The following is a 55,921-nucleotide window of genomic DNA, read 5'->3' on the forward strand; positions in this document are numbered from 1 at the left end:
CGGAGTTCTGGTCAACCTTTACTGCGGAGACGGGAGAAACGCTGGGCCGGCGGTTGCGTCCGCTATTTGCGGCGCTGCGTCATCAGGGGGGGCACGGCAGCTGGCAGGAAACAGAGGGCGTGTGGCAACTGACGCTCCGCCTGACAAAGGATGAGGCGGTAACTGACCAGACGCTGAGCCAGATTGTCTCTGCCCTGACATTGCCGGTTGAGGCAAATCTGCCATCGCCTGTCGAAAGCATCGCTATCCGTGCGTTGCTGCGACAGTTGCCTTATCAGCTGGCAGCCAATGTTACGCCAGGGTGCTGGCGGGCGGCGCTGAAGGGTGGCAACGCCGCGCTGCATTCACGCATTGCCCGACGGCTGAGCGCGCTGTCGCTGCCGGTTAACCCGGACACGCCGCCCAAGCGTATGACCACGCAGACCGGCATGACGCGCCTACCACACGCCAGTGCAGACAACGCGCTGCTGCTGTTTATTCCGCTGCAGCGTCCTGAACAGCTGGCTGCATTGCGCGCACTGGCGCTCATCTACGAGCCACGTTTTTTCCAGCGCTACCGCGTTGAGCAGCCAATAGGTTACGTGGTCAGCAGCCGCTATATGCGCTGCGCTGATGAAGAGGGGGTGTTATTTGCGCTACAGTCGCCCGATTACAGTGCGCTGTCACTACTGCGCTACTGCCGTAACTTCCTGCGGTCACTGAACGAGACGCTGGCGGAATGTGATCTTGTGGCCCTGAAAGCGCGACTGCTGAGCCAGCAGGTTGAGCAGCCACTGGCCCTGCTACGCCGTGAAAATGGCCTGGCAGAACCGGACGCGACGCAGATTGCGGCGCTGACCCTTGCAGATTTACTGCAATTGCACCGCACGCTGATTCAGGATCGCCGCCGCTGGCGGGTGCTGTTTACCGGCGGGAATACGTAGTGACCGGTTTTAAGGTTGCTGAATTTATTTGAAAATTACCGACAAATCTCTTCACTGTCTATTCCGGGAAAACTGGACCACACTCAATTCACTTTTGTCCGCATAAGGAATTGACCGTGAAGAACTTCAAACGTATTGCACTGCCCCTGTTAGCCGCTGCTACCCTCTACGCTCCGTTATCTCAGGCTGAGGCGATGCACTACCAGCTGAACCCTGAGCATACGTCGGTAATTGTTGCCTGGAACCACTTTGGCTTCTCAAATCCTACCGCGGATATCCCGGACGCAACCGGTACTCTGGTGTTCGATAAAGATCATCCGGAGGCCTCACGCGTTGACGTGACCCTGCCAGTCAGCAAAATCGACAGCCACGTCGCGGCGCTGACCAAAGAGTTCAAAGGTACCGAATACTTCGACACCGCCAAATACCCGACAGCGACCTTCCACAGCACCAAAGTGGTGGCGAAGGGCGACAATAAATTTGACGTTGAAGGTAACCTGACCCTGAAAGGGATCACCAAACCGGTTACGCTGCACGCGACGCTGAACAAGCAGGGCGAGCATCCGATGGTCAAGAAGCAGGCGATTGGTTTTGACGCCACCGGCACCATCAAGCGTTCTGACTTCAAGCTGGACAAATATGTCCCTGCGGTAAGCGACGACGTTACGCTGACGCTGTCTACCGAAGCTTACGCGAAGTAATCAACGGATGGCGTAGCCCCTCTGGCTGCGCCATCGTTTTTCCCTTTAATTCGTCAGCTCTGCAGACTCTCCAGCGTGACAGACGCCCCGCCACAGACGATAACCAGCACGTTATCATCCGATTTAAAGCCGATTTTCCCGTCATACAGCATCGATAATGAGACGCCACAGGCTGGCTCTGTCAGAACACGATGATCGTCCAGGAAGCGGCGACAGGCATTCACAGCTTCATCATCGCTCACAACCTTTCCCCTGACATCTGCGCGGCGTGCCACGTTAAACGCATTTTCACACACCTGACTGGCTGCCAGCGTAGTGGCGATACCGCTGACCCGGTCCAGCGTGACCCGCTCCCCGGCTTCCAGCGCAGCGTTAAGCGACGCGGTTTCCCTCAGTTTCAACCGCATAAATCGGGATATGGCTGAGCTGATGCTTTTCCAGACCCTGGGCAATGCCGGAGAGCAGACTGCCTCCGCCCACGGAGAGGATTACCGCATCGGGACGTAACCCTTCATCAATCACTTCATCGACCAGCGTACTGATACCGTCCCACAGTAGCGGATTGTCAAACGGATGGATGTAGATATGTTCCTGCGACGCCAGCGATAAAGCGTACGCGTTGGCCTCACTCCAGACGCTGCCGTGTACGATCAGCCTGGCACCTTCCTGTTCGATAAGCTGTCTGGCGCGCGCCGGGGTCGTTTCAGGTACCACCACCGTGACCGGGAGCCCCAGCCTGCGGCCGCTGTGCGCCACAGCAATACCCGCATTGCCGCCGGAGGAGCTGACAAACGCCTTAGCGCCCTGTGCAGCGTAGTACTGACAGATATGGCCTGCGCTTCTGAGCTTAAAGGATCCGGTCGGCTGCGCCGATTCCATTTTCAGCCAGACGTTGCTGCCGCTGAGCTGACTCAGTGGCAGGGAGTGAATGAGAGGGGTACGGATAGCTATTTCCATGCGTCTGGTCCTGGTTAAATGGGGTCACAGAGAACCGGTTTGTCGTCACGGTGAACGTCGGTTTTGCCGTGCGGAATAGCAGCGTCGGACGCAGAAGAGAAAGTCACCCCTCAGAAAAAGCGTGGAGGTTTTTCCTTAAAAATCATTATCGTCAGGCTACCTGTTCTGTCTACATAGAAAGGTTATACCGAAGAATACGACTTGTTCGCAACAGCGATGCTGAATCGGCTTGCAGATTTTCTTTTTGCATCTTAATTGCGGTTTCTGTTCTGTGAAACCGGGAAAAATGAGGTGAAAGTCACAAATCTGCAACGCCACGTGAATGACCGATTTTACCTCCTCCTGCTTTCTGGCCAGCTCACCCCCGTCATCCGCTAACCCAATGATTTATATCGATTCGCCTTAAGCGCAATAAGTAGGAATAGTGTGAGTTAAATCACAAATAAAGGAGTGTGAATTGCCCTGTCAATATTCCTGTCTGAGAAAAACCGCGCGTAACTGTGATCTCCTCTGCAAATAGCAACCCCGCTAACCGGAAGAATAACCTTCAGCAGAGTAAGCCAGCGAGGTGAGGGTGATGCGAATTGGAATGGTGATCAGTGGCGGTGACGTGACCGGCATTAATAATTTTGTCTTCCAGATTGGGCGTATGGCACAGGCGGAGATGGTGATATTTGATGGCGGTATTCCCGGCCTGCTGCAAAATCATCATCGTGAGATCAGCCAGCGCGATCTGCTCGACTTTTCCATCGCCTCTATTCCGGTTATGCAATCGGGACGCACTGAAAAGAAACTGGTGCGCAGCGAATATGAGTTAATTGCACGCCAGCTGAAAAGTGCCCGGATTGACATATTAATTATGGCGGGTGGAGACGGGTCGCTGCAATTTCTCCATACCCTGTCGGCGTATGGCGTGAATTGTTTTGGCGTCGGCATGACCATCGATAATGATGTTTTCGGCAGTGATTACACGCTGGGATTCTCCACCGCCTGCGAGCAGGTATTTAAAGAGGTGGCGAAACTGCGCAATACCGGCCGCGCCTTACCGGGCCGGGTTTTTATGCTGGAGTTGCTCGGTGGCTATTGCGGCGAATTAACGCTGCAATCCGCGATTAAATCTAACGCAGATATTGCGTTAATTCCGGAGTGCCAGATCCCGCTGCCACAACTGGCACAGCGCATCACCGGGCGGCTGGCAGCGCAGAATAGCGTAGTCATCCTCTGTTCGGAAGGCTACACCCGTGAATATTCGCCCGGTTTTCAGGGGGCGATCGACACCTTAATCAAACAGCTTGAACCCCTCATTGGCGTGCGCATCCGTAAAACCATTATGGGTTACGGGCTGCGCAATGGTGATCCCACCTGCGAAGAGATCTTTCAGGGCACCATTATAGCCAGTGAAGTGGTGCGTTGTATTCAGTCAGGCATGCGGAATAAAGCGGTCATTATTAATGGCAGCAATAAACCAATCCCGATTGATTTAATAAGCATGCAAAAACGCCTGGTCGATATTGACGGGCACCATTACAAACTCGCTAAACAACTCAATATAGTGTGAGGAAAAACCATGCTGAAAATATTATGTGTCTGTGGTTGTGGATTAGGTTCCAGTTTTGCGATTGAGATGAGCGCAAAAGCGGTATTAAAAAAACTGGAGATTGAGGCCGATATCGATCACACCACCATTTCAGAAGCGAATGCCTTTAAGTCAGATATGATCCTGACGCAAAAAGCGTTTGCCGATGTTTTAAACGCCGACGCCAGTCCGGAGCAGATTAAACGGGTCATAATTCTTAACCGGCTCACCGATAAAGCGGAAATTGAGCAGAAGATCCTGGCCTTTTTAAAAGAACGCAATCAGAAGGTCGCCGCCCATGAATAGTGTGATCGACTTTCTGGTAAAAGATCTGCTGGGGCAGGCGTCGATTCTGATCGCCTTTATTGCCCTGATTGGTCTGCTGCTGCAAAAAAAATCGGCAGGCAAGGTGGTGGAAGGCACCTTTAAAACCCTGCTCGGCTTTTTAATTATGATGGCGGGTATCAATATTATTGTAGGCACCCTGACGTTCCTCAATACTATTTTTACCCATGGCTTTGGCATGCGCGGCTATATCACCGATGTGGCCGCCATTGCCGGGCTGGCTAACCGTGAGCTGGGGTCTGAAGTCGCGCTGACGCTGCTGGTGATCTTTATCGTCAATATCATCGTCGCGCGACTGACGCCCTTTAAATACATCTTCCTGACCGGCCAGGCGTTGCTGTGGATGGCGACCATTGGCGCGGTGATCGGTTATAAAGCGGGGCTGACCGGGCTACCGCTGATCCTGACCGGCGGTATCTTTGGCGGAATCATGGCGGTCGTGATGCCCGCGCTGGCGCAGCCGGTGGTGCGGCGCATCACCGACTCTGACGATGTCGCCCTGGGTCATTTCTGCACCATCGGTTATCTGGTCACGGCGGCGGTCGCCAAAGTGGTTGGCAAAGGATCGCGCTCCACCGAAGACCTGAAGCTGCCCGATAACTTTAAGTTTCTGCAGGATACCTATCTGTCGATGGCGCTGGTGATGGTGCCGATGTACCTGATTCCCGCCGTGGCAGCCGGTCCGGCCTTCATTGCCCAGTACAGCAACGGCATGAACTACCTGATGTACGCCTTTATGCAGTCGATTCAGTTCGTGGCCGGGGTCTTCGTGCTCTACAGCGGTGTCCGTCTGCTGCTGAACGAGCTGGTGCCTGCCTTCCGGGGTATCGCGATGCGCGTCGTGCCGGATGCGAAACCGGCACTGGACTGTCCGGTGATGTTTCCGTACGCCCCGAACGCGGTGATCGTTGGCTTCCTTGCCACCACACTTGGTTCCATCGTCGGCATGCTGGTCTTCCCGATGTTGGGTCTGGCGATGATCCTGCCTGGCCTGCTGACCAACTTCTTTGCCGGTGGCACCGCCGGCGTATTTGGTAATGCCATGGGCGGACGGCGCGGCGCAATGATCGGCGGCTTCGTCCATGGACTCTTTATCACCATTCTGCCTGCCATCCTGGTGCCGATGCTGGAGAGCTACGGCTTTACCGGCGTCACCTTCAGTGACTCCGACGTGATCAGTACCGGCCTGGTGCTCGGCCATGCCTTCCAGAATAACTGGCTGTTCGTCGCCCTGTTTATTGCCTTTGTTACCGCGCTTGCCTGGTTTGTTAATGGCAAATCGACCAAACCTCAGGAGGAAAAAATCCATGAAACTTTATAACTTCGCCGATCTGTTACAGCTGGCCAAACAGCGTGACTTTAAAGCGGTCGGTTCGTTTAATCTTCACTGTCTGGAGATGCTGCCCGCCTATTTTAAAGCGGCAGAGAAAACCAACAGCCCGTTAATGATTCAGATCTCTACAGGCACGGCGAAATATCTTGGCCACAAGCTGCTGGTTGATGCGATTAAATCGCTGTCAGAGAGTATGAATGTGCCGACCTGTCTGCATCTGGATCACTGTTCCGATTTAGCCGCGATTCAGACAGCGATTGATGCCGGATTCAGTTCTGTCATGTATGACGGCTCCCATCTGCCCATTGACGAGAATATTGCGAATACCCGCCGGGTCATCGATATGGCGCGGCCACACAATGTCTCGGTCGAGGCTGAGTTGGGTGCCATTGGCGGGTCGGAAGATGGTAAATGCGTAGAGATGGAGGCGATAGCGTTCACGCCCGTGGAAGATGCTCGCCGTTTCGTCGAAGAGACGGGCGTCGATATGCTGGCGATCTCTATCGGCACCGTACATGGCCTTTACACCGGTAAAGCGCATATTCAGCATCAGCGACTGGCGGATATTACGGCGGCAACGCATACGCCACTGGTGCTGCACGGCGGCACCGGCGTCAGCGATGAAGATATGCGGCTGGCGGTCAGCAGCGGGATTGAGAAGGTGAATGTCGGCACCGAAATGAACGTGCAGTGGGTAGCGCAGTGCAAATCGACCTTTGAAAAAGGCAAGGTCAATGACAGCGTGCGTAATTTCCTGGTACCGGCCAATGATGCAGTAACCAATGTACTGGTAGAGAAAATGCAGTTATTCCGGTAATGACACGTGCCGCCATCACCGGCTTAATGCGTTAACGATCTTTTATTCTCTGTTTATATTAGCCACCCCAATATTATGCGGGGCAGGAGAGCCTATGTTTGGATTCCTCAAAAAGTCTCAGGCTGCGGAACCACCCAGCGAGCAGCAGCAGGATCATCTGGCGGAATTAAGTCGCGAGAAAATAACGCAACTGGAGCAGCAGCTGGCGATTAATCCGCGTGATGGCGAAACGCAAAAACAATTAATGCTGGAATATAATCGTGCATTAAGCCTGTTTGCGAAAAGCCGTCGCTACCGCAATGAAATTGATGCGCTGTTTGTCAAAATCGATGAATTACGCAATGTGGTTCGCCAGTCGATTTAAGGAGAGCTGATGACGATTAAGCAGTTATTGCAAGAGGCAAACGCTATTCAGATTGGGATTGACGCCACGGACTGGCGTCAGGTTATCGCGCTGGCTGCCGAACCGCTGGTCAGCGGCGGTTATCTCGATGCCACCTATCCTGATGCCGTGATCGCCAATACGCTGGCCCATGGCGCTTATTATGTGTTTGAGGAGGGGATCGCCATTCCCCATGCGCGACCGGAAGCGGGGGTGATCCGCGACTGTTTCAGTCTGATCCTGCTGAATGAGCCGATCTCGTTTGAAGGCAGTGACAAGGCGGACATCGTGATTATGTTTGGCGCGCGCGACAGCAACGCGCATATCGAAGAGGGGATCCGCGCGATTGTGTCGCTGCTGGAGGATGAGGAGACGCTGGTCCGGTTACGTCAGGCCAGCAGCGTGGCGGAGGTTATCGACATTCTATGACGCAAAATACCCCCCTCAAACGCGTGGTGCTGGTTAACGGTATTCCGGCATCGGGTAAAAGCACCCTGACGCACGCGCTATCACAACATTTTGGCTGGCCGGTGCTGACACTCGACAGCCTGAAAGAGCCGTTTATGCAGGTTTTTTCCCCAGTCGATCGCCAGCGCAACCGGCAACTGGGCTGCGCGGCTTATCAGGCGATCTGGAACATCGTCGACCAGGCACCCGCCAGTCAGATCTGGCTGATTGATGCCTGGTTTGGTTTTCAGCCGCGCGCGCTGCTGGAGCAGGGACTGAAACAGGCGGGTGTCGATGAGGCGCTCGAACTGTGGCTCAGGATTGAGCCGGAGGTGGCGGTGGCGCGCTATCAGGCGCGACTGTCGCAGCGGCTGCCAGGTCATCCGGGGGCTGAGTATCTGCCGGAGCTGCGCCAGCTGGCGCACCAGGCCAGTCCGATGGCGTTGGGGCCGGTGTGTGAAGTGGATGCCTGCGCTCAGGATCTTGCGGCCGTTATCCGCTGGCTGCACCAGCAACTGACCAGAACCCGCTACACTTCAGCTCATCATCAGATGAGTGAGGAGTTGCAGGATGTCGTTACCCCCGTATCTGCAAACCGGTGAAAGCGCCGTGCTCTATGACGGCGTCTGTAAACTATGTAACGGCTGGGTTCAGTTTCTGCTGCGTCACCATCTGGCGCGGCAGGTCCGTTTTGCCTCAGTACAGAGCGAGCAGGGCAAAGCGCTGTTGCGCTGGGCCGGTATGCCGGAAGATAACATCAGCACCATTGTCTACATTGACGGTAATCAGCACTGGCTGCGGGCGCAGGCGGTGTTCCGCGTGATGCAGCATTTGCCTGCCCCGTGGCGCGGGCTGGCGGTGCTGCGCCACTTTCCCGACGCGATCAGTAATTTTGCCTACGACCGCATCGCGTTAAACCGCTATAAGCTGTTTGGCCGCTACAGCAGCCAGCACGCGATCCAACCCGATTATCCGGGTCGATTTCTGCATGAGGTGGAGACGTCCCATTAAGGTTTTACCGTCAGCAGCAGGTGGCAATGAGATCAGTGAGAACAATGATGTTATTGTTACGTTTCCTCAATGTTAATTGCTAGCACTGACAGACCACGGATAGAAGGACTTATGCCGGTTAATTTCGATCTCAATGACCTCTACGCGTTTCGCGCGCTGGTGGAGTTTGGCAATTTTCGTCTGGCGGCGGAATCGATCTGCCTCTCACAGTCCGCGCTGAGCCGCCGGATCGACAAGCTGGAAACTACGCTGGGGATCAAACTGTTTGAGCGGACCACGCGCCGCGTCACGCTGACGCTGAAGGGGCATGCGTTTGCTCAGCGCTCGGAAAAGCTGCTGGCTGATTTTGAAGAGGTGATGGCCGATCTCAGTGAAGTGAGCTTAGCCCGCACCGGTCTGATCACCGTCGCCTGTGTGCCGTCAGCTGCCTACTACTTTATGCCTAACATCATCCGGCTGTTTCAGGCGCGCTATCCCCGCGTACGAGTCAAACTGGTCGACAGCAGTGCGGCCAACGTCTATGACGCGGTGATTGGCGGTCAGGCCGATTTCGGCATCAGTTTTTCCAGCCGGTCACAGCCGGATGTGCACTTCCAGCCGCTAATGGACGATCCTTATGTGGCGGCCTGTCGGCGTGACCATCCGATAGCCGGCAAAAAGAGTCTGAGCTGGCAGGCGTTTTATCAGTATGAGTGGGTTGGGCTGGATAAAACCTCCGGCAATCGCAACCTGCTGGATCTGGCGTTGCAGGCGGTTATGCCGGAGAAGTCCTGTATCTGCGAAACCCGGCACGTGACCACCATGCTGGGGATGGTTGAGGCGGGGCTGGGCATTGCTGCCGTCCCCGCCATGTCGATGCCAGGCTACGATCACGCCCTGCTGATGGCGGTGCCGTTAACCGATCCGCAGGTGAAACGCACCGTGGGACTGCTGCGCAAGAATGGCCGGACGCTGTCGCATATCGCCAGCGAACTGGAGAATCTGATTATTGAACAGTATCAGCGACGTTAGCGGGTTTTGACGCCATTACGCTGTGCAGGCCGCTGGCGTGCACTGCCTGCTGCGCCTCAGGCGAGGCGAGCCAGTGCAGCAGCTTCGCCGCCTCGTCGGGCTGCGCTGACCTGCGTACTACGGCACCGGCAAAGCGGGTGGTGTACTGCAGCGTGTCCGGCAGTTCGCCAATAAAAGTAACGCCTGATACCGGCAGCAGCTCACTGACCTGCTGAAAGCCGATGGCGTATTTACCGGCCGCGACCTCGGAGGCCACCGGAATGCGCTCAACCTTGACCGCCTTCGCTTTCACCTGATCCTCAATGCCCAGTCGGCTGAAGAGCTGACTGCTCACATATTTGCCACTGGCGCTGTCAGAGTAGGCGATAGAAGAGGCGTTCAGCAGGGTGGTACGCAGTGCGCTTTCGCTGCCGATTTTCACTGGCGTGGCACCCTGTTTGATCACCGCACCGATGCGCGAGTCCGCCAGCTCAACCCGTGAACCCGGCAGCGTCGCCCCCTTTTTTTGCAGATCGCTTAGCGCATCACCGACCATAATCACCACATCGGCCGGTTCACCGCGCGCCAGCCGCGCCGGAATGGCCTGTGGCGTCTTGCCCATTGACGGACCGGCAACCGTGTTAATGGTGATCCCTTCACGTTCGGCAAAGCGTGGCGAGAGCGTATCCCATGCCGCTTTAAATCCGCCGGAGATCATTACCGTCAGCTCTTTCGCCTGCGCCGTGGCGCTGCCCGCCACGCTGAACAGCAGGGCAGCGTACAGCGACATCGTTTTCAGTTTCATTTTCATTTCCTCAGCTAACGGTTTTATGGACAGGTGAGACGGCACTACGGGTGCGGCGATAGAGATACAGTGTTGCGCCCAGTGCGCAGACAGCTGCGAAACTCATCCAGTAACCTGGCGAAGCTTTGTCGCCGGTCAGCTCGATCAGGCCGGTCGACATCACCGGGGTAAAGCCACCAAACAGCGCCGTTGCCAGGCTGTAGGCCAGCGAGAAGCCCGCCACGCGCACTTCCGCTGGCATGATTTCGGTCAGTGCCGGGATCATCGCGCCGTTGTAGAGGCCATAAATCATTGAAAGCCACAGCAGCACGCCCAGCATCATGGAAAAGCCCGGTGCCGCCGCCAGCATGCTCAGGGCTGGATAGCTGGTGGCGATTGCCAGCAGCGTCATGGCAACCAGGACAGGTTTGCGGCCAAAGCGGTCAGAGATCGCGCCGCCAATCGGCAGCCAGATGAAGTTAGATACCGCCACCAGCAGCGTTACCAGCAGGCTGTCAGAGGCGCTCAGCAGCAGGACTTTCTTGCCAAAAGTCGGCGCGTAAACCGTAATCAGGTAAAACGCCGTGGTGGTCATCGCGACCATCAGCATCCCGGCAATCACCACCTGCCAGTTACTGAGCAGAATGCGGAACACCTGTTTCACATCAGGATGACTGCGACGATTGCTGAACTCCTGCGTCTCTTCCAGCTTGCGACGCAGCACGAAAATAAATGGCACAATCAGACAGCCAAACAGGAACGGAATGCGCCAGCCCCATTCGCGGATGGCACTCTCTTCCAGCACCGCGTTGAGGATAAAGCCCATCGCCGCCGCGACCATAATCGCGACCTGCTGACTGCCCGACTGCCAGCTCGTGTAGAAGCCTTTGCGGCCCGGCGTCGCGATCTCGGCCAGATAAACCGACACGCCGCCCAGCTCTGCTCCCGCGGAGAAACCCTGCAGCAGTCTGCCGATCAGCACCAGCAGCGGTGCCCACAGGCCAATACTCTGGTAAGAGGGGATCAGCACGATCATAAAGGTGCCTGCCGCCATGATGGAGAGCGTGACGATCAGCCCCTTGCGACGGCCGACCTTATCGATGTACGCCCCCAGCACCACTGCGCCAATCGGGCGCATCAGGAACCCTGCACCAAACACGGCAAAGGTCATCATCAGTGAGGCAAACTCACTGCTGGCCGGGAAGAAGGTATGGGCGATATAGGTGGCATAAAAACCGAACAGGAAGAAATCAAACTGTTCGAGGAAATTGCCAGAGGTCACACGAAAAATGGCGCCAATCCTGGCGCGGTGAGTCATGGGTGAGGTTGTCTGCATCAGTAACTCCAGTAAGGTATGACGCTTTTTGCCGCGCCTGTGACTGAAGAGTGGATCAGTGCCCGGCGCTAAATAAGTGCAAAAAGGACAATGATTAATGTGCGCACCGCATGATTTTATAGGGTTACTATTTAAAAGCATTTTGATTCATAAAGTTACAGAGACTGCCGATTTTGTCGGCGTGTTATCGGCTCTGAGGTGAGTTTGCGAAAATGTGACAGAATTCATAAGCCTGTTACGGGCAGATAAGGGGATTCCGGGCAGTGTGAAGCCGCCCGTGCAGAGTCTTGCGGCAAAGGGTCTCTGAACTCAGGCGAGCCATATCGCTCCAGGCTCGCCAGGACGCTGCTGCGGTAGCCTGCGAATCAACGGGACATTTACCGCCTCGACGGTGATCCGCTCCGCTTCCAGCACGGCACGCGCCCGTTCGCCTTCCGCAACCAGAAAATGGGCATGGCTCTGCGCACCAGACGAGAAGAGGCCGCCGCCTTCCAGGCCGATTCCATTACGGCCCAGCAGCGTGGCGAGACGGGAAAGGGTGCCTGGACTATTTTGCAGGATCACATGAATATCGAACATGTTAATTTACTCCCTGTTGTGAGGCATATTCTCTGACCAGCGCGGCGATATGAATGCGATAACCGGCAAAGAGGGTTTCACGGCCTTCACGCTGTGCGGCCTGGTGGCAGAGGTTATGTTTCCAGGCCTGCACCGCGGCGTCATCGCGCCACCAGGAGAGCGAGAGTATTTTTCTCTCATCACCCAGGCTCTGAAAGCGTTCAATAGAGATAAATCCATCACTGTCCTTTAACAGCGGTCTCAGGTCAGCGGCCAGTTGCAGATAACGCATCTGGTGTTCGGGGCGGGCTTCAGCTTCAAACAGTACGACAATCATCGCTATCTTCCTTCAGACGAGAGTAAAGAGGGTGATGGCGCAAAAATAGCGGGCGGAGCCAACCGATGCTTCGGCCCGTAACGAAATATGGCTGTGCGGACGAACGTCAGCCAGGCAACGCATTCTTACGATGGAGCAGATGATATGTTCAGCGGACTCAGTGCCTTTCCCCTTACTCCCTTTGCCGAGGGTAACCCCGATGAAGCGGCCTTTCTGCGGCTGCTGAGCAGGCTGACGGAGGCAAAAGTCGACTCCCTTGGTGTGCTGGGATCAACCGGCAGCTATGCGTATCTGACCCGCACGCAGCGCAGGCGCATCGCAACGCTGGCTGTGGAACATGCAGATTCGATTCCGGTGATGATCTGCGTGGGTGCGGTAAGCACCGACGAGGTGCTGGCGCTGGCGGAAGATGCGCAGCAGGCGGGTGCCGCCGCGCTATTACTGCCGCCACTGGGTTATCAGGCATTGAAAGAGGAGGAAGTGTTCACGCTCTATGAGACCGTAACGCGTTACGCCTCGGTGCCGATCTGCGTCTATGACAATCCGGGCACAACCCATTTTACGTTTTCGGATACGCTGCTGGGCCGTATCGCTGAACTGCCTGGTGTGGGTTCAGTGAAAATTCCGGGTGTACCGGCGGAGCAATCAGTAGCGAATGATCGCCTCATGCAACTGCGCGGCACGCTGCCTGCTTCCGTGTCGGTTGGCGTCAGCGGTGATGCCGCTGCCGCCAACGGATTGATTGCAGGCTGTGATGGCTGGTATTCGGTGTGCGGCGGGCTGTTTCCGCGCGTCGCAAAAGCGATGACCGATGCGGCAGCCGCAGGCGATTATGCGAGCGTCAGAGCGCAGTCCGATCGTCTTCAGCCATTGTGGGCACTGTTCCGCCATCACGGCGGCAGTTTCCGGGTGATCAGTGCCGCAGCAGGGCTGCTGGGGCTGACTGAACGCGACTGTGTACCGCGCCCGCTGTTGCCGCTTTCTGCTGCCGATTGTCGGGAGATTGCTGACGTGCTTGCCGCTCTCGGACTCTCCTGATATCAGAAGACGTTAAACGTGGCGCACCAGATGAAAGCCTTCTTCCTCCTGCGGCGGTTCAAAATAGCGGGTAATCAGCGCGAACTGCTCCTCCGTTGCAGCAAAGGCATGTTCGCCGCTCTGATTACGGGCGTGCAGACGCGATTTACACAGTGCGTCCGGCACGTCCAGATAATGCAGGCGATGATCAGCAGAGGACGCCTCTATCACCGAGCGCATCCAGTCACGATTTGCCCGGGTGTTGGCCGGAAAATCGAGCACCACCGGGACACCCGCGTTAAGCAGCGCCACCAGATGGGGCGTCATCGCCTTCCTGAGTTTTGCCGCAACGCGCACGTAATCGGCCACTGAATGCATCTCGTCCTGGTAAAGCGCGGCGAGCCACTGATCCTCGCTGAGGACGACGTAACCGGGCAACGCGCCCAGCTGAGCCGCCAGCGTCAATTTTCCTGAAGCAATTTTGCCGCACAGCAGATGCAGTGTGGCAGGTGCAGAGGTCATGAACATGTCACTCCTTTAACAGACGGGGAATAAACCGTGCGGCCGATGTAAGACGCGTCTCGTCGATGCGCGATTCAGGCTAACAAAAGCATGGAGGGATAAGCAATGAGAGGCTGGGGGCGTGTAAGTAAACCCGCATTGACCACCCGGATCAGCATCCGTAGCTGTGGGCAATATGGTGTTGAGAACACCAGGCAATGTTTACACAGACACTAATACGCCTGAACGGCGGAATGCGGTCAGGCGTATGTGCGGAATATCGATGAACGTCCCGAAGCGTAGTGAAGCTGCGCTGAACAGCCAGCCACAGGCATCATTTTTGTGCCATCAGCAACGTCAACAGTTCGCGGCAGCACGCTTCTTCTTCGGCACTGTCCGCAGAGGCCAGATGGCGCAGCAGTTCCATGCAGCTTTTTTCTTTGCCTGCTTCCAGTAATTCCTCAATCAGAAAATTGAGTTTGTCCTGCTCAGAGGCGGCAAAGGATGATGTGAACTCATTTTTGACCGGGATGGTATGGTTCACCGGCAGGGTCAGGGTGTTTTGCATTGGCATATTATTGTCCTGTTTCGGGTTAAAAAACGCACTGATGTTGCTATTAAACTTATACAACGATCCGGTTTTTGTACAGGAATCTGCCTGAATGATTTTTAAGCCGGGGCTAAGCGCAGCGCGGCTGAAGAGGAAGTGCTGGCTAATCATTCAGTTAGGAGTGAACGGAATTTCAGAAAAATTGTACCGGTTTTAAGTTAAATCCGGCGGGCAGGGAAAAGACACAGCATTGGGCAGTTAAACAGGCGGCCCATTGGGCCGCGTGAATTATTTAGCGGCGAGGAAATCTTCGCGCTGCGGTGTAAACGTATCCAGTAACGTGCCCGCCTCAAGACAGACACAGCCATGAACCACATTGGGCGCTTTGTAGAGTGTATCTCCTGCGCCCACCTCACGCGTTTCCCCATTGATGGTGAAGGCAAAACGTCCGCTCAGCACATAGGTCAGTTGCTCGTGGGGATGGTGATGCAGCGGGCCGACAGCCTCTTTCTCAAAAATCACTTCTACCGCCATCATGGTGCCGCCGTACGCCAGCACACGGCGGGTTACGCCGTTGCCCAGATCTTCCAATGGTCGCTCTTTATGGTAGATAAACATCGCAATCCTCCTGCGGTTGCCCCTGCTGCGGTAACCGTTTTGTGATGGATCTCACAGCACTCGGGTGAATTAGTTCATGCACATTAGTGGTTTTTCACTAAAATGAAACGGTGTTTCAATTAATTTATAAGGGTAGATCATGAAAATCGCGTTAATGATGGAAAACAGCCAGGCCGCTAAAAACGTTACCGTGCTGAAAGAACTGGAAGGCGTCGCACAGCCGCTGGGCCATCAGGTCTTCAACGTCGGTATGAGCGATGAGCAGGATCACCATCTGACCTACATTCACCTCGGTATTCAGGCCAGCATACTGCTCAACAGCCAGGCCGTGGATTTCGTGGTCGCGGGCTGCGGCACCGGGCAGGGCGCGCTGATGTCACTTAATATCCATCCGGGCGTCAACTGCGGCTACTGTATCGATCCGGCGGATGCCTACCTGTTTGCCCAGATTAACAACGGTAACGCACTGGCGCTGCCGTTTGCCAAAGGGTTTGGCTGGGGCGCAGAACTGAATCTGCGCTTTATCTTTGAAAAAGCGTTTACCGGTGAGAAGGGCAATGGCTATCCGCCAGAGCGTAAAGAGCCGCAGGTACGCAATGCCGGTCTGCTGAATCAGGTTAAGGCTGCGGTGATTAAAGATAACTATCTCGACACCCTGCGCGCTATCGATCCTGAACTGGTGCGTACCGCGGTCAGCGGCCCGCGTTTCCAGCAGTGCCTGTCTGAGCATGGCAAGAATCAGGAGATCGTTGCGTTTGTGCGTCAGCTGACGCACTAAGCCATCCGATTTCACGAGGCCGGTCTGACCGGCCTTTTTTATTTTCTCTCGGCGTCCATTGCTCTTCACCTCTGCTGCGCAAGCGCCGGAGGGTTGTGGCGACTCGCCTCGACCAGCATCCGCGTATAGGGCATCGCAGCGCGATCCGCCACCAGCGTCGGCACATCCAGCATCTCCAGCACCTTACCCTGTTGCATGACCGCCACGCGATGGCAGAGATGCGCCACCACGCCCAGATCGTGTGTCACCATCAGATAGGTCAGGTTCTCCTGCTGCTGCAGATCGCTGAGCAGATTCAGGATCTCCGCCTGCACCGAGACATCCAGTGCGGAGGTTGGCTCATCCAGCAGCAGTACGCGTGGCTCTAAAATCAGCGCCCTGGCAATCGCCACGCGCTGACGCTGGCCTCCCGAAAGCTGGTGCGGATAGCGTGTCTGCCAGGCGCGATTCAGCCCGACCTTATCCAGTATCGCCACCACCCGCTGCTGGCGCTGCCCGATACCCTGAATCTGCAACGGCTCTTCAAGGATGTCGCCCAGCGTGTGACGCGGATGCAGCGAACCATAAGGATCCTGAAACACCATCTGCACCTGACGACAGCGCGCCCGATCGATGCGGTGCGCCAGCGGCTGATCATCAATGCTCAGCTCACCCTGCCAGTGAGTAAACAGTCCCGCCAGGCACTTCAGTACCGTAGTTTTGCCCGATCCCGACTCGCCCACCAGCCCGAAAATTTCACCCGGTTTCACCTGCAGATTTACGTCGAACAGCACCTGACGCTGGCGAGCGTCATCACCAAAACTCAGGCTGAGATTTTTCACATCAATCATCACGTACTCCTTAGTCCGTCAACCAGCTGGCATGACGTTGTAATACCGGCAGGCGTGTACGGCGGTGATCAAGGTCGGGCAGTGCCGCCAGCAATCCCTGGGTATAGGGATGCTGCGCGCGATCGAGTTCACTGGCGGCCAGCGACTCCACCACGCGTCCGGCGTACATCACCAGCACCCGATCGCAGAAGCTGCGCACCAGACTGATGTCGTGGCTGATAAAAATCAGCCCCAGCCCGCGCGCCTTCACCAGATTGTCCAGCAGCGCCAGCACCTGCAGGCGAACCGAGACATCCAGCGCAGAAGTCGGCTCATCGGCAATCACCAGTTCCGGCTCGGTGATCAGCATCATGGCGATCATCACCCGCTGCCCCTGACCGCCGGAAATCTCATGAGGATAGAGCTGATAAACCCGTTCAGGATCGCGGATCTGCACCTCTTCCAGCATCGCCAGCGCCCGCTGACGGGCCGCCGCTTTCTGGTCGCGATGGTGACTGCGCCAGGCTTCGGCGATCTGCTCGCCAACCCGAATCACCGGGTTCAGGGAATATTTCGGATCCTGCATAATCATGGAGATGCGTTTACCGCGAATGGCGCGCATCTGTGCCGGGCTGGCGTGCAGCAGGTCAATATCACCAAACTGCATCCGGCTCGCCTCAATGCGCGCCCTGGCCGGATGCAGGTGCAGCAGGGCGCGGCCCACGGTCGATTTACCGGAGCCGGACTCGCCGACAATCGCCAGCTTCTCCTGTCCGAGCTGAAAGGAGACGCCGCGCACCGCCGGGGTGATCTGGCGTCCGTTAACAAAGTTCACGTGCAAATCGCGCACGTCGAGCAACGGCGAGGCGTTACTCACTGCGGGGATCGAGCAGGTCACGTAGGCCATCTCCTAAGAAGTTAAATGCCAGGCTGTTAATCAGGATCGCCAGACCGGGCACGGTCACCACCCACCAGCACTCCAGCATGTAGGTGCGGCCGCTGGCGATCATCGCGCCCCATTCCGGGTCCGGCGGCTGCGCGCCCAGCCCGAGAAATCCCAGCCCGGCGGCGGTAAGAATAATGCCCGCCATGTTCATGGTGATGCGGATAATCACCGACGGCAGGCAGAGCGGAATAATGTGCTTCCAGAGCACCCGCAGCGGCGACGCACCCTGTAAACGCACCGCCGAGATAAAGTCCGCCTGGCGCAGTGACAGCGTTTCAGCGCGCGCCAGACGGGCAATGGGTGGCCAGGCGGTGAGGGTAATTGCAATCACCACATGCTCCAGACCCGGACCCAGCGCCGCCACAAACGCCAGCGCCAGTACCAGGCTGGGAAAGGAGATGAAGATATCGGTGACGCGCATCAGCACGCCATCGACTTTGCCGCCAAAGTAACCCGCGGTCACGCCCAGCAGCAGGCCCAGCGGCCCGACGGTCACTGAGACCAGCAGCACGATGTAGAGCGTGATGCGCGCCCCCCACACCAGACGGCTGAAGATATCCCGGCCAAACTCATCAGTGCCGAACCAGTGGGCCGCACCGGGCGGCATCAGGGCGTTGTCCAGATCCTGAATCAGCGGGTGATGCGGTGCGATCCAGGGGGCAAACAGCGCTACGATGCAGAGCAGCAGCACAATGCCACCGCCGATGGCGGTCAGGGGATTACAGGCCATGCGCCAGAGGAAAGTGCCGCAGCGGGCAGCAAACCGCCGACAGCGCGCCAGCCGCTCGCGGGAAGGACTGACAGACGCAGCATCAAACGAGATAGTCATACTTTGGTCCTCGGATCGAACACCTGATAGAGCAGGTCGGAGATCAGGTTAAGCAGCACAAAGATCAGACCCACCACCAGCACGCAGCCCATTACCGCATTCATATCGCCCAGCATCAGGCTGCCCGTGAGATAGGAACCAAAACCGGGCCAGGAGAAGACTGTTTCAATCAGCACGGCACCCTCCAGCAGCGAGCCATAGGCCAGCGCCACTACGGTCAGCAACTGCACCAGGATATTGCGGAACGCGTGCTGCCAGATAACCTGCCATTCGGTCAGACCTTTGACCCGCGCGGTCAGAATGAACTCCTGCGACAACTGCGCGAGCATAAAACTGCGCGTCATCCGGCTGATGTAAGCCATGGAGTGAAAGCCGAGCAGCGAGGCGGGCAGCACCAGATGATTCAGCGCATTCCGGAACACCTGACCGTTGCCCGCCAGCAGGGCATCAATCAGCATAAAGCCGGTACGGCGCGGCACGATGCCATCCAGGCTGAAGTCCACACGTCCTGCACCGCCAACCCAGCCGAGATGGGCATAGAAAAGCAGCAGCCCCATCATGCCAACCCAGAAGATCGGCGTGGAGTAACCGGCCAGGCTGAGCATCCGTACCAGATAGTCGATGCCGCTGTTACGCCGCGCCGCCGCCAGCACGCCCAGCGGGACGCCCAGCCCTGCGCCAATCACAATTGCCAGCGTGGCCAGCTCAACCGTGGCGGGAAAGACGCGCAGAATGTCATGCACTACCGGCTGGCCAGTGAGCAGCGCGTGGCCCAGGTCGCCATGCAGCAGCGCATTGAGATAGATGCCAAACTGCACCCACAGCGGTTTATCAAAGCCAAGCTGGTGGTAGACCTGCTGATAGGTGGCCTGGTCGGCGTCGGGGCCGACTATCGCCAGCACCGGATCCAGCGGCATCACCCGGCCAATAAAAAAGGTCAGCAGCAGCAGGCCGAACAGCGTAATTAACACCTGCATCGCGCGATGGCTGATGCGGCGGCACTGATTTCGTGTCAGGGTCATCATCATGGTGTGCCTCCCGCCAGGGCTTCAGGCGTTTTCCAGACGTCGCGCAGGAAGGTCGTTGCAGAAGGATGCGGCTGATACGCCTGCACACGGTTACTGACCACCACGGAGTCGAGCATTTGTGAAATCGGCATCAGCGCAGGCACCAGCTGGTCATAGCGTTGCTGGATAGCGAAATAGGCCTGCTGCTGGCGGGTTTTGTCGCGTTCCACCAGCGCCTGATCGATCATGCGGTTGAGCTGCGCGTCGTAGAAACCGGTTCGCCAGCCCTGGAAGTTGGTCAGCCGGGCGCTGTCGGCATTGTTCGGGTTGTAGACCAGCGCGCGCAGGCTGGAGTGGGGGTGCGGCTCGACGCCGCTGCCACCGCGTCCGACCAGCAGGCTGAACTGGCGATCGCGCATCGCGCCATAAATCTGGTTGCCGGTGCCGGTAATGATTTTTGCCCGGATGCCGCCCTGCAGCAGCGTTGACTGAATGGCGATGGCGATATTCAGGAACGGCTGATCGGCCAGCACCCGCAGCGTAGTGTCGAAGCCGTCCGGATAGCCGGCTTCAGCCAGCAGCGCACGGGCGCGCGGCACATCAAGCCGGTAACCGGGATCGGGCAGCGTGGCGGGCATCCCCGCCTGAATCGGGCGCTGATGCAGTTCGCCGTAGCCGGTCATCAGACTTTTGTTAATGCCCTGGTAATCGACCAGGTAGCGGACCGCCTCACGCACGTTGTTATTGTCGAAGTGCGGATCTTTCATGCTCATCGCCAGGTAGTAGATTGTCCCTTTTCTGACGGCATTAATAGTGAGGTCGGGATCGTGACGCAGGGCGCGCACGTCGGGGATCGCCATGTTGCTGGCGATATCAAGATCGCCTTTCTGCATCATCAGCCGCAGGGTCTGCGATTCCTGCAGGTGACGGAACACCACCCGCGACATCTTCGCCTCACCGCGCCAGTAGTCTGTCGCGCGACTCATGCGCAGCACATCTTTTGCCTGCCAGACATCCAGCCGGAACGGACCGGAACCCGCTTCATGCGTGGTGAGCCAGCGGTTGCCCCAGTCGCCATCGACTTCATGCTGCTGCACCGTTTTGCGGTCCAGCACCACCATGCTGCCCAGCGCCGCCAGCGAGTAGATCACCAGCTGCGGATCGTTGGGTTTAGGCAGGGTGATCACCAGCGTGCGGTCGTCGGGGGCGGTGACCATCTGGTCCACATTGTCGCGGCTGAAACCGTAGGACTTCCACACCGACGCCTGCGCCAGATTCAGATGCAGCACGCGACGCATAGACCAGACCGCATCGGCGCTGGTGAGCGGATTGCCGGAGTGAAACCTGACGTTGTCGCGCAGGTGAAAGGTCAGGGTGCGGTTATCCGGGCTGACTGACCAGCGTTCCGCCAGCGCCGGGCGTACTTCGGTGAGCTGCTGCGGATTCAGCTCCACCAGGCCGTCATAGAGATTCACCACAATACCGACCACCTCGTTGCCGGTCATCGCGGCCGGATCCAGGGTAAGCAGGTTGTTCATGTTCATGCCGACGATCAGCTGGTCATCCGGGGTCTTTGCCTGGATTGACGCGCTGCCCGTGAGCACCAGCAGCGTGATCAGCCACGCGCCACATCGTTGTGTCAGGGTCATAGGTAAAGTCCAGCAGGTCAGAGGTTTTTCCCGTTTACCGCATCATCAGGGCTACGCGGCAACGGGGTTATTATTGTTTGCCGTACTTCATTACCAGCGGTTCAGCGTGTGGGTCTCAATCCAGCTGAAGTTGATATCCTCTCCCAGCCCGCTGCGGGTGGGCAGGGTGACAAAGCCCCGATCGTCCATCGGATCAATCAGGCTGTTGAGATACGCAGGCGGCGTCTCATAATCCAGGAAGGGATGCAGCAGGCCGCGCTCATACCAGCGGCAGTTACGAATTGCCCCGACTACCGCCAGGCTGGCTGCGCCGTTGCCGTGAACTTCGCAATCCATGCCAAAGGCTTCCGCCAGACTGGCCACTTTCATCGTGGCGGAGATGCCGCCTACGCCATTGGCCCCGGCACGCAGAATGTCGCAGGCGCCAGCACGGACCCAGTCGGCACGGCTGTGATGTTTGCCGCCCAGGCTCTCCGGGCCGAGCACGTCGATAGAGAGGTTGTCCGCCAGCCAGGCGTAAGAGGCCATGCTCTCTTCCTCCATCGGCTCTTCAAACCAGGTGAAGTTAAGCTTCTCCAGCGCCTTGCCGATGGTCAGCGCGTCACTGCGGCTGTACCAGTGGTAGCCGTCCAGCATCAGTGCGATATCCGGGCCAACCGCTTCACGCACCGCGGTGCAGGCTTTGATATCCATGGCCGGGCTGGGCGCAAAGGCGACCGGGGGCATCCAGGTGTGCAGCTTGATTGCCCGATAGCCGCGTGCCACCAGCTTCTCCGCGAACTGTGCGTACTCATCCGGCGTCGATAAACCGCCGCTCATTTCGTCGCCACACATGGTGCTGCCGTAAGCCGGGATCTTCTCGCGATAGCCGCCAAGCAGCTTATGCACCGGCTGTTTCAGCCTGCGCCCAATGAGATCCCACAGCGCCTGCTCAACAGCGGAGAGCGCACGCTCGGTGAGCTGATGGGCGCTGCCGCGCTGCCAGTGCACCAGATCCTGCCATAGCCGCTCGCGGTCAAAGGCGTTCTGACCGATCAGCACCTTGCGGAAGAAGGCGTTAACGACATGAGATCGCACCACTTCAGGCGGCGCAAAGGCGTAGCCGCAATCGCCATCCTCGCTGCTGAGGGTCAACAGCGCCATCTGCGCATCATTTTCCGGGCCGGGATGGGAGTGGCCGGCGCTGTCGGCAACGCGCCGGGTAGGATAGGTAAAGAGGGTGACATCTATGGCGCTGATCTTCACGGTTATACTCCTGTGGCTGGCTTTCCTGATGGATTATTAAAACGCTGTTTCATTTTTAATCTAGCCTTCACAATTCATTAACGCATTGGCCAAATCGATACGATTAATGGCTAATATGTGTGCAGTCGCCCAGGGTGTTGTGAGCATATTCACGAAAGCTGTCCGTTTTGTGAGCAGCAACACGCTGCGCTTTACCCTGATCCGGATCCCGGTTCATGGCCACTTAACTCATTAACCTCGCCGCAAAAAACATTTAACCGGATGACTTCCCCTGAACGCCGTTTTAGGTGATAGTAACGCCGCTTTACATTAATAATTCTCATTATCATTTGTGCGGGTTTTCATCATGAAAAAATGGTTTTTAGCGCTGGGGTTGCTCACACTGGCAGGGACGGCTTCGGCCAAAATGATTACCGATGTCGCAGGCCGTCAGGTTGAGGTGCCGCAGGAGGCAAAGCGCATCATTCTGGGTGAGGGCCGTCAGATCTATCTGCTGGCCGCATTTGATACCGACGCCCCGTTTAAACGGGTGATTGGCTGGCGTGATGATCTCCACAAAGCGGACTGGGACGGTTATCAGGCCTATGAAAAGCGTTATCCGGAAATTAAAAAATTACCGACCTTCGGCGGCGCGAAAGATGGCACTTTCAACGTCGAGCAGGCATTAACCCTGAAACCCGATCTGGTGCTGATGAATCTGGAGTCGAAAGCGGCGACTGATGAAGGCAAGCTGATTGAAAAATTGCAGGCCGTGGGTGTGCCGGTGGTGTTTATCGATTTCCGAGAAGCGCCGATGGTGAATGCTGAGAAAAGTATCCGCATCATGGGCGAACTGGTGAACAAGCCGGCGCGTGCCCAGGAAATTATCACCTTCCGCCAGCAGCAGATTGACCTTGTGACTTCGCGCCTGAAGAACTTTACCGGCTACCGCCCGAAAGTGATGATTGATCGCGCAGGCGGCTACAGCGACGAGTGCTGCATGTCGTTTGGCAATGAAAACTTTGGTCAGATGGTGGAGATCGCGGGCGGTCGCAACATCGCGAAAGACCTGATCCCTGGCACCTTTGGCACCGTTAACCCGGAGCAGATTATCGCCAGCCAGCCGGACGTGGTGGTGGTAACCGGCGCGAACTGGAAGAACTACAACACCGTGGGCAAATGGGTTGGCGTCGGTCCGGGTGCCAATGTCACCGACGCGACGGCGCGTCTTAAGGCGCTGATGATGCGCGATGCCTTTAAAACCCTGCCGGTGGCACACAACGGCAACGTCCACGCTATCTGGCATCAGTTCTATGACAGCCCGTATCAGTTTGTGGCGATTCAGACGCTGGCGAAATGGCTGCATCCCGATCTGTTTGCCGATGTCGATCCGGATGCCACTTTCCGCACGTTCCACGAGAAGTTTCTGCCGCTGCCTTACCAGCCAGGCTACTGGGTCACTTTACCCGCTGATAAGCCCTGACTGACCGGCGATGACAGGGACGTCATCCGCCTGATTTGCAATTCCTCCTGAATAAACCCTCTGTTTCTCTTCAGATTTACTAATATTTTACAGGCGCGGGGTCGGTTGCTCTGAGCAGCGCGACATCTGACCTGGTCCGCATTCACGTTAAAAATGGAGAGAAACATGCGCAATACCTTGGGAAGATCGGCGTTTGCCGTGACGCTGTATGCTCTGCTGGAGCCGGTACCGCTGGGCTTTTTTGTGGCGGCCTGGCTGTTTGACATTCTCTACATGCAGACCTTTGTGCAGTTCTGGACGGATGCCGCAGGCTGGCTGATTGCGCTGGGACTGATACTGGCCATCGTGCCACGTCTCATTGCACTGGTTTATCTGTTTCGCGGCAGTGACAGCGCGGAAAAGGGCCATTTCTGGCTCTGGCTGGTGGCCATCATCATCGCTATCGTCAATGCATTTATTCACAGCCGTGATGCCGCCGCGGTGATTCCGTTGGGCGTAACGCTCTCGACGCTGGTAGTAGCGCTGCTGCTGCTGGCGAATGTGCAACTTGCGTTACGTCAGCGTAGCGCTTAAGGAGGAGCCACCATGAACATACCGCATAAAACGCTGCTCGCGCTGACCCTGACCGCATTGCTGGCAGGCTGTGATGATGGTGCGCTGGTCGATCCGCAAAAGCAGATCGGACCGAACCCCGAACTGCCGCAGGCGCAGAATTTCTTTATGCCGCCGATGCAGGTGCCGGAAGGGACGCCGTGGAAAGCCGGGGAAATGCCAAAAGTGGCTGACGGGCTGAAGATTGAAAAGATTGCTGAGAATCTGCAGCATCCGCGTCAGGTCTACGTGCTGCCAAACAATGATGTGCTGGTCGCGGAATCCAACGGCCCCTCAAAACCGATCACCCGACCTAAGCAGTTGATTATGGGCATTGTGCAGAAAGCGTCAGGTAAGGGCGGCGCAGGCGGCAACCGCATTACGCTGCTGCGCAACGTCAATGGCAAATGGGAGCAGCACCGCTTTATCGAGAATCTGCACTCGCCGTTTGGCATGCAGTTGATTGGGAATACGCTCTATGTGGCGAATGCTGACAGCCTGGTGAAGTTCCCCTATCGCGAAGGGGACACGGAGATCCGCACCGCACCTGAAGAGGTCACGGAGCTGCCGGGCGGACCGATTAACCACCACTGGACCAAAGCGCTGTTAGCCAGCCCTGACGGCAGCAAGCTCTATGTCGGTGTCGGATCCAACAGTAACGTCACCGAAAACGGCATTGGCGCAGAGTATCGCCGGGCAGCGGTGCTGGAGGTGGATGCGGCCAGCGGTGCCAGCCGTATTTACGCCAGCGGTCTGCGCAATCCGACTGGCCTGCAGTGGGAACCGCAGAGCGGCAAGCTGTGGGCGGTCGTCAACGAGCGTGATGAAATCGGCTCCGATCTGGTGCCGGACTACATGACCTCGGTGCAGGATAAAGGTTTCTACGGCTGGCCCTATAGCTACTTTGGTCAGCATGTGGATACCCGTGCCGAACCGCAGCGTCCCGACCTGGTTGAGAAGGCGATCAAGCCGGATTATGCCCTGAGTTCGCATGTCGCGCCGCTGGGCCTGTTGTTCTACGGTGATGACAACATGCCGCAGTACCGTGGTGGTGCGTTTATCAGCGAGCATGGCAGCTGGAACCGGACGCCGCTGAATGGCTACAAAGTCGTGTGGGTGAAGTTCGAAAACGGCAAGCCGGTGGGTCAGCCGCAGACGGTGGTCTCAGGCTTCCTGACGGACGATGAAAAGCAGGTCCGTGGTTTGCCGGTGGGTCTCGCCAGCGATAAACAGGGCGGCGTGCTGATTGCTGACGACGCAGGGAACACCATCTGGCGTATCAGCGCCGCGAAGTAAGTTCTGCGCGGGTTGAGTTATCGCCCTAAAACAGGCATAAAAAAAGGATTTGGCATCTCGCCAAATCCTTTATTTTTTTGTTCGCTTCCCGGCTGGTAACCGCGTTGCGAACGAGGTGCTCAGCACTCTCCACAAACAAGATTGTAAAATGTGCGGCTAAGGATTTCAAGTTTCGCCAAAATACTGTATGTTTATACATGTGTTGAGTGTTGAGCATCGCCTCATTGTCGACTGGCCGCTCCCAGGGGCACGGTTTTAAAATCCCGGCAGGCATCAGGTGGTGCTGGCCTGTGGCTTTAACCATGAGTGCCGCTCAGCCCTCTCCACAAAGATGTGCTTAGGCGCCCGGCGGGTAGAGTCAAAGCCCTGGTTGCCGAACAGCGCGCTCCTGAAAAAGGAGAAGGAAAGTGATGGAACTGACTAAGCTGATTCTGGATCTTATCCGGGTCATCTTGCAGATCATCGTTGCCCTTATGCAACTGACCGGTCACGCAGGTTAACCGGAACTTGAAACAAGGCGGAGCTAACCACTCCGCCTTTTTTCTGTGTCAATTCTCTGTCATTAAAGGTGGGTATGGTGGTGCGGCAAAAGCACGCCGCCGGGGTGTTGCTTATCCTGACCGGGAGTAATATGTCCATTGCCGCCGCTATGCCCGCCCGATTAACGCACACCTGGATTGATGAAAGTGTACGGATGCGGGAAACCACCGTGGGTCAGCAGTGTGAGATCCTGGCGCACAGCACGCTGGAATACAGTGAGCTGGGTGACTTCTCCTATGTCGGCGAGCACTGCTGCCTGGCCGACACACAGGTGGGGCGTTTCTGCGCCATTGCCAGTCAGGTGCGTATCGGTGCGCCGAATCATCCTATGGAGCGCGCCTCGCAGCATCGCTTTACCTACTGCCCGGAGTATTATCATCCCGACGCGCGGCGCGATCAGAGCTTCTTTGCTGCCCGTCGTGCCGATCGGGTGGTGATTGGCAATGATGTCTGGATCGGGCACGGCGTCATTGTGCTGCCCGGCGTCACTATTGGCGATGGCGCGGTGCTGGCCGCGGGCGCAGTGGTAACGAAAAACGTTGCGCCCTACAGCGTGGTGGGCGGTGTTCCGGCCCGGCCATTGCGGGTCCGGTTTACGCCTGCGATTGCCGCCCGCCTGCAGCGCATTGCCTGGTGGAACTGGCCACTGGAGAAACTGCTCGCGAATCTGCCCGACTTTCAGCACGGTAACATCGAAGCGTTCTGCCAGCGTCACGAAGGTTAATTATCCTCCCGGGCCATTCTCCCGCTGACTGAGGGCGTGCCGGCCTATTTAAAAAAGAGCCAGCCCGCCACGCTAAGCAGTCCCAGGGTCAATACGACAAACACTTCGCCGCGGGCAAAAGCATTCTCCCGGTGCTGCTCGTCATTTCGAATATCATGAAAACGCGCCAGCGCACGCTTTTCATCAGGGGCGGTGACTTCTTCAAACTGTTTCTCGTAGCCGCTCTGTGACAGCTGATCCATACCCGCGCTGTCGCTTCTCTCCAGCACAGTAATCTGGTGACCCTTTTTAAAAAAACAATACTCTGGCATGTGCTCCTCCTGGAACAGGGTGGCTGTGAGAAATAACCTATATGAACCGGCAGGGCGTTGTATACCAAAGTCTTCAGGCAGCAGGTTCAGACGTCGCCCGCCGGAGGGGGCGCCTGTCCCGCAGGGCAACTATCACGCACCGCGCCGATCTGCGCTTTGTCCCGCCCGGAGAACGCCACCGGGTCATCGGTAATAAGGAAAATGGTCAGCAGACCAGGGTAATTTTATGATTGACCTGCTCTGCACCCGCACAGAAAGGCGCAGGCGCTGACCGCGGCACCGGCATAGCAGACGGCATGCCATCCCCAGAGGGCGTAAAGCTGGGTGGCGGCAGTCGCGCCCAGCGCACTACCCAGCGAGTAAAAGCACATATAGGCACCCACCAGACGACTGGCCGCCTCGGGCCGGGCCGCCACGAGCAGGCTCTGATTAATCACATGCACCGTCTGGATAGCGAAGTCTGGCAGGATCACCCCTAAAACCAGCAGCAGAAGCGCGCTTTGCAGCGCGGCTATCGGCAGCCAGGAGAAGGTCAGCAGCGCCAGTGCGAATCCCGTGGCGCGTTGCCCCCGTCCCTGATCAGCCCATGTGCCCGCTCTGGAGGCCGCCAGCGCCCCGGCCAGGCCCGCCAGTCCGAACATCCCAATCTCAGTGTGTGTCAGCGACAGGGCGGTCAGCGGCAGCACCATCGGGGACCAGAGCATACTGAAGGCCGCAAAAATCAGCAGCGCCAGGATGCCTCGCCTGCGCAACAGCGGTTCTGTGCGGAACAACCGACGCACCGACAGTAACAGCTGAGGGTAAGCGGTGCGCGGCGTCTGGCCGGTTGTAGCGGGCAGCACTTTCACCAGTATCAGCGAAATGAGCAGTAACAGGCCCGCGGCCGTTAGATAGACCGCACGCCAGCCCGCCAGATCGGCAATCATCCCGGCAACAAAGCGCGCCAGCAGGATGCCGATCACGATGCCGCGGGTCACGCTGCCCACCACCTGTCCGCGCTGTTCTGGTGACGCCAGCATGGCGGCCCACGCCACCATTAGCTGCGTGACCACCGCCATGAATCCCACCAGCAGCATTGCGCAGAGCAGCGTCATCAGGTCTGGCGCAACCGCAGCAGTGATTAACGCCAGCACGGAAAACAGCAACTGGGTAATCACCAGTTTTTTGCGGTTCACGCAGTCGCCCAGCGGCACCAGAAAGATCAGCCCAAGGGCGTAGCCGCTCTGCATAGCCGTTACCACTGTGCCAATGGTACCGCTGGAAACCTGCAGGCTGGCGGCGATCGATTTCAGAAGAGGTTGTGCCGAGTAAACATTGGCGACCGCCAGCGCAGAGGTGAGTGAGAACAAAAAGATCATCCGGGACGAAAGCGCAGGGATCGCGGCTGGGGGCGAATCGGCTTCAGGATCATGCGCCTTGCCAATCGTACAGGTCATGTTGCTTTCCTTTCTGGTTTTTATTTGAAACTGGATTGGCGATATCTTTAACCGGGCTGGTTTTTTTTTGCCACTCCTTTTCGGAGTGGCTAAACTGGCATCATGAGACAGGCAGCGTGAGAGAAGAGCATGGCTAAGCAGGAATCCCTGAGAACCAGCGAGTGTCCGATCGCCAGAACCCTGGAGTCGATAGGTGAGCGCTGGTGCATGATGATCGTGCGTGAAGCCTTTGATGACGTCCGCAGATTCAGTGACTTCCAGCGGAATTTAGGGCTGGCGAAAAACATCCTGGCGTCACGCCTGAAGCTGCTGGTGGAGATAGGGGTGTTTGAGATTGCGCCAGCCTCCGACGGCAGTGCCTACAGCGAATATGTTCTGACCGAAAGAGGTCGTGCGCTGTTTCCGGTTGTGGTCGCGATGCGCCAGTGGGGCGAGCGTTACCTGTTTGAGAAAGGCGAGACACACTCCGTGCTGCTGGATAATGCGGAAGGAAAGCCGCTTGCGCGGCTGGAGGTTATTTCCTCACAGGGGCAAAAACTGGAACCGGCCGACTGTCATCGTCAGCGAGTGGTTGCTGAAGGGTAACCGTCAGGATTTTTCCTCTTCCGCACACTCTGAAACGGACAGGCCTGACATCGCACGCGTTACCCGATCATCGCTATTGTCGGTGGCGGTGATCGAACAAAATGCCTTACTCCCGTTTTACGCTCCGTCATAAGGGCGTTATCCCCGGAAACAGGTCCCCGCGCTTCCTCATCCTTTCGTGCCCCGCATCATGACAGGCCTGTCGATATCATCACATTTTCCAATGACCGGTTGCCTTGTAACTTGTCAGGGCGCATGACATTCTCGCTAATTGTATAGACATGTATCTTCAACCAGAAACCGGGCACATTACTTTTTCAGTTAACGCGTCTCTTACTGTTCCAGCGAGGAATCTATGTCGGTCAAATCATCTGTATCAGCTTATTCAGGCGCAGAGAAACCACGCCTGTCAGAAACCCGTTCCATTGATTACATCCCGCTGCGTGAGCGTCATGGTCACTCCTTTAGCCAGTTCACGCTCTGGTTCGGTGGCAATCTGCAAATCACGGCCATTGTCACGGGTGCACTGGCGGTGGTGCTGGGTGGAGACGTCGTGTGGTCGCTTATCGGCTTACTTGTGGGACAGATTCTGGGTGCAGCGATCATGTCTTTGCATGCGATCCAGGGCCCGCGTCTGGGTTTACCGCAGATGATCACCAGCCGTATGCAGTTTGGCGTGTTTGGTGCCGTCATTCCGCTGGTGCTGGTGTGCATGATGTATGTGGGATTTTCCGCCAGCGGGACAGTGCTAGCGGGACAGGCGCTGGCTAAACTTATCGATGTCAGCAATTCAGCTGGGATGATCCTGTTTAGCATGCTCATCGTGATCATCGCGGTGCTGGGCTATCGCATGATTCATCAGCTCGGGAAGGTCGCGAGCGTCATCGGCGTTTTAGCTTTTGCTTATCTGTTTATCACGCTGTTCACCACGCATGACTTATCCGCCGTGTGGCAGAATCAGCACTTTACCCCGGCAAATTTCCTGCTGGCGGTTTCCCTTTCTTCCTCCTGGCAGATTGCCTTCTGTCCCTATGTGTCGGACTATTCGCGCTATCTGCCAGCTGATGTCTCCGCGAAGAAACTCTTCTGCTCGGTCTTTTTTGGCACCGTACTTGGCACGCAGGCTTCAATGACGCTGGGGGTGATTGTTGCTGCCATTGCCGGAAGTGCGTTTGCAGGCAATGAGGTCGGTTACATCGTGAACATGGGCAGCACGGCGACCATGGCCATGGTGATTTATTTCGCCATTTGCTTTGGAAAAATCACATTTACCACGCTGAACGCCTACGGCAGTTTTATGTCACTGACCACCATTATCTCTGGCTTCCGTCAGCAAACCACGCTGAGTCGGGGCGGGCGTATTCTGTTTGTGGTGCTGATGGTGACGCTGGCCTGCGTCATTGCTCTGGTCAGTGAGCCGGCCTTTCTGAAATCCTTCACCCACTTCCTGCTGTTTCTGCTGGCTTTCTTTGTGCCGTGGAGCGCGATCAGCCTGACCGATTTCTATCTGATCACCAGGGGCAAGGTTGATGTCCCGGCACTGTCGCAGCCGGGTGGACGCTATGGTCGCTGGAACCTGGCCGGTATTACCGTCTATTTTCTGGGCGTGCTGGTGCAACTGCCGTTTATCGATAATCCGCTGCACCATGGATCGCTGACCTGGATTTTTGCCGGTAATGATGTCTCGTGGATCATCGGCTGGTTTGCGACGGCACTGTTATGGCTGATCGCCAGCCGCTGGGATCGCCGGGGCACACCTGAACAGTCAGTTTATCCCGCAGAGTGACACGCTGAAGCCTCTGAGCAACCAGCGCTCAGGGGCTGTCAGTCTGTGTGGGTGTGATCGCCCGCATGTCAGATGACCGTCGTGCCAGACAATCTGATTGTCTGAAATCAGGCGGCTGAAACATCCGCTGCGCCGGTCTGCGCCTCTGCCACCAGCGGTTTCTCCGGTTGCAGCAGCGTCATTGCCAGCATACTGCCAAAGGCGATCAGCGCGGTGACGGTAAACATTGCGTTGTAGCCGTAATATTCCGCCAGCCAGCCGCAGAGCATCGGAGAGATAATCGCTGCCAGATTGGCTATCGCCAGCGTCATGCCGCTGTAGGTGCCCACCGACGCTTTCGGGGTGACATCAATCACCACCGACCAGTAGACATTGTTCACCAGTGCATTCAGTGCATTGCCCAGGGTCATCAGTGCAATAATCCCGGCAGCCGACTGCACATAGGGGATCGCCATAAAGCAGCAGGCAGTGCCGCACAGCGTGACGGCGGCAAACAGATTGCGCGCCAGACGCAGGTTACGGAAGCGGGCCAGCAGGGCGTCGGCAATGCGACCGCCCAACAGCACCGTGATACAGGCGCCGCTCCACGGGATCATCGCGACGTACCACAGTGAGTGCAGGTCGTAGTGGAAATTATCCTGCAGATATTTCGGCATCCAGGTCACCAGAGTAAAGGTGATGTAGAGGAATGAAAAGTAACCGAGCGCGTTGCAGACCAGGGTGCGGCTGGTAAAGAAGCGCCACCAGGGGAGGGGGACACTGTCGCCCGCGCTGCGGCGCTGACCAGTCTGGATAAGCTGACGTTCTGCGGCGTTGGTATGTGGACTTTTCTCCGGGCTGTCGCTGAAGGTGCGGGCAAACAGCGCCATCGCCAGCAGGGAGAACACACCCAGCAGGATAAACATCATCCGCCAGTCATGGGTCAGCAGCAGCAGGCCCACCGCAATCGGGGCGGTCAGCAGCGCACCCACCTGGGTCGAAAGCAGGCCGATACCCAACGCGAAGCCACGCTCGCTGTCAGGTGCCCAGTGGGCAATCGCCTTGTTCATCAGCGCATAGGCCGGGCCTTCGGAAAAACCAAACAGGATGCGCAGGGCAGCAAAGCCCATAATGGCGGAGCCGCCAAACAGCGCCATGCCCAGTTCACCCGCCCAGGCGGTGGCGATCTCCAGCAGCGACCAGAGCACGCCGGCCAGCAGCCAGACTTTTTTCGTGCCGATACGGTCGGCAAGAAAGCCGCCACACAGCGAACCAAACAGATAGCCAAAGCCAAAGTAACCCAGCACGGCACCGAGCTGGACTTTGCTGAAGTGGTACTCCGCCGCTATGGCGTTGGCCGCAAATGACAGGGCGCCGCGATCGATGTAGTTGATCAGGGCGATCAGGAACAGCAGTGAAAATATGGTGTAACGGTAACGGCTGGTTGTCATCTCACTTCTCCTGATTAAATGTCTCAGGAGAGCAGAAGCAAAATTGATGCCGGAAAGGGCATTTATCCGGCAAACAGCGGACAAGCACTGGGTACGGGCCGCTGAGCCCGCCCCGTGTAGGGTTAGCTGATCCCGCTAATTATTCGCCTGCGCATCAATGCGGTGCAGTCATTGCCTGTCGATGGTGAACCTCAGGCAGCGTTATGATGCGTGCTGCTGACGTGGGGCAGTGGGATAAGCACGACGTCCGCTTCAGCCGTGGTTTTATCATGTGGCATTTCGCCAACGTGCTGCAACATCTGCCGCTGATACGTCGCATCAGCGACTGTTGTCTGTTCACTCAGCAGCACGCCCGCTTCATTAACATTTTTTCCTGCCACTTTTACTTTGCTGGTGGCACTGGCCAGCATCCACTCATATTCAATATCGACATGGCCGCTATCAATACAGCGAATTCCGCGCTGACTTAAATCATACGCCAGCACGGTTGCCGTCGGCCCTAATGAAATTAAGACCAGGTCAAAGTTGACGGCATTCGCTAATACCGTATCGAAAAGACGATCATAAACGGAAAAAGCATTACGGTTCAGCGTCGTAATACGTTTAATTTCGCTGGCCCCCTCCAGTAAATCATTGCCTAATCCCAGACGTGTGCCACTGCCTTCAACAATTAATACCCGGCGACCCTGATAAAGCTGTTTAAATTTATCGAATATCGTCCTGGATAATTGTTTGCTTTTATAATCGTGATAAGGGCGGGTCACTGAGGTATTGCCATACTGGTACTGATGATTCAGCAGAGCATCATAATGTTTAAAGTAAAATGATTTATGGAAGAACCAGAACAGGGCCGATCCATTTTTCATACTGCGGGTGGTGCGAAAAGCATCCGGCAGGCAAATCAGACAGTCCGGGTTGTCCTGGGGGGCCTGCAGCAGCAGCGCCTTGAGCCTTGCCGACAGTTTTGGGTCAAATGGCTGAAAGCCAATGTTTTTATACCAGGTCATCTCCAGTTCCCCGTCGCCGTAACGGGCCAGTGATAATTGCGGTTTACGTAATAGCAGATCGATAGTTTCTTCTATCGACATGACGGAATAACGCTTTACCCGTACCTGCGCGGCAGGATAGCGAATGGCTGCATTAATAAATTTAAACGGGAAACGAAACTTACGATAAATACTGTGAAGTGCGGACATAGTTAGCCTGCCTGGGTTATTGCTGCCAGAGAAAATCCCGCCTGCTGGCCGGATAAATTCTTATAACAGTGCTGATATATATCACAGATAGAAACAGCGTCAGGCTACGGAATATCTGAAAGCGATTTCATGGTCAGAATCCATTTTATTATTAATCTGTTTCTTATTAAATGAAGCGCTAAAAAAATAATGGCAGATTAAAGTCAACTGCCAGAATTAATACTTTGAAAATCATTGACACCGCATGAGCACTGATCAGCAGACAGTTTAAAACTGCAGTGTATTAAGTTTTCTGCTTATAGCATTAAGAGCTTTTGCAGCACGACGTGAATAAACCATTAGGCTTATTTGACACTTATTACCCCTGTTTGATCAGACTTAAGCTGGCGTTCATGAAGCGCAACGGATCTGTCAGTTATTCACCTTTGAACAAAAGATGCGATAACGCACGGCCTATCGTTAATTTTTTGTGATGGATATCGCGTATTTGGCCCTTAGGAAAGTAAATAAAGCGGTGGTAAAGCCTCTGCAGTCGACATTTCTAATAAATATTACTAATGATTTACGCCTGTACACGTTTTTACATATTTCTCATGTACGTTAAAATCTCGTTGAATTTATGTTTCCAGCTTAACTTTCTGATGACCGCTAATGACCCGAGGATGGATCATGATCAATAAAATAACCAGCGTAATCATGGTGATATTTGCCATCGCCCTGATTTACATGGGAGGACAACTTCTGCTTGCAGGAGGCAGCGCGTTCTATGCGTTGATGGGTGTGGGCGTTCTGCTCAGCGCGATTCTGCTGATGATGAACAAACGTAGTGCACTGACGCTGTATGCGCTGCTGATGTGGGTTACGCTGTTCTGGACGATCTGGGAAGTGGGCTTCGACAAATGGCAGTGGATCCCGCGCGGCGACCTGTTTGGCGTGCTGGGTCTCTGGCTGGCGCTGCCATGGGTGGTACGTCCTCTCTATCAGGGACAGCGTCGCTTCCATCCTTTCCTTGGCGGCTCAGTGGTGCTGATGGTGCTGCTGGTGATTGGCCTCTGCTTCTACGATCCGCTGCCGCAACAGGGCACCATTAACACCCAACGTAATAGTTCCGCGACCGGCGGTGCTACTGAAGAGTGGAACGCCTATGGCGGTACGACGGATGGCCAGCGTTTCTCGGCACTGAAGCAGATCACTAAAGATAACGTGAAAGATCTGGAAGTGGCCTGGACCTATCACACCGGCGATTTGCGCCAGGGTGATGATGCGACTGAATACACCTTTGAAGCGACACCGCTGAAAGCCAACGGCATGCTCTACTTCTGTACGCCGCACAATGAAGTCCATGCTCTTGATCCGGAAACCGGTGCGGTGAAGTGGAAAACAGCGCCGGATAAAAACCGCTCTTATCTGCAGCAGCACCAGACCTGTCGTGGCGTGAGCTACTTCGATGCCGGTCAACAGGCGGAGCAGCAGACAGGCGCATCCCCGGCTATCTGCCGTAAACGTATCTTTAATGCGACTACCGATGCCCGCCTGCTGGCGCTGGATGCCGATACCGGTAAAGCCTGTGCTGACTTTGGTGACAACGGCGTGGTAAACCTGCGCGCCAACATGGGCGAGGTGCGTCCGCACGCGCTGATGCAGACTGCCGCGCCACTGGTGGCAGGCAATCTGGTGATCGTTGGCGGTTCGGTGATGGATAACGGCTTCAACAGCGGCAACCCATCGGGTGTGATCCGTGCCTATGATGCCGTTACGGGTCGTCTGGTGTGGAACTTCGATCCGGCTAATCCGGATAACACTGCACCGGTCGCCGCAGGCGCAACCTATCCACAGGATACCCCGGTCGCCTGGGCCACCCTGAGCGCCGACCTGAAAAACGGCCTGGTTTATGTGCCGTTTGGTAACGCCTCGCCGGATGAAGTGGGACTTGAACGCGATCCCGCCAGCAACACTGAAAAATTCCGTGATGCGCTGGTGGCACTGGATCTGAATACAGGAGCGTTCAAATGGCGTTATCAGAGTTCGAACCACGACCTCTGGGATCGCGATAACCCGTCACAGCCGTCGCTGGTGGACATCAACTATCAGGGCAAACCGCAACCGGCGGTGATCCTGCCGACGAAAACCGGCAACCTGTTTGTGCTGAACCGCCTGACCGGTGAGCCGGTTTACCCGGTAGAGCAGGTTAAGGTCTCCACGGATGGCATTAAGGGCGAACAGTACGCGGCGACCCAGCCGGTCTCCAGCCTGAACTTCATTCCGCAGCCGCTGACTGAGAAGTCGATGTGGGGCATTACGCCATTTGACCAGATGGCCTGTCGCACGACCTTCCGTGAGCTGCGTTATGATGGTAACCCTTGGACGCCGCCAACCGAGAAGGGCTCGCTGATCTTCCCGGGCAACATCGGGGTGTTTAACTGGGGTTCCGTGGCTGTTGATCCGCAGCGTCAGATGCTGATTGCGGCACCGGTGCGCCTGGCCTACAAATACAACCTGATTAAGCGCACGCCGGAAACCGAAACCCAGCGTACTTTCACCAAAGATGGCACGCCGTACTGGAATGAAAACTTCCACGGAGATTACGCTATCCACATCCAGCAGATGGCGTCGGGTCTGGGTATTCCCTGCATCGCGCCACCGTGGGGACGGATGGTCGGTGTGGATCTGACCACCGGCAAAACTGAATGGCTGCGTCGCGTCGGTACCACCAAAAACCTCAAGACCAGCTTCCTGCCTGGCCGCTTCCCGCTCGGTTTCCCGATGGGTATGGTGGCGCACGGCGGACCGCTGCTGACGGCGGGTGATCTGGTGTTCCACGGCGCAACGGCAGATAACTTCTTCCGTGCTTACGACAGCACCACTGGCGAACTGCTGTGGCAGACTGAACTGAGCGCGGGTGCGCAGGCCACGCCATCCACCTTTATGGGCAAAGATGGCAAGCAGTATGTGGTGATTGCCGCGGGCGGCCACGGCTCGCTCGGCACCACGGCGGGCGACAGCGTTGTCGCTTTCCGTCTGAAGTAATCCTGACCCGCTGAGCGCCGCCCCGGCGCTCAGCTTTTTTCACACCTCTGCCTGTCAGATCTCACGCCCGGCTTATCGCGACAACCTGTTGTATTTCATCTCAATTCTTTCATCTCCGTATTCACACCATCTGATAACGCATCGAAACCATTTCGTGACAGCGCTCCCGCTTTAACGATTTCTCCTGCCTGACAGACTTGCGCATTAAGCCGCGAGGCGTAGATTAATATATGACTTCACAATTAATCGTGAATACGAAAAGTACTTCACAATACGCACTCTGAAGGATTGATGCTCATGTCGGAACTGAAATTTGCTACCCGTCTTAACTCTTTCGCCTCGGGGGCGCACCTCTACTGGCCCGATCAGCAGGGCAAGCCCTCTGTGCTGCAGATGGTTGCCCGTGCAGGCAAGGTCAAAGGCTTAACGCATCTCGACCTCAACTATCCGCAACATCTCACCAGCGATATCGCCACACTGCGCCAGGCGATCAGTGATGCGGGTCTGGCCGTTAACGGTATGCAGATGCGCTGGGACGCGCCGCAGTTCAAAATCGGCGCGTTTACCCATCCCGACGCGAAAGTGCGTCGCGAAGCGATTGAACTGACCAAGCGCGGCATCGACGCGGGTCGGGAATTTGGTTCACGGCTGATGACGCTGTGGATGGGGCAGGACGGTTTCGATTACTGCTTCCAGGCGGACTATAAGAAAATCTGGGAGGATGCGGTCAGCGCCGTGCGTGAAGTGGCGGAGTATGCACCGGACGTTGACGTCAGCATCGAATATAAACCCAATGAGCCACGCGCCTACAGCATCTTTCCCAACGCCACCACCTGTCTGCTGGCTGTGGAAGAGGCGGGCTGCGCCAACCTGGGGATCACCCTGGATTTTGCTCATGTCCTGTTTGCCAATGAGATCCCGGCTTACGCCGCCGCCATGGTGGCGCGCCGCTCACGGCTGCTGGGGCTGGACCTTAACGACGGCTGGGGCAAGCGTGATGACGGCCTGATGGTTGGCTCAGTTAACCCACGCGCCACGCTGGAGTTTCTCTGGCAGATGCAGCGTGATGGCTACCGCGGTGCCTACTACTTCGATACCTTCCCGGATGCCAGCGGTCTTGACCCAATCCGTGAGGCAGAAAGCAATATTGCGACCGTGACCCGTCTGCTGAGGCTGTGTGACCAGCTGCACGACAACGCGGCGTTACTGGCGGCCATCGGGCGTCAGGATGCGGTGGCCTCTCAGCAGATCGTCAATGACATCATGCTGGCGCGCTGACAGCCGATTAATCATAAAAACATCACACCTCTACCCAACACCCTGAGAATAAAAAATGAAAAAACGCCTGCTTGCTCTTATCGCCTCCTCACTGCTCTGCAGCACGGTTTATGCGGCAGAACTGGCACCGCTGCAATCCGATACTGAACCGGATCGCACCGACTGGACCCAGCTCGACACCAGATATGGCGCACTGCCAAAAGTCGATAAGTCGCTGAAGATTGGTGGGGTATCGAAAACCCTGACCAATGAGTACTGGCGCTCACTCGGCCAGGGCTATCAGAACGTGGCGAAAAAGTATGGTTTCACTGTCGCTTATCAGGCGGCAGCCAATGAAGACGATCAGCTCGGTCAGCTCTCCATTGCGGAAACACTGATTTCGCAGGGCTTTAACGGCCTGCTGGTTTCGCCGCAGACCGATATCAACCTGGAGCCTGCACTGGAGAGTGCCAACAGTAAAAATATTCCGGTGGTGAACGTTAATGATGCAGTAATGCCGAATGCGCGCTACTACGTCGGCAACGTCCAGAAGGATAATGGCGTGCGGGTGGCGAAGTGGTTTATTCAGCACCATCCGCAGGGCGGCAAAGTGGCGGTGATTGAAGGGCAGCCAGGGGTTTATGCCGCCGGACAGCGCACCCGTGGCTTTAAAGAGACGCTGGACAGCGCAGGGAAGTTCACCATCGTGGCCAGCGTGCCCGCTAACTGGAGTCGCGAGCATGCCTTTAACGCCGCATCGACCATTCTGCAGCAGCATCCTGATTTGATCGGCTTCTATGCCAACAACGACACCATGGCGCTGGGCGTGGTGGAGGCGGTACGCGCGCAGAACAAAGCGTCACAGGTGGCCATCTTTGGCACTGACGGTATTTCCGATGCCTACGCCTCGATTAAGCGCGGCGAGCTGACCGGCACGGTCGACAGTTTCCCGGTGCTGACCGGTGAAGTGGCGATGGACGTCATTATCAGGCTGATCAACGGACAGAAACTGTCGCGCGTTGTCTCGACACCTCAGGCGCTGATCACCAAAGAGAATGTTGAGGCGTTCTCAACCAAAGACAACAACCGGTTGCGTCAGCTGCTGGCTCAACAATAGGTCTGCGGGAGCGGGTATGGAACAGTTTCGCTTAATGATGTGTGGCATCAGCAAAAGTTACGGTAACGCCGCCGCGCTGCAGGAGGTCGATTTCTCAGTGCGGCCCGGCGAGGTGCACGCGCTGATTGGGGAAAACGGCGCGGGTAAGTCGACGCTGCTGAATATCCTCTCCGGCGTTCGCGGCGCGGACAGCGGAGAGATCTGCGTCAACGGAAACCGGGTGCAGATCCGCAGTCCGCTCAGCGCCCGTCAGGCCGGGATCGCGATGATCCACCAGGAGTTGCAGCATGTGCCTGAGCTTTCCGTGGCGCAGAACATGTTTCTGGGTCGCCCGCTGACCCGCGCCGGGGGCTGGTGGGTGGATAAAAAGGCCCAGCTGGCGCGGGCCACCCTGATTCTGAAGACGCTGGATCCCACTATCGATCCCGATACGCCGATCAGGAACCTCAAGGTATCGCAGCAGCAGATCGTTGAGATTGCCCGGGCGCTGCTGGATGACGCCAAAATCATCGCCATGGATGAACCGACCTCCAGCCTGACGCCACGCGAATTTGATCGGCTGGCGGAGCTGATTGGCGATCTGAAGTCGACCGGCGTTTCGCTGATCTATGTCTCGCACAAGATGAATGAGATTTTCCGGGTGTGCGACCGCGCCACCATTATGCGTGACGGAAAGCAGGTTGGGGTGGTCAACATCAGTGATGAGGATGAGGAGAGCATCGTCGCCAAAATGGTCGGACGGAAGATCGACAAGCTTGACCATCAGGCATTTGTCACCGATCGCGAAGTGCTGCGGGTAGAGGCTCTGACGCGTGGCAATGAGGTGGTGGCGGCCAATTTCAGCGTTCGTGCGGGCGAAGTGCTGGGGATTGCCGGGCTGGTGGGTGCCGGGCGCACAGAACTGCTGAAGTTGATTGCTGGTATCGACCGGCGCACCCGTGGCACGGTGAGCGTCAACGGTGCCGCGGTGAAGAACCACAACGTGCGTGCGGCGATCAAGGCGGGCATTGGCCTGGTACCTGAAGACCGCAAAAAAGAGGGCATTATCAAAGAGCGGGCGGTGAAGATGAATATGGCGCTGCCGTCGATGCACCGCTTCACGTCGGCGGGGCTGATGAACCAGGCCCGGCTGGACCGCGAGGCGCTGAAGGTCATGGGCGACCTGAAACTGCGCCCGCTCGACATTGAGAAAACCATCGGCACGCTGAGCGGCGGCAATCAGCAAAAAGTGATCATCGGCCGCTGGGTTGCGGCGGATGCTAATGTATTTCTGTTTGATGAGCCGACGCGCGGTATTGATATTGGTGCCAAGTCTGAAATCTATCACCTGATTGAAAAACTGGCCCAGGCGGGCAAAGCCATTGTGGTGGTGTCGTCAGAAATGACCGAGATCATGCGCATCTCCGATCGGGTGCTGGTGATGCGCGAGGGCCGGATAACCAAAGAGTTAACCGGCAGCGCGATCACCGAAGAGAACATTGCCCGTTATGCCATCAAAGATATCGACCAGACCGCCTGACCGCTTACCTGACACTATTTAAGGTTATAACTATGACAACTCAGACATCTACCGGGCCGGGTACCCGACCTGCGCTGCGGCTTAAATTTAATCTGCGTGATGCCGGTACCTTAATTGGCTTACTGATTATCGTGGTGACATTTTCGTTTCTGTCGCCGGTCTTTTTCACCCTGCCTAATCTGCTGAATATTCTGCAGCAGTCCTCCATCAACGCCCTGATTGCACTGGGCATGACGCTGGTGATTATCTCCGGCGGGATTGACCTCTCGGTCGGTCCCACGGCGGCGCTCTCTGCGGTGCTGGGTGCAACCCTGATGGCATCGGGCGTGCCGGTGCCGCTGGCGATCCTTGCGACGCTGGGTGTGGGCGCGATGTGCGGGCTGTTCAGCGGCACGCTGATCGCCTATGCCGGGCTGCAGCCGTTTATTGTCACGCTGGGCGGCCTGTCGCTGTTCCGGGCGATAGCGCTGATCTACACCGGCGGCAATCCCATCTTTGGTATTCCGCTGGAATTTCGCAGCCTGATCAACAGTACGCTTTTCGGTATCCCCACGCCGATTGTGATTGTGGCAGTGATTGCGCTGCTGCTGTGGACGGTGATGAATAAGACCCCGCTGGGGGAATATATTCTGGCGATTGGCGGCAATGAAGAGGCGGCGCGGGTCGCAGGTGTGCCGGTTAAGCGCACCAAGGTCACGGTCTATATCTTCTCCGGCCTGCTGGCCTCACTGGCCTCGCTGATTCTGATTGGTCGTCTGGGGGCTGCCGAACCGACCATCGGCAACCTGTGGGAACTGGATGCGATTGCGGCGGCGGCGATTGGCGGTGCGTCGTTAATGGGCGGCAAGGGCAGTATCTTCGGGACGCTGATCGGCGTGGTTATCCTCGGTGCGTTACGTAATGGCTTGACCTTACTGAACATTCAGGCCTTTTACCAATTGCTCGCTACCGGCCTTATTATTATCATAGCGATGTTGATTGACCGGGCGACCCGAGGCAAGTAATGAAGCAAGATCCGCGAGCCATTGGCGCTCAGATTCGTATGCGTTTGCCCCAGCTGACGCCGTTAGAACGTCGGGTAGCTGAGGCGATAATTGCCCGAACCGACATTACCGAGCAATCCTCATTAAAGGAGATTGCGCGGGAGAATAATGTCTCTGAAGCGATGATCGTTAAGATTACCAAAAAACTTAACTTCACCGGCTTCAGGCATTTCAGAAGTGGCCTGATTTATTACAACCAGTCTGAAGTGGCAGGGCTGCATGCGGAAATTGAGCCGGATGATTCATCGGAGCAGTTGCTGGCCAAAGTTTTCAGAACCTCTATCCAGGCGATTGAAGAGACCTTATCGATTCTGGATGTTTCTGAATTCAATCGTGCGGCGGACATTATCTTTAAAGCGCGTCATATCGATCTCTACGCCGTGGGCGGTTCTGCCGCCGTGGCGCGGGACCTGTCACACAAGATGCTGAAGATTGGCATTAAGTCGACTGCCTATGACGACGCCCACATCATGCTGATGTCTGCCGCCGTGTTATCTGATGACGATGTGGTTATCGCCATCAGCCATTCGGGTGCTACGCGTGCGGTGAACGATCCGGTCAGACTGGCGGGAAGGAATGGCGCGAAGGTTATCGCCATTACCAACTACGCCGAATCCCCGATCGCGCAGAGTGCGCATGTGGTCCTCAATTCAACCTCTCAGGGATCGCATCTGCTGGGTGAAAACGCCGCGTCACGCATCGCCCAACTCAATATTCTGGATGCGCTGTTTGTCGCTATCGCCAAGAAAGATCTGAAGCGGGCGGAGAAGAACCTGATGAAAACCCAGCATGCGGTTCAGGATCTGCGGGAATTCTAGCTATGAGCAAAATTGCAGTCACCGGCAGTCTTCACTACGACATTATGCTGGATGCACACCATCGCCCGGAAAAAGGCGAAACCGTGATGGGCAGCGCCTGTCACTATAAGTTTGGTGGCAAGGGAGGTAATCAGGCCGTCGCAGCGGCACGCGCGGGTGCCACAGTGCGCTTTGCCGGTTCAGTGGGGCGCGATCAGCAGGGGCAATTCCTGCTGGATCATCTGCAGCAGGCGGGGGTCGATTGCACCGCCGTCAGCATCATTGATGCGCTTCCCTCCGGGATGAGCGTGGCGATTACCGATGCCGAAGGAGATTACGGTGCTGTGGTGGTCTCCAATGCCAATCAGCAGATCCCGCTGGAGACCTTTGTGCAACCCGGTTTCTGGCAGGAGGTGTCGCTGCTGGTGCTGCAAAATGAAGTCCCGGAAGCGGTGAACCTCTGTGCGGCCCAGGCGGCACAGCAGCGGGGGATTACGGTCTGCGTCAATGCCGCGCCCGCCCGGCCGTTGTCAGCCGCGTTTGAAAACTGTATCGATCTGCTGGTGGTGAACGCCATTGAAGCGCGCGATATGTGCGGGATTAGCGTGCAGGATTTGACGTCGGCGCGCTCAGCGGCAGAATCGCTGGCCAGCCGGTTTGCCAGAGTGGTGGTTACCGCTGGTGAACATGGTGTGGCTTACAGCGAGGCGGGAGAGACGCATACACTGGCGGCGCAGAAGGTGACACTGGTCAGCACCCACGGTGCCGGGGATTGTTTTGTCGGCGTGTTGTGTCAGCGCCTGAGTAGCGGGGTAACGCTGGCAGAAGCGGTGAGTGCGGCAAATCGTGCAGCTGCCGAACACGTTTCCCGGCAGCCGCACTGATTAATGGCGTGCCACGTCAATGACGTGGCACGCTAACGTCATCAGGCGCCGACGTTCACCACGGTTTTACCGAAGTTTTTGCCATTCAGCATATCGATAAACGCCTGTGGCGCGTTCTCTAACCCTTCAATCATGTGCTCGCGATAGTGGATTTTTTTGCTCTCCACCAGCGGACGCATCGCCTCCAGGAACTCCGGATAACGGTCACCGTAATCCTGGAAGATGATAAAGCCCTGCATACGGATGCGGCGCTTCAGAATGCCCGCCATGATCAGTGAGGTTCTGTCCGGGCCTTCCGGCAGCTCACGCTGGCTGTAAGCCGAGACCAGACCACAGACCGGCACGCGCGCAGCGGTGTTCAGCAGCGGGAACACGGCATCAAACACTTTGCCGCCGACGTTTTCGAAGTAGATATCGATGCCATCCGGGCAGGCATTTTTCAGCTGCTCTTCAAAGTCGGCACTGTGGTGATCGAGGCAGGCATCAAAGCCCAGCGTATCGACCGCGAAACGGCATTTCTCTTCACCGCCCGCCACACCGACGACACGGCAGCCTTTCTGTTTACCCAACTGACCAACTGTTGCGCCTACCGGACCGGTTGCGGCGGCAACGACGAGGGTTTCACCCGCTTTTGGCTGACCGATATCCATCAGGCCCATATAGGCGGTAAAGCCTGGCATCCCGAGAATGCCCAGCGCCCATGACGGATGTGGCAGATCGTTGCCCAGCTTCGCAATCTCTTTGCCATCGGAGACGGCATATTCCTGCCAGCCGCTCTGCGCCAGCACCCAGTCACCGGTTTTAAACTCGCTGTTTTTCGATTCGACGACCTGACAGACGGTGCCGCCCACCATCGGCTGATCCAGCTCTGCCGGCGCGGCGTAGGATTTACCCTCGTCCATCCGGCCACGCATGTAGGGGTCAAGCGAGAGATAGATGGTCTTCAGCAGCAGTTCACCCTCTTTGATTTCCGGGACGGGCTGGGCCACATGGCGGAAATTCTCTTTGGTCGGTTCACCGTGAGGGCGTGAAGCCAGTAACCAGGCGTGGTTCTGGGTTGCTTGTTCAGTCATATTGTCATCCTTTTATAGCCGGGCAATGCTCAGGGCATCACCATATGAATACCGGGAAAGTGTAGATGACAGCGGCGGGAATGCGTTTAACGCTGTGAGCGGTAAGCATGATTTACCGATAACAGCGCATAAGGTGCTAACCGCGGGGACACCGCGGATGCAGGACCATTCATGTCGCGGGTTCAGACTGACGGCTGTTCACATCCGCTTGCAAAAAAACGGGCAGGCGAGTCTTCAGCGGTGTGGTATGACACGCATTACGCGAAGCAAACGCGGGTTGACTGTCAGCTCCCTCCCAAACCCGCTAAAGCGGGTTTTTTATGCTTTCAATTTATGGACATGGGAAGTTGCTGCGCATCCGGCGTCACGGGTAGCTCTGAAGATTGTGATAAATATCAGGGAATTTTACAGGGAGAGAACCATGATTATCCAGCATCTGCGTATTGCCCGACCGGTGACAGACCTGACGCAAAGCAGTCATAGCTATTGCCACGGGCTGGGGTTGCAAGAAATCGGTGAGTTTACCGATCATCAGGGGTTCAGTGGCGTGATGCTGGGCGCTGAAGGGCTGGGCTGGCATCTCGAATTCACGCTCTGTCACACGCATCCCGTCCGGCCATCGCCAACGGATGAGGACCTGCTGGTGCTCTACATTCCGCAACGGCCTGACTGGCTGGCCCGATGTGCCTGTATGGATGAGGCAGGATTTCTGCGGGTTCCTGCATTTAATCCTTACTGGGATCAACGGGGCGTGACATTTAGCGATAAGGATGGTTATCGTGTTGTTATCCAGCATGCAGCCTGGCAATCCGCAATCTGACGTGTAACGGAGCTCACCCTGAACATTCTTTGCTTTCACACCGCGGCCAGTAATATCGCAATATTTGATGATGCCGCCAGCGCACTGGCATATGAGACGTCGCCGCTGAATCATCTGGTAATGCCTGCGCTGCTGGCAGAAGCGGAATGCAGCGGCGGGATGACAACTGGGTTACGCCGCCGCATTGCCCAAATGATTGAAACGCTGCTGCCGCAGTTCGATGCGGTGCTGATCACCTGCTCGACGCTGGGGCCGGTTGCCGGTGATTTCAGCGCGCAGGATCGGGTTATGCGCACCGACGGGATGTTAGCGGAGGCGCTGCAGCGGCAGGCAGGGCGGACAGTCGCGCTCTGTGCGGCAGAATCAACACTGGCGGCGACGCGGACGCTCTTCTGCCAGCGGGGCAGCCAGACAGAGATTGCGCTGGTGGAGGGCGCGTGGGCGGCGTTTAAAGCGGGGGACACAACACGATACTTTGCACTGATTGCGGCAGCCGCCGAGCAGGCGTATCAGCAGGGAGCCATTGCGGTGGCTTTGGCGCAAAGCTCAATGACGCCGGTTGCCCTGCAGTTTCCCGCGGCACGGCGACCGCTGACAGGCCCGCATCTTGCGCTGCACGCCTGCTACGAACTCAGATGATCGTCACACCCTGCTGGCTCAGCGCCAGTTGCAGCGCGTCGTCCGGCTGCGTTTCTACAATCAGCGTGCTGGCCAGTGACAGATCGCCAATGGCAAAGGCGGAGGCGGAATTCAGCTTTTCGGCTGATGCCAGCACCACGGTTTCTGCTGCACGTCCTGCCAGCGCACGCTTCACCGTCGCCTCTTCGTAATTGCCGGTGGTCAGCCCGGCCGCCGGATGCACACCGGTCACGCCCATAAAAAAGAGATCGGCATTAATGCGGTTGATCGATTCCAGCATTGATGCGCCCACCGTCACCACTGAATGCTTATAGAGCTGCCCGCCAACCATAATGATCTCCACCAGTGGATGATCGGCTAATGCCAGCGCCACGCTGGGACTGTGGGTGACGGCGGTAAAGCTCAGCGCTGCGGGTAACTGTCGCACCAGTTCCGCGCTGGTGGTCCCGCCATCAATCAGCACAATCTGTCCCGGCTGGATCAGCGAGATTGCCTTCTGCGCGATAACCTGCTTTGAGGCGGTCTGCACGCTTTTGCGCGTTTCAAAGGTGGCCAGCGCAGCGGAAACCGGCAGGGCACCGCCATGCACCCGCTGCAATAAGCCTTCAGCCGCCAGTTCACGCAGGTCGCGGCGGATAGAGTCTTCGGAGAGGCCAAAGCGCTGGCTGAGGTCGCGCGATTGCACCTGTTTTTCCTGGGCGAGCAGGGCAAGAATCGTCTGTTTTCGCTGGCGGGATAGCATGACTGGCCTTTGCATGTTTTTTCTTGAAGTTGCACGATTTTGCATGATAGCGTGATAGCTGTCTACTATACTGGAGAGCATCATGCAGCAGAACCATCCCCGCGTGCGCATCATCAATGAGCAGTTGCTGTCAGATAACTGGTATACCCTGAAGAAATATACCTTCTCGCTGCTGCGCCGTGACGGCCGCTGGCAGGAGCAGAGCCGTGAAGCCTATGACCGCGGTAACGGCGCAGTGATCCTGCTCTACAACCGTGACAAACGTACGGTGGTGCTGACCCGTCAGTTTCGCTTTCCGGTTTTCCTGAATGGACATGATGGCTTTCTGATTGAAGCGGCCGCCGGTCTGCTTGATAACGCCTCGCCCGAAGCGCGTATTGTTGCCGAAGCGGAAGAGGAGACGGGTTTTCGCGTCAGCCATGTTCAGAAGGTGTTTGAAGCCTTTATGAGCCCCGGCTCGGTGACGGAGAAGCTCTATTTCTTTATTGCTGAGTATGACGATCAGCACCGCAGCGGCGAAGGCGGCGGAATTGCGGAAGAGGGTGAGGATATCGAGGTGCTGGCTCTCGATTTTGATCAGGCGTTACAGGCCATCGATCAGGGCAGGATTGTGGATGCTAAAACCATCATGCTGCTGCAGCATCTGCGACTCAAAGGTATCTTATAAGAAAGCGGGCAGAGCAACGTCTATGTGTTCTGCCCGTAAAGCTTACTGATCCTGCGTCAGAATGCCTTTAACATCATGTGGCTCAGAACGCAGATATTGCGGCGGAACCTGGACTTTGCCTTCCAGCACAGCCGCAGCGTGCCAGGGCCAGCGTGGATCGTAGAGAATACCGCGCGCCAGTGCGACCAGATCGGCATCGCCCTGTTGAAGCACACCTTCCGCCTGCTGCGGTTCAGTAATCAGGCCAACCGCAATCACCGGAATCGACACCTGTTCACGGATATCGCGTGAGAACGGCACCTGGTAGTTAGGCCCCACGCTGATTTTCTGATCTTCCGACAGACCCCCACTTGAGACGTGGATATAGGCGCAGTTCAGCGCTTCCAGCTCACGTGAAAAGGCGATCGACTGCTCGATTTCCCAGCCGCCTTCGACCCAGTCCGTAGCAGAAATACGCACGCCTACCGGCACGGACGCGGGTACGGCTTCACGGACGGCTTTGAACACCTCCAGTGGGAAGCGCATACGGTTTTCCAGCGAGCCGCCATATTCATCACTGCGCTGATTCGACAGCGGCGACAGGAACTGATGCAGCAGATAGCCGTGTGCGGCATGGACTTCGATCAGCTCAATATCCAGACGCACCGCGCGTCGGGCGCTATCGACAAAGGCCTGTTTTACCCGCGCCAGATCGTCAGTGCTCATGGCAACCGGCTTCACTTCATCCGCGCTGTAGCTCAGTGCGGACGGTGCCACGGTTTGCCAGCCGCCGGCTTCAGGTGCAATCTGCTTACCGCCTTCCCAGGGTACGGCACACGACGCTTTGCGGCCCGCATGGCCGAGCTGAATGCCCACCGGAATAGAGGAGTAGCGGCGCACATCTTCCAGCACCGTTTTCAGCGCAGCTTCATTGTCATCATTCCACAAGCCCAAATCGCCGGGAGAGATACGGCCAATATCCTCTACGGCGGTGGCTTCAATAATCATCAGACCTGCGCCTGAAAAGGCCAGCTGGCCAAGATGGATACGATGCCAGGCGGTGGCATTGCCTGCTTCAGCGGAGTACTGGCACATCGGCGCAATCACAATGCGATTATCCAGCGTAAGTTCGCCCAGCGAGACAGTGGAAAAAAGTTGGCTCATGTTATCTCCATGGTTTTATGACTGACGTGACAGGCAATAACTATAGCGGGGGATTGGAGAGACCGGGGTTAATGCAACGTGACATTTTATGACTACGTACCGGGTAACGGGTAGATTGCAGCAATCCCTGCGGGTTCTGAAGCAGGGACTGATACGTTAATGGTTCAGCCAGGCTGTACTGTGCAGGTCTGGCTGAACCGGGAGTTTGTCGCGGAAGCTTCGTTACGGTTCGAACGTCAGGGAGTGAAAGTTAAGATCACCAGAGCGCATCGTATTGGCCTCAATGAGAGTAACGGGCATCTGGCCGCGGGACTGGCTGGGCAGGGTTCATTAAGACGTTCAGCTATTCGCTGTCATCAATTTTGCGGCAGGGTGACATGGTGGAGATCCTGCGCGACTGGCGTCCAGCGGGTTATTCGTTTCATCGGGTTTATCCGCAAAACCGGCACGTGAAGCAACGGTTACGGGGGGGTTATCGACTGGCTGGTGGCGTGCTTTCCGGCGCGGGTTGCAGAAGAGTGAGGATCCGGCACCTGAGTGCCGGATTGGGCAGATTAGTTGCCGCGATAGGTTGAGTAACCAAACGGGCTCAGCAGTAACGGGATATGGTAGTGCTCACCGCTGGCGTCCATGTTGAACTCAACCGGGATCTCAGGGAAGAAGGTTTTCTGATTGGTTTTTTTATAAAAGTCACCGGTTTTAAACACGACACGGTAGCTGCCCGCGCTGGCCGTTTTGTCCTGCGGGAACAGGGCGCTGATGCGACCATTGTTATCGGTGACGCCTGATGCCAGTTTCACCCAGTTATCCTGCTGCTTCTGATCCAGTTCAACTTCAATACCGGCTGTTGGCTGGCCGGTTTGCAGATTAAGAACGTGCACGCTCAGTGGATTTTTAGCGGTAGCAGGCTGAGCTGCGATAGCGGATGCGCCAGAGGTCATCAGTAATGTTGCAATTAAAGCATATGAAGTTTTCATCAATGTTTCCTTTATTGATTGGTTGAAGTCGGATGACAGTTCAGAAAGAGTAATGCGCCTGAGGGCAAAGAGATATTCAGCCGCAGGAAATGTGAAATTTCTGAGAAAAGACACACTTTTTTAGTTACATCATACAAATATCAAATATAAACCTCAGATCTGCTTGAGTGCAGGCATTGCTTACCAGAATAAAAGTTCATGTTAAACCACTTCTCAATTCTGTCCTGAAAGCAGGGCGTTAACGGGTATGAATTGTCTTTATATGACGTGAGTCAATAAGTTACAGGCTTCACTAATGAAAATAGCCAGAGCGGCGCTGCACCCAGAGTAGCGCCGCTCTTTTTTATTACTCCTGCTGTCCTGATCCGGCATGGCAGCGCAGAGAATCCCTTCCTGGCAATGCCGGTAATCATTATCAGAAGGCATCAGGACGATGGCTATCGCCATACCACATAAACAACCCTATTCAGGACGACAAGCAATGAGAATGCGTAAACTGGCGCTGGCCCTTATGTTACTGGCAGGCGCTACTGATGTTTCAACGGCAATGGCGACGGAGTTATCGACTGCCGATCCCGCCTTAAATAGCCCGGTGAATACCCAGCCTGCACCTGCAGCAGCAGCGGTTTCGCAACCGGAGGCGAGCCCGCTATCGCCAGCCAGTACTGAAGCACCAGCCGCGACAACAACCGCTGCTGCATCGCAGCAACCGGCTGGTTCTGTAGCGACAACTTCATCCAGCCCAATATCAGAGCAGCAATCCGTCGCAACGGTGCCAGAAGCTGCATCCGGTTCAGCGCCGGCAACGCAGCAGGCTGAGACTTCTGCACCGGTTCAGCCCCAAGCGGACAGTAATCAACCGTCACCGGCTACAAAACCGACAGCTGATTCATCTTCCGGGGCAGAAATGAGTGAGCCACATCCGGCAGTAACCTCAGAGCAGCAGGCCACAGACGAAAACACCTCGAAAAAGCCTGCCCGGACTCAAGCTGCCGCCGATGAACCGCTGTTTACACCTGAACAGGAAGCCCGTATTGGCGAGATAGCGCAAGCCTGGCTGCTGAAGCATCCGGAATTACTGGTTGAAGTGGATCAGAAACTGCAGAAAATTCAGTATGACGAGCAGATGAAAGCGATGACCACTGCGGCAATTCAGCATCAGGATGAATTGCTGAATGATAAAACGGTGCCTGCTATTGGGCCTGAGAACGCTAAAGTCGCGGTTATAGAATTCTTCGACTATCAGTGCAGCGTCTGTGCCCGTCAGGCCCCCGTTATTCAGTCACTGATGAAAGCGAATCCCCAGGTACGCTTTATCTTTAGAGAGTGGCCCATTTTTGGCTATCGCTGGAAACCGTCTTTCCAGGCGGCTGAAACCGGTTTACGAATCTGGCAGCAAAGAGGCGGTGATGCCTATATGAAGTATCACAATGCGCTATTTGCCAGTGGTCATATTGAGGGCGCGCTGACACAAAAGGATGTCACTCAAGCCGCTTCTGCAGCCAGTGCCGGTAAGTTAAAAAATAACGATATGCTCGACACACTGTCCCGCACGGATATTCTGGCGAAAAATACAGGCTTTCAGGGTACGCCAGGAATCGTTGTGATGCCTCTGTCAGGTGCGACCGCAGATACGGTGACGATTTTCCCGGGAGGCGCGATGGAATCGATGCTGCAGGATGCGATCAACAAAGCCTCTGTTCAGGCGGGGCACTAGCCGACAGCGAATAACATCACCATAAACTGCCGGCAGGACAAAGGATATCCTGCCGGCATCTGTTCTGTTCCGGATGTTCACCGTTGATGCGCTCTGCGATTAACCGGCAAAATCCCCATCCTCCTGTTTCGTCATGATGCCTCGCGTTCAGCGCCCACATAATTCTGCTGCTCTTAACCTGAGCTGTTCCCGGGTTCATCTGCCTTACCCGATTTGATAATTATCAACGCTGCTCCGGCAACCCGTACATGTCAGGTTTAAATTAATAATGAAACAGTGTCCTTTTCTGGCTATTTATCTTTCTGTGTAACTTTCTGTTTGTGGTAATGATTCTTATTTTTGATTTGCGGTGGTTTTTAATTTCTTCGATTGTCATTGGTTTGTGTTTATACCTGGTTTAAGAAGTTAAACCCTTCAGAAACGAGATGGGTAAATGTCTGGTTAAATTAATTTCGAACTTTTGTTTTTTTAAAATTTATATTCATAACATTAGCATTCATCTGGCATGCATATTTATCTAACCTGCTGTTTTATAATAAACCCGGTCTGGCTATTAATTAGCCTGTGGCGATTGCTGTATTTAAATTTTCTGTTTTTTTGCTCGTCATCTTTAAACGGAGTTAAGGGGTGATGATTGTTATCTTTAAACGCCGGCCTTATACTCTGGACCATCAGGCGATCAGAATAGAATTATTTAAATCGTGACTTCCCTGTTGCGTGAAAAGGGGTGGCTCGCCGGTTTGATTAGGTTAAATGTATTTAAGAAGATGCTGATGCTGTATGGCGTAACTGTTTCGTGCAGATTAAACAGATTTTTAGATTCATTTTTGAAAGAGTCCGTTTAATGAACAACAGCGTAATATTTGATCTTTCTCTGCGACTTAAATAAGGCGCAGAAGCAGGGCACTCATGACTCTCACGGGGCGGAATAACCGGGAGAAGCGTGAAGTTATGTTGTGTAGTTACAGAAACTTTAATCAAGGGATATAAAATGAAAATGAAAAAACTGGCTGTCGCCATGAGCACAGCAGTCGCTTTATTTGCAGGTGTAGTCCATGCTGAGACTACTCCAATTACTGTTAATGGCGGCACGGTCCATTTCAAAGGTAAGCTTGTTGCTGCACCTTGCTCAGTAAGCACCGACACCAGCGACCAGGAAGTTAAACTGGGCGAATACACCACTCACCATTTCAAAAGTGCTGGCGTGCTTGGCTCGATTGTACCCTTCCAGATTAAACTGGAAGACTGCGATACCTCTGTAGTGACTACCGCAGCGGTTGCTTTCTCTGGCCGTGCAGATGCGACAGATCCAACACTCCTGGCAGTAGACCAGGACCTTTCATCGTCTAACAGCGGAACTGCTACCAACATCGGTATTCAGATTCTGGATAACAGTTCTGCCGTGGTGAAACTGGATGGTTCTACCTTCACTGATAAAACCACACTGATTAATGGCGAAAATATCCTTAAATTTGCTGCGCAATATAAGTCAACCGGCGTAGCAACCGCGGGTGATGCGAACGCTGACGCGAATTTCATCATGCAGTACAACTAAGTTCTGTGCCCATTTCGTCCGGTTGTTGAACGGGCCGAATGGGCATTTCTTAGAGGCTGAAATGATGATGCGTTCTGATTTTATCACCTTGTCTGTTGGCTTATTGCTGACTTCTTTCGCCGGATATGGCGCTATGAAAAATGACGTTGCTGAAATAACAAGTGGGAAATTACATATTCACGGCAAGGTTATTTCCGGGGCCTGCGTAGTCACCTCAGATAATGTGGATATGCACGTTGATATGGGTCAGTTTACGTTGCACGGATTTAAGCAGCCTGGTGATATCACCACCGCGGCGCGGCCCTTTACGGTTCACTTAGCTGACTGCAAAAGTGAAATCAGCAGCGGCGTAAATATTTCCTTTTCAGGAAGGGCGAACCCGCAAATGCCGAACCTCTTTCAGGTTTTGTCCGATGATGAGAGTACGGAAAACGTCAGCCAGAGTAGTGAAGATAGTCATGTAGGATTATTAATCTCTGGCCCACAAGGGAAACAGATTAAACCGGATGGGGCACCCGTGGTGCTACGTCAGGCGAGTGGAAAGGATACGGAGATCCATTTTATCGCACGTTATCTCGCCTCTTCTGTACGTGTTCATCCTGAAGAGCTGCACAGTGAAGTTCGTCTGAATATCGCGTACCCCTAATCTGAATCCCTTAATCAGGTCAAGTAATCATGCTGAAAAAATCATTAATCTCTGCGGCCATGCTGGCTGCCTGTGTAGTAAATACGGCTCATGCTGGCGGTATTGCGCCAGGGGCCACCCGTATTATTTACCCGGAAAGTGACCATCAGACATCGCTATCAGTCACCAATAGCGACAGTCATGAGCGCTATCTTATTCAGGCATGGGTGGAGGATGAAAAAGGGCAGCGGGTAAATGATTTTATCGTCACGCCACCGCTGTTTGCCGCGGCACCAAAAAGTGAAAACAATCTGCGTATTGTTTATACCGGCGCGGCCCTGCCCAAAGATCGTGAAAAAGTTTACTGGATGAACGTAAAAGCGATTCCGGCGGTTAATAAAGAGGCGATGAGCGGGGGGAATACCCTGCAACTGGCGGTTTTGTCAAGAATGAAGCTTTTTATGCGGCCGGATGGCTTACCGATTAGCGAAGTGGAATCGGCGAAAAAAATCGGGTTTCAGGAAAGAGAAGGGCAGCTCACCATTAATAATCCAACGCCCTATTATCAATCGCTGGTCAATATCAGCGTGGGAAATAAGAAGCTTGAAAACAGCATGGTTGCCCCGTTTGGTCAGCTCGCGCTTTCATTACCACGAGGCGTCTCAGGAAGCGTTCATTACCAGACCATAAATGATTATGGTGCTATCACCGCGCCACAAACCAGCGGCACGCATTAATCGCTTGCCACGATTTCATCTTTTTTAAACGCTCAGGGACACGATAATGCGCCACTCGGTATTTAGCAGGCCGGTTCAGGAGAAGATGCCCTCTTTTCGGTATTCAGCTCTTGCCCTGTTTGTCGCGCTATCCGGTTCGGCTCAGGCTCAGGACTGGTTTAACCCGGCCTTTCTGACGAAAGATGGCAATGAAGTTGCCGATCTCTCTCGCTTCGAAAACGGTTCAGGACAACTTCCCGGCGTTTATCGTGTTGATATCTGGCGCAACGATGAGTTTGTGACCACCAGTCCGATGCGCTTTGTTGCCGTTGCTTCTCAGCCTCAGGTCAGCCCTGCATCTGAAGCGGTGAAACAGGACGGGACAGGATTGCAACCCTGCGTGACTGTAGCATGGATGAAACGGCTGGGCGTTCATACTGAAAATCTGACGGCGTTAAAGGCGACGGATAATCAGGATCAGTGCATCGATCTCGCGAAAAGCTTTCCGGGTGCCGCCTCATATTATGATTTTGCCTCCCAGCGCCTGATGCTGACCTTTCCTCAGGCTGCGCTGAGAAACAGTGCGCAAGGCTATATTCCGCCAGAGGAGTGGGACGAAGGTATCAATGCGGCGCTGCTGAATTACACGCTCACCGGCAGTAAAGGTGACAGAAACAATAGCTATTATCTGAACCTTACCAGTGGTCTGAATATCGGAGCATGGCGGCTCAGAAATAACGGTGCCTGGAACCACTCCGATTATGCTGATGGCTATCATCAAAGCCAGTGGCAGAATATCTCCACCTTTGCGGAACGCACCATCATTCCGTTTAAAAGTGAACTGGTTCTGGGAGACAGCAGCAGCTCAGGTGATATCTACGATAGCCTGGGATTTCGCGGCGTACGGCTCTACTCCTCAGATGCGATGTACCCAAACAGTCAACAGGGCTATGCGCCGGTGATTCGTGGCATTGCATCAGGGCGCTCGCAGATTACGGTGCGGCAAAATGGTTATGTGATTTACCAGAATATTGTGCAGTCCGGTGCATTTGAAATTACGGATTTGAATGCCACATCATCCAGCGGTGACCTGGACGTTACGATTAAAAACGATGCCGGTGCAGTGCAAAAATTTGTTGTGCCATATTCTACCGTGCCGCTGCTGCAGCGCGAGGGGCGAACAAAATATGATCTGGTTGCAGGTCGTTATCGGAGCGGTCTGGCAGGTAAGGAGGATCCTTTATTTGCTCAGGGCACGCTTGCCAGAGGTCTCAGCAATGGCACAACGCTGTATGGCGGGAGCCAGATTGCCAGAAATTACCTCTCGGTTCTCACGGGGCTGGGACGCAATCTCGGTGACTGGGGTGCAGTCTCTGTTGATATCACCGCTGCCCGCAGTGAACTGGCGGATGGCAGTACGCATAATGGCCAGTCTGTCCGGTTTCTTTATGCTAAATCGCTGAATCATACCGGCACCACATTTCAACTGCTGGGTTATCGCTACTCAACGCGCGGCTTCTACACGCTGGGTGAAACCGCATGGGAAGCGATGAACGGATATCAGAATGAATGGAAAGATAGGGGGGACGGGCGCGGTCCGCAGCTTGAACCCGTCAGTTACCACAATCTTATGAACAGCAAAAAAGGGCGCTTTCAGCTGAGCGTTGCCCAGCAGATCAGCGACTGGGGCTCGCTAAGTCTAACCGCCACACATCAGGACTACTGGAATAGCAGCGGCAGCGATGAATGGTATCAGGCTGGTTTCTCCAGCGGCTGGCACGGCATTAATTACAATCTCTC

Annotated in this window: 57 protein-coding genes and 2 pseudogenes (2 of these 59 only partly in view); 35 read left to right on the plus strand and 24 right to left on the minus strand. The window is 55.8% G+C overall.

Translation table 11 applies throughout. The features are described 5' to 3' along the window. Together pqqF and AC6I8J_RS09010 are read left to right on the plus strand one after the other, a co-directional pair. Positions 1-923, plus strand: partial view of a pyrroloquinoline quinone biosynthesis protein PqqF gene (pqqF, locus tag AC6I8J_RS09005; RefSeq protein ID WP_497825279.1) — the end only. It extends 1,351 nt beyond the left edge of the window; only the last 923 of its 2,274 coding nucleotides appear in the window; the start codon falls outside the window, past its left edge; its stop codon occupies positions 921-923. Positions 924-1,039: 116 nt separating this feature from the next. After that, on the plus strand, positions 1,040-1,624 hold the full coding sequence (locus AC6I8J_RS09010; protein WP_222924051.1) for a YceI family protein: 585 nt from the start codon (positions 1,040-1,042) through the stop codon (positions 1,622-1,624). A 53-nt stretch (positions 1,625-1,677) separates the two neighbouring features. On the opposite strand, the gene AC6I8J_RS09015 is transcribed toward AC6I8J_RS09010, so the two are convergent. After that, complete coding sequence (locus AC6I8J_RS09015) at positions 1,678-2,025, minus strand: pyridoxal-phosphate dependent enzyme (protein WP_497825280.1); 348 nt, start codon at positions 2,023-2,025, stop codon at positions 1,678-1,680. Next, a complete protein-coding gene (locus AC6I8J_RS09020) occupies positions 1,997-2,581 on the minus strand; it encodes a pyridoxal-phosphate dependent enzyme (RefSeq protein ID WP_497825281.1) in 585 nt (194 codons plus the stop codon). The genes AC6I8J_RS09015 and AC6I8J_RS09020 overlap by 29 nt, the downstream gene beginning before the upstream one ends. Positions 2,582-3,158: 577 nt before the next feature. On the opposite strand from AC6I8J_RS09020, the gene AC6I8J_RS09025 reads away from it, so the two are divergent. The 9 genes from AC6I8J_RS09025 (at position 3,159) to psrA (ending at position 9,503) form a co-directional block, all read left to right on the plus strand. Then, on the plus strand, positions 3,159-4,139 hold the full coding sequence (locus AC6I8J_RS09025) for a 6-phosphofructokinase (protein WP_161732383.1): 981 nt from the start codon (positions 3,159-3,161) through the stop codon (positions 4,137-4,139). A gap of 9 nt (positions 4,140-4,148) precedes the next feature. Further along, complete coding sequence (locus tag AC6I8J_RS09030) at positions 4,149-4,463, plus strand: PTS sugar transporter subunit IIB (RefSeq protein ID WP_013357820.1); 315 nt, start codon at positions 4,149-4,151, stop codon at positions 4,461-4,463. After that, positions 4,456-5,823, plus strand: a complete 1,368-nt coding sequence (locus tag AC6I8J_RS09035; RefSeq protein WP_222924050.1) for a PTS sugar transporter subunit IIC — start codon at positions 4,456-4,458, stop codon at positions 5,821-5,823. Before AC6I8J_RS09030 ends, AC6I8J_RS09035 begins: the two co-directional genes overlap by 8 nt. Next, entirely contained in the window at positions 5,810-6,652 is an 843-nt protein-coding gene (locus AC6I8J_RS09040) for a class II fructose-bisphosphate aldolase (protein WP_222924049.1), read from the plus strand. Before AC6I8J_RS09035 ends, AC6I8J_RS09040 begins: the two co-directional genes overlap by 14 nt. A 94-nt stretch (positions 6,653-6,746) precedes the next feature. Beyond that, a complete protein-coding gene (locus tag AC6I8J_RS09045; protein WP_222924048.1) occupies positions 6,747-7,016 on the plus strand; it encodes a hypothetical protein in 270 nt (89 codons plus the stop codon). Between the two features lie 9 nt (positions 7,017-7,025). After that, positions 7,026-7,463, plus strand: coding sequence for a PTS sugar transporter subunit IIA (locus tag AC6I8J_RS09050; RefSeq protein WP_033732648.1), 438 nt, complete (start codon positions 7,026-7,028; stop codon positions 7,461-7,463). Then, positions 7,460-8,083: a P-loop nucleotide/nucleoside kinase family protein gene (locus AC6I8J_RS09055; RefSeq protein WP_161732373.1), complete on the plus strand. Its 624-nt coding sequence runs from the start codon at positions 7,460-7,462 to the stop codon at positions 8,081-8,083. Before AC6I8J_RS09050 ends, AC6I8J_RS09055 begins: the two co-directional genes overlap by 4 nt. Beyond that, a complete protein-coding gene (locus AC6I8J_RS09060; RefSeq protein WP_161732371.1) occupies positions 8,052-8,492 on the plus strand; it encodes a thiol-disulfide oxidoreductase DCC family protein in 441 nt (146 codons plus the stop codon). Before AC6I8J_RS09055 ends, AC6I8J_RS09060 begins: the two co-directional genes overlap by 32 nt. Before the next feature lie 111 nt (positions 8,493-8,603). Then, entirely contained in the window at positions 8,604-9,503 is a 900-nt protein-coding gene (psrA, locus tag AC6I8J_RS09065) for an L-proline-binding transcription factor PsrA (protein WP_161732369.1), read from the plus strand. Here the strand turns inward: psrA and AC6I8J_RS09070 are convergent. The 4 genes and pseudogenes from AC6I8J_RS09070 to AC6I8J_RS09085 all read right to left on the minus strand — a co-directional run bounded on the left by AC6I8J_RS09070 (position 9,478) and on the right by AC6I8J_RS09085 (position 12,497). Beyond that, a complete protein-coding gene (locus AC6I8J_RS09070) occupies positions 9,478-10,287 on the minus strand; it encodes a substrate-binding domain-containing protein (protein WP_222924046.1) in 810 nt (269 codons plus the stop codon). The two genes, psrA and AC6I8J_RS09070, sit on opposite strands and share 26 nt — an antisense overlap. Positions 10,288-10,297: 10 nt before the next feature. Continuing rightward, entirely contained in the window at positions 10,298-11,602 is a 1,305-nt protein-coding gene (locus AC6I8J_RS09075) for an MFS transporter (protein WP_371876301.1), read from the minus strand. 321 nt (positions 11,603-11,923) lie between these two features. Further along, positions 11,924-12,181: pseudogene (locus AC6I8J_RS09080) on the minus strand (amino acid-binding protein); the annotation flags it as partial. A gap of 1 nt (position 12,182) precedes the next feature. Further along, on the minus strand, positions 12,183-12,497 hold the full coding sequence (locus tag AC6I8J_RS09085) for an antibiotic biosynthesis monooxygenase family protein (RefSeq protein WP_161732365.1): 315 nt from the start codon (positions 12,495-12,497) through the stop codon (positions 12,183-12,185). Between the two features lie 144 nt (positions 12,498-12,641). Here AC6I8J_RS09085 and AC6I8J_RS09090 point away from each other — a divergent pair, with 144 nt between their 5' ends. Then, on the plus strand, positions 12,642-13,535 hold the full coding sequence (locus AC6I8J_RS09090) for a dihydrodipicolinate synthase family protein (RefSeq protein ID WP_260058173.1): 894 nt from the start codon (positions 12,642-12,644) through the stop codon (positions 13,533-13,535). Between the two features lie 12 nt (positions 13,536-13,547). Here AC6I8J_RS09090 and AC6I8J_RS09095 read toward each other — a convergent pair whose 3' ends face one another. From AC6I8J_RS09095 to AC6I8J_RS09105, 3 genes are all read right to left on the minus strand, one after another. Further along, positions 13,548-14,042, minus strand: a complete 495-nt coding sequence (locus AC6I8J_RS09095; RefSeq protein ID WP_161732362.1) for a P-loop nucleotide/nucleoside kinase family protein — start codon at positions 14,040-14,042, stop codon at positions 13,548-13,550. A 307-nt stretch (positions 14,043-14,349) separates the two neighbouring features. Then, positions 14,350-14,589, minus strand: coding sequence for a hypothetical protein (locus AC6I8J_RS09100; RefSeq protein ID WP_013357838.1), 240 nt, complete (start codon positions 14,587-14,589; stop codon positions 14,350-14,352). Between the two features lie 264 nt (positions 14,590-14,853). Beyond that, complete coding sequence (locus AC6I8J_RS09105; protein WP_161732360.1) at positions 14,854-15,183, minus strand: cupin domain-containing protein; 330 nt, start codon at positions 15,181-15,183, stop codon at positions 14,854-14,856. A 139-nt stretch (positions 15,184-15,322) separates the two neighbouring features. Between AC6I8J_RS09105 and AC6I8J_RS09110 the strand changes: the two genes are divergently transcribed. Next, entirely contained in the window at positions 15,323-15,961 is a 639-nt protein-coding gene (locus AC6I8J_RS09110) for an RpiB/LacA/LacB family sugar-phosphate isomerase (RefSeq protein WP_161732358.1), read from the plus strand. A gap of 65 nt (positions 15,962-16,026) precedes the next feature. Here the strand turns inward: AC6I8J_RS09110 and AC6I8J_RS09115 are convergent, their stop codons facing one another. From AC6I8J_RS09115 to AC6I8J_RS09140, 6 genes are all read right to left on the minus strand, one after another. Continuing rightward, a complete protein-coding gene (locus AC6I8J_RS09115) occupies positions 16,027-16,791 on the minus strand; it encodes an ABC transporter ATP-binding protein (RefSeq protein ID WP_161732356.1) in 765 nt (254 codons plus the stop codon). Positions 16,792-16,801: 10 nt separating this feature from the next. Continuing rightward, positions 16,802-17,668 carry an ABC transporter ATP-binding protein gene (locus AC6I8J_RS09120; protein ID WP_161732553.1) on the minus strand — a complete coding sequence of 289 codons (867 nt, stop codon included), beginning with the start codon at positions 17,666-17,668 and terminating at the stop codon, positions 16,802-16,804. Continuing rightward, on the minus strand, positions 17,640-18,545 hold the full coding sequence (locus tag AC6I8J_RS09125) for an ABC transporter permease (RefSeq protein WP_161732354.1): 906 nt from the start codon (positions 18,543-18,545) through the stop codon (positions 17,640-17,642). The genes AC6I8J_RS09120 and AC6I8J_RS09125 overlap by 29 nt, the downstream gene beginning before the upstream one ends. Then, positions 18,542-19,573, minus strand: coding sequence for an ABC transporter permease (locus AC6I8J_RS09130; RefSeq protein ID WP_202604864.1), 1,032 nt, complete (start codon positions 19,571-19,573; stop codon positions 18,542-18,544). Before AC6I8J_RS09130 ends, AC6I8J_RS09125 begins: the two co-directional genes overlap by 4 nt. After that, entirely contained in the window at positions 19,570-21,201 is a 1,632-nt protein-coding gene (locus AC6I8J_RS09135; RefSeq protein ID WP_161732352.1) for an ABC transporter substrate-binding protein, read from the minus strand. The genes AC6I8J_RS09130 and AC6I8J_RS09135 overlap by 4 nt, the downstream gene beginning before the upstream one ends. A gap of 90 nt (positions 21,202-21,291) precedes the next feature. Next, the gene (locus AC6I8J_RS09140; RefSeq protein WP_161732350.1) at positions 21,292-22,446 is read right to left on the minus strand and encodes a mandelate racemase family protein; all 1,155 of its coding nucleotides are present in this window, start codon (positions 22,444-22,446) and stop codon (positions 21,292-21,294) included. A gap of 346 nt (positions 22,447-22,792) precedes the next feature. On the opposite strand from AC6I8J_RS09140, the gene AC6I8J_RS09145 reads away from it, so the two are divergent. The 4 genes from AC6I8J_RS09145 (at position 22,793) to AC6I8J_RS09160 (ending at position 27,059) form a co-directional block, all read left to right on the plus strand. Then, positions 22,793-23,908: an ABC transporter substrate-binding protein gene (locus tag AC6I8J_RS09145; protein ID WP_161732348.1), complete on the plus strand. Its 1,116-nt coding sequence runs from the start codon at positions 22,793-22,795 to the stop codon at positions 23,906-23,908. Between the two features lie 165 nt (positions 23,909-24,073). Further along, positions 24,074-24,481, plus strand: a complete 408-nt coding sequence (locus tag AC6I8J_RS09150; protein ID WP_013357848.1) for a DUF2231 domain-containing protein — start codon at positions 24,074-24,076, stop codon at positions 24,479-24,481. Between the two features lie 12 nt (positions 24,482-24,493). Then, the gene (locus tag AC6I8J_RS09155; RefSeq protein ID WP_161732345.1) at positions 24,494-25,795 is read left to right on the plus strand and encodes a PQQ-dependent sugar dehydrogenase; all 1,302 of its coding nucleotides are present in this window, start codon (positions 24,494-24,496) and stop codon (positions 25,793-25,795) included. Positions 25,796-26,426: 631 nt separating this feature from the next. Next, complete coding sequence (locus tag AC6I8J_RS09160) at positions 26,427-27,059, plus strand: DapH/DapD/GlmU-related protein (protein WP_497825282.1); 633 nt, start codon at positions 26,427-26,429, stop codon at positions 27,057-27,059. A gap of 44 nt (positions 27,060-27,103) precedes the next feature. Here AC6I8J_RS09160 and AC6I8J_RS09165 read toward each other — a convergent pair whose 3' ends face one another. Further along, on the minus strand, positions 27,104-27,370 hold the full coding sequence (locus AC6I8J_RS09165) for a hypothetical protein (protein ID WP_161732341.1): 267 nt from the start codon (positions 27,368-27,370) through the stop codon (positions 27,104-27,106). 224 nt (positions 27,371-27,594) lie between these two features. Further along, on the minus strand, positions 27,595-28,806 hold the full coding sequence (locus AC6I8J_RS09170) for an MFS transporter (RefSeq protein WP_497825283.1): 1,212 nt from the start codon (positions 28,804-28,806) through the stop codon (positions 27,595-27,597). A 129-nt stretch (positions 28,807-28,935) separates the two neighbouring features. On the opposite strand from AC6I8J_RS09170, the gene AC6I8J_RS09175 reads away from it, so the two are divergent. Both AC6I8J_RS09175 and AC6I8J_RS09180 read left to right on the plus strand, forming a co-directional pair. Then, entirely contained in the window at positions 28,936-29,391 is a 456-nt protein-coding gene (locus AC6I8J_RS09175) for a winged helix-turn-helix transcriptional regulator (protein WP_497825284.1), read from the plus strand. Between the two features lie 355 nt (positions 29,392-29,746). Further along, positions 29,747-31,177 (plus strand): purine-cytosine permease family protein, encoded by a 1,431-nt coding sequence (locus AC6I8J_RS09180; protein ID WP_260058180.1) that lies wholly within the window; start codon positions 29,747-29,749, stop codon positions 31,175-31,177. A 107-nt stretch (positions 31,178-31,284) separates the two neighbouring features. Here the strand turns inward: AC6I8J_RS09180 and AC6I8J_RS09185 are convergent, their stop codons facing one another. Both AC6I8J_RS09185 and AC6I8J_RS09190 read right to left on the minus strand, forming a co-directional pair. Further along, entirely contained in the window at positions 31,285-32,607 is a 1,323-nt protein-coding gene (locus tag AC6I8J_RS09185) for an MFS transporter (protein ID WP_161732332.1), read from the minus strand. 191 nt (positions 32,608-32,798) lie between these two features. After that, positions 32,799-33,803: a GT-D fold domain-containing glycosyltransferase gene (locus AC6I8J_RS09190; RefSeq protein WP_497825285.1), complete on the minus strand. Its 1,005-nt coding sequence runs from the start codon at positions 33,801-33,803 to the stop codon at positions 32,799-32,801. 669 nt (positions 33,804-34,472) lie between these two features. Between AC6I8J_RS09190 and AC6I8J_RS09195 the strand changes: the two genes are divergently transcribed. The 7 genes from AC6I8J_RS09195 (at position 34,473) to AC6I8J_RS09225 (ending at position 43,447) form a co-directional block, all read left to right on the plus strand. Then, positions 34,473-36,830 carry a membrane-bound PQQ-dependent dehydrogenase, glucose/quinate/shikimate family gene (locus tag AC6I8J_RS09195; protein WP_260058183.1) on the plus strand — a complete coding sequence of 786 codons (2,358 nt, stop codon included), beginning with the start codon at positions 34,473-34,475 and terminating at the stop codon, positions 36,828-36,830. 297 nt (positions 36,831-37,127) lie between these two features. Then, positions 37,128-38,108, plus strand: coding sequence for a TIM barrel protein (locus AC6I8J_RS09200; protein ID WP_285085772.1), 981 nt, complete (start codon positions 37,128-37,130; stop codon positions 38,106-38,108). Between the two features lie 55 nt (positions 38,109-38,163). Further along, complete coding sequence (locus tag AC6I8J_RS09205) at positions 38,164-39,204, plus strand: sugar ABC transporter substrate-binding protein (RefSeq protein WP_497825286.1); 1,041 nt, start codon at positions 38,164-38,166, stop codon at positions 39,202-39,204. A gap of 16 nt (positions 39,205-39,220) precedes the next feature. Next, complete coding sequence (locus tag AC6I8J_RS09210) at positions 39,221-40,723, plus strand: sugar ABC transporter ATP-binding protein (protein WP_497825287.1); 1,503 nt, start codon at positions 39,221-39,223, stop codon at positions 40,721-40,723. A gap of 32 nt (positions 40,724-40,755) precedes the next feature. Beyond that, positions 40,756-41,727 (plus strand): ABC transporter permease, encoded by a 972-nt coding sequence (locus AC6I8J_RS09215; RefSeq protein WP_010244946.1) that lies wholly within the window; start codon positions 40,756-40,758, stop codon positions 41,725-41,727. Continuing rightward, complete coding sequence (locus AC6I8J_RS09220; RefSeq protein ID WP_161734709.1) at positions 41,727-42,584, plus strand: MurR/RpiR family transcriptional regulator; 858 nt, start codon at positions 41,727-41,729, stop codon at positions 42,582-42,584. The genes AC6I8J_RS09215 and AC6I8J_RS09220 overlap by 1 nt, the downstream gene beginning before the upstream one ends. Before the next feature lie 2 nt (positions 42,585-42,586). After that, positions 42,587-43,447 (plus strand): PfkB family carbohydrate kinase, encoded by an 861-nt coding sequence (locus tag AC6I8J_RS09225; RefSeq protein WP_161734712.1) that lies wholly within the window; start codon positions 42,587-42,589, stop codon positions 43,445-43,447. A 41-nt stretch (positions 43,448-43,488) separates the two neighbouring features. On the opposite strand, the gene curA is transcribed toward AC6I8J_RS09225, so the two are convergent. Then, on the minus strand, positions 43,489-44,520 hold the full coding sequence (curA, locus tag AC6I8J_RS09230) for an NADPH-dependent curcumin/dihydrocurcumin reductase (protein WP_161734715.1): 1,032 nt from the start codon (positions 44,518-44,520) through the stop codon (positions 43,489-43,491). A 421-nt stretch (positions 44,521-44,941) separates the two neighbouring features. Between curA and AC6I8J_RS09235 the strand changes: the two genes are divergently transcribed. Next, the gene (locus AC6I8J_RS09235) at positions 44,942-45,340 is read left to right on the plus strand and encodes a VOC family protein (protein WP_497825288.1); all 399 of its coding nucleotides are present in this window, start codon (positions 44,942-44,944) and stop codon (positions 45,338-45,340) included. 159 nt (positions 45,341-45,499) lie between these two features. Beyond that, positions 45,500-45,979 carry a glutamate racemase gene (locus AC6I8J_RS09240; protein ID WP_237566716.1) on the plus strand — a complete coding sequence of 160 codons (480 nt, stop codon included), beginning with the start codon at positions 45,500-45,502 and terminating at the stop codon, positions 45,977-45,979. On the opposite strand, the gene AC6I8J_RS09245 is transcribed toward AC6I8J_RS09240, so the two are convergent. Beyond that, entirely contained in the window at positions 45,972-46,721 is a 750-nt protein-coding gene (locus AC6I8J_RS09245; protein WP_497825638.1) for a DeoR/GlpR family DNA-binding transcription regulator, read from the minus strand. The genes AC6I8J_RS09240 and AC6I8J_RS09245 overlap by 8 nt on opposite strands. 82 nt (positions 46,722-46,803) lie before the next feature. Here AC6I8J_RS09245 and AC6I8J_RS09250 point away from each other — a divergent pair, with 82 nt between their 5' ends. Beyond that, positions 46,804-47,388: an NUDIX domain-containing protein gene (locus AC6I8J_RS09250; RefSeq protein WP_161734724.1), complete on the plus strand. Its 585-nt coding sequence runs from the start codon at positions 46,804-46,806 to the stop codon at positions 47,386-47,388. Between the two features lie 42 nt (positions 47,389-47,430). On the opposite strand, the gene AC6I8J_RS09255 is transcribed toward AC6I8J_RS09250, so the two are convergent. Then, entirely contained in the window at positions 47,431-48,531 is a 1,101-nt protein-coding gene (locus tag AC6I8J_RS09255; protein ID WP_161734727.1) for an NADH:flavin oxidoreductase/NADH oxidase, read from the minus strand. A 222-nt stretch (positions 48,532-48,753) separates the two neighbouring features. Here AC6I8J_RS09255 and AC6I8J_RS09260 point away from each other — a divergent pair. After that, a pseudogene (locus tag AC6I8J_RS09260) lies at positions 48,754-49,053 on the plus strand (type 2 periplasmic-binding domain-containing protein); the annotation flags it as partial. A gap of 32 nt (positions 49,054-49,085) precedes the next feature. On the opposite strand, the gene uraH reads toward AC6I8J_RS09260, so the two are convergent. Beyond that, a complete protein-coding gene (gene uraH, locus AC6I8J_RS09265) occupies positions 49,086-49,508 on the minus strand; it encodes a hydroxyisourate hydrolase (protein ID WP_222924034.1) in 423 nt (140 codons plus the stop codon). Between the two features lie 527 nt (positions 49,509-50,035). Then, complete coding sequence (locus AC6I8J_RS09270) at positions 50,036-50,338, minus strand: hypothetical protein (protein WP_440829323.1); 303 nt, start codon at positions 50,336-50,338, stop codon at positions 50,036-50,038. Between the two features lie 77 nt (positions 50,339-50,415). Between AC6I8J_RS09270 and AC6I8J_RS09275 the strand changes: the two genes are divergently transcribed. The 5 genes from AC6I8J_RS09275 to fimD all read left to right on the plus strand — a co-directional run. Continuing rightward, entirely contained in the window at positions 50,416-51,225 is an 810-nt protein-coding gene (locus AC6I8J_RS09275; RefSeq protein ID WP_497825289.1) for a DsbA family protein, read from the plus strand. A gap of 991 nt (positions 51,226-52,216) precedes the next feature. Next, positions 52,217-52,780, plus strand: coding sequence for a type 1 fimbrial major subunit FimA (gene fimA / locus AC6I8J_RS09280; protein ID WP_161734739.1), 564 nt, complete (start codon positions 52,217-52,219; stop codon positions 52,778-52,780). A 61-nt stretch (positions 52,781-52,841) separates the two neighbouring features. Then, entirely contained in the window at positions 52,842-53,426 is a 585-nt protein-coding gene (locus tag AC6I8J_RS09285; RefSeq protein WP_497825290.1) for a fimbrial protein, read from the plus strand. Between the two features lie 29 nt (positions 53,427-53,455). Then, a complete protein-coding gene (locus AC6I8J_RS09290; protein WP_161734744.1) occupies positions 53,456-54,142 on the plus strand; it encodes a fimbria/pilus periplasmic chaperone in 687 nt (228 codons plus the stop codon). 85 nt (positions 54,143-54,227) lie between these two features. After that, positions 54,228-55,921, plus strand: partial view of an outer membrane usher protein FimD gene (gene fimD / locus AC6I8J_RS09295; protein ID WP_161734747.1) — the 5' portion only. It continues 919 nt past the right edge of the window; the window shows 1,694 of its 2,613 coding nt (coding positions 1-1,694); it begins with the start codon at positions 54,228-54,230; its stop codon lies off the right edge, out of view.

The sequence above is a fragment of the Pantoea sp. X-Soil-ISGK-355 genome (genome assembly GCF_059730805.1).

Excerpts from the sequence above, each read along its gene's own strand:
- AC6I8J_RS09020 (WP_497825281.1), bottom strand. The coding sequence starts at position 2,581 with ATGGAAATAGCTATCCGTACCCCTCTCATTCACTCCCTGCCACTGAGT.
- AC6I8J_RS09025 (WP_161732383.1), top strand. The coding sequence starts at position 3,159 with ATGCGAATTGGAATGGTGATCAGTGGCGGTGACGTGACCGGCATTAAT.
- AC6I8J_RS09030 (WP_013357820.1), top strand. The coding sequence starts at position 4,149 with ATGCTGAAAATATTATGTGTCTGTGGTTGTGGATTAGGTTCCAGTTTT.
- AC6I8J_RS09035 (WP_222924050.1), top strand. The coding sequence starts at position 4,456 with ATGAATAGTGTGATCGACTTTCTGGTAAAAGATCTGCTGGGGCAGGCG.
- AC6I8J_RS09040 (WP_222924049.1), top strand. The coding sequence starts at position 5,810 with ATGAAACTTTATAACTTCGCCGATCTGTTACAGCTGGCCAAACAGCGT.
- AC6I8J_RS09045 (WP_222924048.1), top strand. The coding sequence starts at position 6,747 with ATGTTTGGATTCCTCAAAAAGTCTCAGGCTGCGGAACCACCCAGCGAG.
- AC6I8J_RS09050 (WP_033732648.1), top strand. The coding sequence starts at position 7,026 with ATGACGATTAAGCAGTTATTGCAAGAGGCAAACGCTATTCAGATTGGG.
- AC6I8J_RS09055 (WP_161732373.1), top strand. The coding sequence starts at position 7,460 with ATGACGCAAAATACCCCCCTCAAACGCGTGGTGCTGGTTAACGGTATT.
- AC6I8J_RS09060 (WP_161732371.1), top strand. The coding sequence starts at position 8,052 with ATGTCGTTACCCCCGTATCTGCAAACCGGTGAAAGCGCCGTGCTCTAT.
- psrA (WP_161732369.1), top strand. The coding sequence starts at position 8,604 with ATGCCGGTTAATTTCGATCTCAATGACCTCTACGCGTTTCGCGCGCTG.
- AC6I8J_RS09070 (WP_222924046.1), bottom strand. The coding sequence starts at position 10,287 with ATGAAACTGAAAACGATGTCGCTGTACGCTGCCCTGCTGTTCAGCGTG.
- AC6I8J_RS09075 (WP_371876301.1), bottom strand. The coding sequence starts at position 11,602 with ATGCAGACAACCTCACCCATGACTCACCGCGCCAGGATTGGCGCCATT.
- AC6I8J_RS09085 (WP_161732365.1), bottom strand. The coding sequence starts at position 12,497 with ATGATTGTCGTACTGTTTGAAGCTGAAGCCCGCCCCGAACACCAGATG.
- AC6I8J_RS09090 (WP_260058173.1), top strand. The coding sequence starts at position 12,642 with ATGTTCAGCGGACTCAGTGCCTTTCCCCTTACTCCCTTTGCCGAGGGT.
- AC6I8J_RS09095 (WP_161732362.1), bottom strand. The coding sequence starts at position 14,042 with ATGTTCATGACCTCTGCACCTGCCACACTGCATCTGCTGTGCGGCAAA.
- AC6I8J_RS09100 (WP_013357838.1), bottom strand. The coding sequence starts at position 14,589 with ATGCCAATGCAAAACACCCTGACCCTGCCGGTGAACCATACCATCCCG.
- AC6I8J_RS09105 (WP_161732360.1), bottom strand. The coding sequence starts at position 15,183 with ATGTTTATCTACCATAAAGAGCGACCATTGGAAGATCTGGGCAACGGC.
- AC6I8J_RS09110 (WP_161732358.1), top strand. The coding sequence starts at position 15,323 with ATGAAAATCGCGTTAATGATGGAAAACAGCCAGGCCGCTAAAAACGTT.
- AC6I8J_RS09115 (WP_161732356.1), bottom strand. The coding sequence starts at position 16,791 with ATGATTGATGTGAAAAATCTCAGCCTGAGTTTTGGTGATGACGCTCGC.
- AC6I8J_RS09125 (WP_161732354.1), bottom strand. The coding sequence starts at position 18,545 with ATGACTATCTCGTTTGATGCTGCGTCTGTCAGTCCTTCCCGCGAGCGG.
- AC6I8J_RS09130 (WP_202604864.1), bottom strand. The coding sequence starts at position 19,573 with ATGATGATGACCCTGACACGAAATCAGTGCCGCCGCATCAGCCATCGC.
- AC6I8J_RS09135 (WP_161732352.1), bottom strand. The coding sequence starts at position 21,201 with ATGACCCTGACACAACGATGTGGCGCGTGGCTGATCACGCTGCTGGTG.
- AC6I8J_RS09145 (WP_161732348.1), top strand. The coding sequence starts at position 22,793 with ATGAAAAAATGGTTTTTAGCGCTGGGGTTGCTCACACTGGCAGGGACG.
- AC6I8J_RS09150 (WP_013357848.1), top strand. The coding sequence starts at position 24,074 with ATGCGCAATACCTTGGGAAGATCGGCGTTTGCCGTGACGCTGTATGCT.
- AC6I8J_RS09155 (WP_161732345.1), top strand. The coding sequence starts at position 24,494 with ATGAACATACCGCATAAAACGCTGCTCGCGCTGACCCTGACCGCATTG.
- AC6I8J_RS09160 (WP_497825282.1), top strand. The coding sequence starts at position 26,427 with ATGTCCATTGCCGCCGCTATGCCCGCCCGATTAACGCACACCTGGATT.
- AC6I8J_RS09165 (WP_161732341.1), bottom strand. The coding sequence starts at position 27,370 with ATGCCAGAGTATTGTTTTTTTAAAAAGGGTCACCAGATTACTGTGCTG.
- AC6I8J_RS09170 (WP_497825283.1), bottom strand. The coding sequence starts at position 28,806 with ATGACCTGTACGATTGGCAAGGCGCATGATCCTGAAGCCGATTCGCCC.
- AC6I8J_RS09175 (WP_497825284.1), top strand. The coding sequence starts at position 28,936 with ATGGCTAAGCAGGAATCCCTGAGAACCAGCGAGTGTCCGATCGCCAGA.
- AC6I8J_RS09180 (WP_260058180.1), top strand. The coding sequence starts at position 29,747 with ATGTCGGTCAAATCATCTGTATCAGCTTATTCAGGCGCAGAGAAACCA.
- AC6I8J_RS09185 (WP_161732332.1), bottom strand. The coding sequence starts at position 32,607 with ATGACAACCAGCCGTTACCGTTACACCATATTTTCACTGCTGTTCCTG.
- AC6I8J_RS09190 (WP_497825285.1), bottom strand. The coding sequence starts at position 33,803 with ATGTCCGCACTTCACAGTATTTATCGTAAGTTTCGTTTCCCGTTTAAA.
- AC6I8J_RS09195 (WP_260058183.1), top strand. The coding sequence starts at position 34,473 with ATGATCAATAAAATAACCAGCGTAATCATGGTGATATTTGCCATCGCC.
- AC6I8J_RS09200 (WP_285085772.1), top strand. The coding sequence starts at position 37,128 with ATGTCGGAACTGAAATTTGCTACCCGTCTTAACTCTTTCGCCTCGGGG.
- AC6I8J_RS09205 (WP_497825286.1), top strand. The coding sequence starts at position 38,164 with ATGAAAAAACGCCTGCTTGCTCTTATCGCCTCCTCACTGCTCTGCAGC.
- AC6I8J_RS09210 (WP_497825287.1), top strand. The coding sequence starts at position 39,221 with ATGGAACAGTTTCGCTTAATGATGTGTGGCATCAGCAAAAGTTACGGT.
- AC6I8J_RS09215 (WP_010244946.1), top strand. The coding sequence starts at position 40,756 with ATGACAACTCAGACATCTACCGGGCCGGGTACCCGACCTGCGCTGCGG.
- AC6I8J_RS09220 (WP_161734709.1), top strand. The coding sequence starts at position 41,727 with ATGAAGCAAGATCCGCGAGCCATTGGCGCTCAGATTCGTATGCGTTTG.
- AC6I8J_RS09225 (WP_161734712.1), top strand. The coding sequence starts at position 42,587 with ATGAGCAAAATTGCAGTCACCGGCAGTCTTCACTACGACATTATGCTG.
- curA (WP_161734715.1), bottom strand. The coding sequence starts at position 44,520 with ATGACTGAACAAGCAACCCAGAACCACGCCTGGTTACTGGCTTCACGC.
- AC6I8J_RS09235 (WP_497825288.1), top strand. The coding sequence starts at position 44,942 with ATGATTATCCAGCATCTGCGTATTGCCCGACCGGTGACAGACCTGACG.
- AC6I8J_RS09240 (WP_237566716.1), top strand. The coding sequence starts at position 45,500 with ATGACAACTGGGTTACGCCGCCGCATTGCCCAAATGATTGAAACGCTG.
- AC6I8J_RS09245 (WP_497825638.1), bottom strand. The coding sequence starts at position 46,721 with ATGCTATCCCGCCAGCGAAAACAGACGATTCTTGCCCTGCTCGCCCAG.
- AC6I8J_RS09250 (WP_161734724.1), top strand. The coding sequence starts at position 46,804 with ATGCAGCAGAACCATCCCCGCGTGCGCATCATCAATGAGCAGTTGCTG.
- AC6I8J_RS09255 (WP_161734727.1), bottom strand. The coding sequence starts at position 48,531 with ATGAGCCAACTTTTTTCCACTGTCTCGCTGGGCGAACTTACGCTGGAT.
- uraH (WP_222924034.1), bottom strand. The coding sequence starts at position 49,508 with ATGAAAACTTCATATGCTTTAATTGCAACATTACTGATGACCTCTGGC.
- AC6I8J_RS09275 (WP_497825289.1), top strand. The coding sequence starts at position 50,416 with ATGAGTGAGCCACATCCGGCAGTAACCTCAGAGCAGCAGGCCACAGAC.
- fimA (WP_161734739.1), top strand. The coding sequence starts at position 52,217 with ATGAAAATGAAAAAACTGGCTGTCGCCATGAGCACAGCAGTCGCTTTA.
- AC6I8J_RS09285 (WP_497825290.1), top strand. The coding sequence starts at position 52,842 with ATGATGATGCGTTCTGATTTTATCACCTTGTCTGTTGGCTTATTGCTG.
- AC6I8J_RS09290 (WP_161734744.1), top strand. The coding sequence starts at position 53,456 with ATGCTGAAAAAATCATTAATCTCTGCGGCCATGCTGGCTGCCTGTGTA.